56 protein-coding genes and 1 other RNA gene (1 of these 57 only partly in view) are annotated in these 53,910 nt (G+C 74.1%); 30 read left to right on the top strand and 27 right to left on the bottom strand.

Annotation, left to right across the window (positions count from 1 at the left end):
• The 7 genes from ACFV2S_RS21950 to ACFV2S_RS21920 form a co-directional block, all read left to right on the top strand.
• Positions 1-750: the 3' portion of a hemin ABC transporter substrate-binding protein gene (locus ACFV2S_RS21950; protein WP_385561859.1), read on the top strand. It extends 195 nt beyond the left edge of the window; the window shows 750 of its 945 coding nt (coding positions 196-945); its start codon lies off the left edge, out of view; it ends in the stop codon at positions 748-750.
• Positions 747-1,853 (top strand): FecCD family ABC transporter permease, encoded by a 1,107-nt coding sequence (locus ACFV2S_RS21945; RefSeq protein ID WP_385561602.1) that lies wholly within the window; start codon positions 747-749, stop codon positions 1,851-1,853. Before ACFV2S_RS21950 ends, ACFV2S_RS21945 begins: the two co-directional genes overlap by 4 nt.
• The gene (locus tag ACFV2S_RS21940; protein WP_385561599.1) at positions 1,850-2,701 is read left to right on the top strand and encodes a heme ABC transporter ATP-binding protein; all 852 of its coding nucleotides are present in this window, start codon (positions 1,850-1,852) and stop codon (positions 2,699-2,701) included. The genes ACFV2S_RS21945 and ACFV2S_RS21940 overlap by 4 nt, the downstream gene beginning before the upstream one ends.
• Before the next feature lie 195 nt (positions 2,702-2,896).
• On the top strand, positions 2,897-4,054 hold the full coding sequence (gene efeO, locus ACFV2S_RS21935) for an iron uptake system protein EfeO (protein ID WP_383796907.1): 1,158 nt from the start codon (positions 2,897-2,899) through the stop codon (positions 4,052-4,054).
• Positions 4,055-4,085: 31 nt separating this feature from the next.
• Complete coding sequence (efeB, locus tag ACFV2S_RS21930; RefSeq protein ID WP_385561594.1) at positions 4,086-5,357, top strand: iron uptake transporter deferrochelatase/peroxidase subunit; 1,272 nt, start codon at positions 4,086-4,088, stop codon at positions 5,355-5,357.
• Positions 5,358-5,375: 18 nt separating this feature from the next.
• Positions 5,376-6,257: an iron uptake transporter permease EfeU gene (gene efeU / locus ACFV2S_RS21925; protein ID WP_383794470.1), complete on the top strand. Its 882-nt coding sequence runs from the start codon at positions 5,376-5,378 to the stop codon at positions 6,255-6,257.
• Positions 6,214-7,254, top strand: coding sequence for a hypothetical protein (locus tag ACFV2S_RS21920; protein ID WP_385561591.1), 1,041 nt, complete (start codon positions 6,214-6,216; stop codon positions 7,252-7,254). Before efeU ends, ACFV2S_RS21920 begins: the two co-directional genes overlap by 44 nt.
• A 35-nt stretch (positions 7,255-7,289) precedes the next feature.
• Here ACFV2S_RS21920 and ACFV2S_RS21915 read toward each other — a convergent pair whose 3' ends face one another.
• Complete coding sequence (locus ACFV2S_RS21915; RefSeq protein WP_385561588.1) at positions 7,290-8,069, bottom strand: bifunctional DNA primase/polymerase; 780 nt, start codon at positions 8,067-8,069, stop codon at positions 7,290-7,292.
• A gap of 101 nt (positions 8,070-8,170) precedes the next feature.
• Positions 8,171-8,803 carry a TetR/AcrR family transcriptional regulator gene (locus tag ACFV2S_RS21910; RefSeq protein WP_385561584.1) on the bottom strand — a complete coding sequence of 211 codons (633 nt, stop codon included), beginning with the start codon at positions 8,801-8,803 and terminating at the stop codon, positions 8,171-8,173.
• 144 nt (positions 8,804-8,947) lie between these two features.
• On the opposite strand from ACFV2S_RS21910, the gene ddaH reads away from it, so the two are divergent.
• Positions 8,948-9,778 (top strand): dimethylargininase, encoded by an 831-nt coding sequence (ddaH, locus tag ACFV2S_RS21905; RefSeq protein WP_385561581.1) that lies wholly within the window; start codon positions 8,948-8,950, stop codon positions 9,776-9,778.
• Between the two features lie 7 nt (positions 9,779-9,785).
• On the opposite strand, the gene ACFV2S_RS21900 is transcribed toward ddaH, so the two are convergent.
• Both ACFV2S_RS21900 and ACFV2S_RS21895 read right to left on the bottom strand, forming a co-directional pair.
• Entirely contained in the window at positions 9,786-10,772 is a 987-nt protein-coding gene (locus ACFV2S_RS21900) for a small ribosomal subunit Rsm22 family protein (RefSeq protein WP_385561578.1), read from the bottom strand.
• Between the two features lie 9 nt (positions 10,773-10,781).
• A complete protein-coding gene (locus tag ACFV2S_RS21895) occupies positions 10,782-12,077 on the bottom strand; it encodes a Bcr/CflA family multidrug efflux MFS transporter (protein ID WP_385561575.1) in 1,296 nt (431 codons plus the stop codon).
• A gap of 38 nt (positions 12,078-12,115) precedes the next feature.
• Between ACFV2S_RS21895 and ACFV2S_RS21890 the strand changes: the two genes are divergently transcribed.
• Positions 12,116-13,141 carry a Gfo/Idh/MocA family protein gene (locus ACFV2S_RS21890; RefSeq protein ID WP_385561572.1) on the top strand — a complete coding sequence of 342 codons (1,026 nt, stop codon included), beginning with the start codon at positions 12,116-12,118 and terminating at the stop codon, positions 13,139-13,141.
• Here ACFV2S_RS21890 and ACFV2S_RS21885 read toward each other — a convergent pair.
• Positions 13,128-14,756: an alkaline phosphatase D family protein gene (locus ACFV2S_RS21885; RefSeq protein WP_385561569.1), complete on the bottom strand. Its 1,629-nt coding sequence runs from the start codon at positions 14,754-14,756 to the stop codon at positions 13,128-13,130. The genes ACFV2S_RS21890 and ACFV2S_RS21885 overlap by 14 nt on opposite strands.
• Before the next feature lie 102 nt (positions 14,757-14,858).
• Between ACFV2S_RS21885 and ACFV2S_RS21880 the strand changes: the two genes are divergently transcribed.
• Complete coding sequence (locus ACFV2S_RS21880) at positions 14,859-15,635, top strand: SDR family oxidoreductase (protein ID WP_385561566.1); 777 nt, start codon at positions 14,859-14,861, stop codon at positions 15,633-15,635.
• A gap of 93 nt (positions 15,636-15,728) precedes the next feature.
• Here ACFV2S_RS21880 and ACFV2S_RS21875 read toward each other — a convergent pair whose 3' ends face one another.
• The 3 genes from ACFV2S_RS21875 to ACFV2S_RS21865 form a co-directional block, all read right to left on the bottom strand.
• Positions 15,729-16,052, bottom strand: a complete 324-nt coding sequence (locus tag ACFV2S_RS21875) for a nuclear transport factor 2 family protein (RefSeq protein WP_385561563.1) — start codon at positions 16,050-16,052, stop codon at positions 15,729-15,731.
• An 80-nt stretch (positions 16,053-16,132) separates the two neighbouring features.
• Positions 16,133-17,128 (bottom strand): excalibur calcium-binding domain-containing protein, encoded by a 996-nt coding sequence (locus ACFV2S_RS21870; RefSeq protein WP_385561561.1) that lies wholly within the window; start codon positions 17,126-17,128, stop codon positions 16,133-16,135.
• A gap of 129 nt (positions 17,129-17,257) precedes the next feature.
• A complete protein-coding gene (locus ACFV2S_RS21865; RefSeq protein WP_385561558.1) occupies positions 17,258-17,719 on the bottom strand; it encodes a VOC family protein in 462 nt (153 codons plus the stop codon).
• A 143-nt stretch (positions 17,720-17,862) separates the two neighbouring features.
• On the opposite strand from ACFV2S_RS21865, the gene ACFV2S_RS21860 reads away from it, so the two are divergent.
• Entirely contained in the window at positions 17,863-18,360 is a 498-nt protein-coding gene (locus tag ACFV2S_RS21860) for a DUF1203 domain-containing protein (RefSeq protein ID WP_385561555.1), read from the top strand.
• A 66-nt stretch (positions 18,361-18,426) separates the two neighbouring features.
• Here ACFV2S_RS21860 and rnpB read toward each other — a convergent pair.
• Positions 18,427-18,825: RNase P RNA component class A (rnpB, locus tag ACFV2S_RS21855), an RNA gene on the bottom strand.
• Between the two features lie 78 nt (positions 18,826-18,903).
• Between rnpB and ACFV2S_RS21850 the strand changes: the two genes are divergently transcribed.
• Positions 18,904-19,662: a MerR family transcriptional regulator gene (locus tag ACFV2S_RS21850; RefSeq protein WP_385561552.1), complete on the top strand. Its 759-nt coding sequence runs from the start codon at positions 18,904-18,906 to the stop codon at positions 19,660-19,662.
• Entirely contained in the window at positions 19,659-20,513 is an 855-nt protein-coding gene (locus tag ACFV2S_RS21845; protein WP_385561549.1) for a hypothetical protein, read from the top strand. Before ACFV2S_RS21850 ends, ACFV2S_RS21845 begins: the two co-directional genes overlap by 4 nt.
• On the opposite strand, the gene ACFV2S_RS21840 is transcribed toward ACFV2S_RS21845, so the two are convergent.
• On the bottom strand, positions 20,458-21,900 hold the full coding sequence (locus ACFV2S_RS21840; protein ID WP_385561546.1) for an RNB domain-containing ribonuclease: 1,443 nt from the start codon (positions 21,898-21,900) through the stop codon (positions 20,458-20,460). The genes ACFV2S_RS21845 and ACFV2S_RS21840 overlap by 56 nt on opposite strands.
• Positions 21,901-22,103: 203 nt before the next feature.
• Between ACFV2S_RS21840 and yaaA the strand changes: the two genes are divergently transcribed.
• Positions 22,104-22,871 carry a peroxide stress protein YaaA gene (gene yaaA, locus ACFV2S_RS21835; RefSeq protein WP_385561543.1) on the top strand — a complete coding sequence of 256 codons (768 nt, stop codon included), beginning with the start codon at positions 22,104-22,106 and terminating at the stop codon, positions 22,869-22,871.
• A 63-nt stretch (positions 22,872-22,934) separates the two neighbouring features.
• Complete coding sequence (eda, locus tag ACFV2S_RS21830; RefSeq protein WP_385561540.1) at positions 22,935-23,573, top strand: bifunctional 4-hydroxy-2-oxoglutarate aldolase/2-dehydro-3-deoxy-phosphogluconate aldolase; 639 nt, start codon at positions 22,935-22,937, stop codon at positions 23,571-23,573.
• Here the strand turns inward: eda and ACFV2S_RS21825 are convergent.
• The 5 genes from ACFV2S_RS21825 to ACFV2S_RS21805 form a co-directional block, all read right to left on the bottom strand.
• On the bottom strand, positions 23,563-24,372 hold the full coding sequence (locus tag ACFV2S_RS21825) for a GNAT family N-acetyltransferase (RefSeq protein WP_385561537.1): 810 nt from the start codon (positions 24,370-24,372) through the stop codon (positions 23,563-23,565). The genes eda and ACFV2S_RS21825 overlap by 11 nt on opposite strands.
• 49 nt (positions 24,373-24,421) lie before the next feature.
• Positions 24,422-26,002, bottom strand: coding sequence for a bifunctional RNase H/acid phosphatase (locus ACFV2S_RS21820; protein WP_385561534.1), 1,581 nt, complete (start codon positions 26,000-26,002; stop codon positions 24,422-24,424).
• The gene (locus ACFV2S_RS21815; RefSeq protein WP_383800802.1) at positions 26,002-26,745 is read right to left on the bottom strand and encodes a zinc ribbon domain-containing protein; all 744 of its coding nucleotides are present in this window, start codon (positions 26,743-26,745) and stop codon (positions 26,002-26,004) included. The genes ACFV2S_RS21820 and ACFV2S_RS21815 overlap by 1 nt, the downstream gene beginning before the upstream one ends.
• Complete coding sequence (locus ACFV2S_RS21810; RefSeq protein WP_385561531.1) at positions 26,742-27,560, bottom strand: Nif3-like dinuclear metal center hexameric protein; 819 nt, start codon at positions 27,558-27,560, stop codon at positions 26,742-26,744. The genes ACFV2S_RS21815 and ACFV2S_RS21810 overlap by 4 nt, the downstream gene beginning before the upstream one ends.
• A gap of 66 nt (positions 27,561-27,626) precedes the next feature.
• A complete protein-coding gene (locus ACFV2S_RS21805) occupies positions 27,627-28,661 on the bottom strand; it encodes an ABC transporter substrate-binding protein (RefSeq protein ID WP_385561528.1) in 1,035 nt (344 codons plus the stop codon).
• A gap of 228 nt (positions 28,662-28,889) precedes the next feature.
• Here ACFV2S_RS21805 and ACFV2S_RS21800 point away from each other — a divergent pair, with 228 nt between their 5' ends.
• Together ACFV2S_RS21800 and ACFV2S_RS21795 are read left to right on the top strand one after the other, a co-directional pair.
• On the top strand, positions 28,890-30,020 hold the full coding sequence (locus tag ACFV2S_RS21800; protein ID WP_385561525.1) for a hypothetical protein: 1,131 nt from the start codon (positions 28,890-28,892) through the stop codon (positions 30,018-30,020).
• 47 nt (positions 30,021-30,067) lie between these two features.
• A complete protein-coding gene (locus tag ACFV2S_RS21795) occupies positions 30,068-30,202 on the top strand; it encodes a hypothetical protein (RefSeq protein WP_385561522.1) in 135 nt (44 codons plus the stop codon).
• Between the two features lie 66 nt (positions 30,203-30,268).
• On the opposite strand, the gene ACFV2S_RS21790 is transcribed toward ACFV2S_RS21795, so the two are convergent.
• From ACFV2S_RS21790 to ACFV2S_RS21780, 3 genes are read right to left on the bottom strand one after another with little or no spacing between them, the layout of a single operon-like run.
• Positions 30,269-31,213 (bottom strand): 3-oxoacyl-ACP reductase, encoded by a 945-nt coding sequence (locus tag ACFV2S_RS21790; RefSeq protein ID WP_385561520.1) that lies wholly within the window; start codon positions 31,211-31,213, stop codon positions 30,269-30,271.
• A gap of 15 nt (positions 31,214-31,228) precedes the next feature.
• On the bottom strand, positions 31,229-32,305 hold the full coding sequence (locus ACFV2S_RS21785; protein ID WP_385561517.1) for a Zn-dependent alcohol dehydrogenase: 1,077 nt from the start codon (positions 32,303-32,305) through the stop codon (positions 31,229-31,231).
• Between the two features lie 46 nt (positions 32,306-32,351).
• Complete coding sequence (locus ACFV2S_RS21780; protein ID WP_385561514.1) at positions 32,352-33,206, bottom strand: MaoC/PaaZ C-terminal domain-containing protein; 855 nt, start codon at positions 33,204-33,206, stop codon at positions 32,352-32,354.
• 273 nt (positions 33,207-33,479) lie between these two features.
• Between ACFV2S_RS21780 and ACFV2S_RS21775 the strand changes: the two genes are divergently transcribed.
• Genes ACFV2S_RS21775 through ACFV2S_RS21760 form a run of 4 tightly spaced genes read left to right on the top strand, consistent with a single transcriptional unit; the run spans position 33,480 to position 36,886 of the window.
• Complete coding sequence (locus ACFV2S_RS21775) at positions 33,480-34,403, top strand: ABC transporter ATP-binding protein (protein ID WP_385561511.1); 924 nt, start codon at positions 33,480-33,482, stop codon at positions 34,401-34,403.
• Complete coding sequence (locus ACFV2S_RS21770; protein ID WP_385561508.1) at positions 34,400-35,122, top strand: ABC transporter permease; 723 nt, start codon at positions 34,400-34,402, stop codon at positions 35,120-35,122. Before ACFV2S_RS21775 ends, ACFV2S_RS21770 begins: the two co-directional genes overlap by 4 nt.
• 10 nt (positions 35,123-35,132) lie before the next feature.
• Positions 35,133-36,284: a sensor histidine kinase gene (locus ACFV2S_RS21765; protein WP_385561505.1), complete on the top strand. Its 1,152-nt coding sequence runs from the start codon at positions 35,133-35,135 to the stop codon at positions 36,282-36,284.
• The gene (locus tag ACFV2S_RS21760) at positions 36,281-36,886 is read left to right on the top strand and encodes a response regulator (protein ID WP_383795926.1); all 606 of its coding nucleotides are present in this window, start codon (positions 36,281-36,283) and stop codon (positions 36,884-36,886) included. The genes ACFV2S_RS21765 and ACFV2S_RS21760 overlap by 4 nt, the downstream gene beginning before the upstream one ends.
• Here the strand turns inward: ACFV2S_RS21760 and ACFV2S_RS21755 are convergent.
• From ACFV2S_RS21755 to ACFV2S_RS21740, 4 genes are all read right to left on the bottom strand, one after another.
• Positions 36,883-38,310: an MFS transporter gene (locus ACFV2S_RS21755; RefSeq protein ID WP_385561502.1), complete on the bottom strand. Its 1,428-nt coding sequence runs from the start codon at positions 38,308-38,310 to the stop codon at positions 36,883-36,885. The genes ACFV2S_RS21760 and ACFV2S_RS21755 overlap by 4 nt on opposite strands.
• 106 nt (positions 38,311-38,416) lie before the next feature.
• Positions 38,417-39,613, bottom strand: a complete 1,197-nt coding sequence (locus ACFV2S_RS21750; RefSeq protein WP_385561499.1) for a lipid-transfer protein — start codon at positions 39,611-39,613, stop codon at positions 38,417-38,419.
• 11 nt (positions 39,614-39,624) lie between these two features.
• Positions 39,625-41,817: an acyl-CoA dehydrogenase gene (locus ACFV2S_RS21745; protein WP_385561496.1), complete on the bottom strand. Its 2,193-nt coding sequence runs from the start codon at positions 41,815-41,817 to the stop codon at positions 39,625-39,627.
• A gap of 110 nt (positions 41,818-41,927) precedes the next feature.
• Complete coding sequence (locus ACFV2S_RS21740; RefSeq protein ID WP_385561493.1) at positions 41,928-42,221, bottom strand: putative quinol monooxygenase; 294 nt, start codon at positions 42,219-42,221, stop codon at positions 41,928-41,930.
• A gap of 183 nt (positions 42,222-42,404) precedes the next feature.
• Between ACFV2S_RS21740 and ACFV2S_RS21735 the strand changes: the two genes are divergently transcribed.
• Positions 42,405-42,989, top strand: a complete 585-nt coding sequence (locus tag ACFV2S_RS21735; RefSeq protein WP_385561490.1) for a hypothetical protein — start codon at positions 42,405-42,407, stop codon at positions 42,987-42,989.
• A gap of 62 nt (positions 42,990-43,051) precedes the next feature.
• On the top strand, positions 43,052-43,456 hold the full coding sequence (locus tag ACFV2S_RS21730; protein WP_385561487.1) for a DUF4259 domain-containing protein: 405 nt from the start codon (positions 43,052-43,054) through the stop codon (positions 43,454-43,456).
• Between the two features lie 4 nt (positions 43,457-43,460).
• On the opposite strand, the gene ACFV2S_RS21725 is transcribed toward ACFV2S_RS21730, so the two are convergent.
• From ACFV2S_RS21725 to ACFV2S_RS21715, 3 genes are read right to left on the bottom strand one after another with little or no spacing between them, the layout of a single operon-like run.
• A complete protein-coding gene (locus ACFV2S_RS21725; protein WP_385561484.1) occupies positions 43,461-43,874 on the bottom strand; it encodes a hypothetical protein in 414 nt (137 codons plus the stop codon).
• Between the two features lie 21 nt (positions 43,875-43,895).
• Positions 43,896-44,168: a DUF397 domain-containing protein gene (locus ACFV2S_RS21720; protein WP_385561481.1), complete on the bottom strand. Its 273-nt coding sequence runs from the start codon at positions 44,166-44,168 to the stop codon at positions 43,896-43,898.
• The gene (locus ACFV2S_RS21715) at positions 44,137-44,976 is read right to left on the bottom strand and encodes a helix-turn-helix domain-containing protein (protein WP_385561479.1); all 840 of its coding nucleotides are present in this window, start codon (positions 44,974-44,976) and stop codon (positions 44,137-44,139) included. The genes ACFV2S_RS21720 and ACFV2S_RS21715 overlap by 32 nt, the downstream gene beginning before the upstream one ends.
• 84 nt (positions 44,977-45,060) lie before the next feature.
• Here ACFV2S_RS21715 and ACFV2S_RS21710 point away from each other — a divergent pair, with 84 nt between their 5' ends.
• Together ACFV2S_RS21710 and ACFV2S_RS21705 are read left to right on the top strand one after the other, a co-directional pair.
• Positions 45,061-45,468: an ATP-binding protein gene (locus ACFV2S_RS21710; RefSeq protein WP_385561476.1), complete on the top strand. Its 408-nt coding sequence runs from the start codon at positions 45,061-45,063 to the stop codon at positions 45,466-45,468.
• 46 nt (positions 45,469-45,514) lie between these two features.
• A complete protein-coding gene (locus ACFV2S_RS21705) occupies positions 45,515-46,144 on the top strand; it encodes a class I SAM-dependent methyltransferase (RefSeq protein ID WP_385561473.1) in 630 nt (209 codons plus the stop codon).
• Positions 46,145-46,146: 2 nt separating this feature from the next.
• On the opposite strand, the gene ACFV2S_RS21700 is transcribed toward ACFV2S_RS21705, so the two are convergent.
• Positions 46,147-47,898, bottom strand: a complete 1,752-nt coding sequence (locus ACFV2S_RS21700; RefSeq protein WP_385561470.1) for a hypothetical protein — start codon at positions 47,896-47,898, stop codon at positions 46,147-46,149.
• A gap of 425 nt (positions 47,899-48,323) precedes the next feature.
• Between ACFV2S_RS21700 and ACFV2S_RS21695 the strand changes: the two genes are divergently transcribed.
• The 3 genes from ACFV2S_RS21695 to ACFV2S_RS21685 all read left to right on the top strand — a co-directional run bounded on the left by ACFV2S_RS21695 (position 48,324) and on the right by ACFV2S_RS21685 (position 51,488).
• Positions 48,324-49,229, top strand: a complete 906-nt coding sequence (locus ACFV2S_RS21695; protein ID WP_385561467.1) for an N-acetylmuramoyl-L-alanine amidase — start codon at positions 48,324-48,326, stop codon at positions 49,227-49,229.
• Positions 49,230-49,349: 120 nt separating this feature from the next.
• Positions 49,350-50,207 (top strand): hypothetical protein, encoded by an 858-nt coding sequence (locus ACFV2S_RS21690; protein WP_385561464.1) that lies wholly within the window; start codon positions 49,350-49,352, stop codon positions 50,205-50,207.
• Between the two features lie 270 nt (positions 50,208-50,477).
• On the top strand, positions 50,478-51,488 hold the full coding sequence (locus tag ACFV2S_RS21685) for an LLM class F420-dependent oxidoreductase (protein WP_383791558.1): 1,011 nt from the start codon (positions 50,478-50,480) through the stop codon (positions 51,486-51,488).
• A gap of 80 nt (positions 51,489-51,568) precedes the next feature.
• Here the strand turns inward: ACFV2S_RS21685 and ACFV2S_RS21680 are convergent, their stop codons facing one another.
• Positions 51,569-52,114: a hypothetical protein gene (locus ACFV2S_RS21680; RefSeq protein WP_385561461.1), complete on the bottom strand. Its 546-nt coding sequence runs from the start codon at positions 52,112-52,114 to the stop codon at positions 51,569-51,571.
• 235 nt (positions 52,115-52,349) lie between these two features.
• Between ACFV2S_RS21680 and ACFV2S_RS21675 the strand changes: the two genes are divergently transcribed.
• Both ACFV2S_RS21675 and ACFV2S_RS21670 read left to right on the top strand, forming a co-directional pair.
• Positions 52,350-53,189, top strand: coding sequence for a helix-turn-helix domain-containing protein (locus ACFV2S_RS21675; protein WP_385561458.1), 840 nt, complete (start codon positions 52,350-52,352; stop codon positions 53,187-53,189).
• Between the two features lie 106 nt (positions 53,190-53,295).
• Positions 53,296-53,745: a hypothetical protein gene (locus ACFV2S_RS21670; protein ID WP_385561455.1), complete on the top strand. Its 450-nt coding sequence runs from the start codon at positions 53,296-53,298 to the stop codon at positions 53,743-53,745.
• Positions 53,746-53,910: the final 165 nt, after the last annotated feature.

Below are 53,910 nucleotides of genomic sequence, written 5' to 3'. Positions count from 1 at the left end.
CTCGTGTTCACCCTCGGCCTCGGGGACCGGGTCGTCGCCCGGGACGTCACCGCCACCTTCGAACAGGCCGCGGAACTCCCGGTGGTGACCCGCGCCCACGACGTCTCCGCCGAGAGCGTCCTCTCCCTGCGGCCGACCCTCGTCCTCGCCGAGGCCGCCACGGGCCCGGCCGAGGCCGTCGAGCGGATCCGCGAGGCGGGCGTCCCGCTCGTCGTGGTGAAGCCCGCGAAGGAGCTCGCCGACGTCGGCACCCGCATCGCGGCGGTGGCCGCCGCCCTCGGCGTGCCCGCCTCCGGCGCGGCCCTGGAACAGCGCACCGCGCGGCGGATCGAGGCCGTCCGGAAGACGGTTCCGGCCCACGCCGCCGCGCCCCGGGTGGCTTTCCTCTACGTGCGCGGTTCGGCCGCCGTCTACCTCCTCGGCGGGGCCGAGTCCGGTGCGGGCTCCCTGCTCGAAGCAGCCGGCGCGGTCGACGCGGGCAAGGAGTCGGGGCTGGCCAAGGACTTCACCCCGATCACCAGCGAGGCCCTGGCGAAGGCAGCGCCCGACGCGATCCTCGTCATGAGCAAGGGCCTCGACTCGGTCGGCGGCGTCGACGGCCTCGTGAGGATCCCCGGCGTCGCCGAGACCCCGGCCGGCGCGGCCCGCCGGGTGGTCACCGTCGACGACGGGGTGCTCCTCAACTACGGCCCGCGCACCGACGAGGTGCTGAAGTCCCTGGTCGGCCAGTTGTACGGGGAGAAGAAGTGACGGCCGCGGAGACGACCGCGCCGAAGGCGCCGGCCCGGGTGCCGGCGGCCCCCCGCGCGACCCCGGCGGCCGCCCGCCGCGGCAGGGCCACCGCCCTGACCGCCTCCCTCCTGGCCGCACTGCTCCTCCTCTCCCTCATCTCCGCCGGGATCGGCGCGTACGAGATCCCGCTCGGCGACGTGCTCGCCTCGGCGCAGCACCGGGCCGGGCTCGGCGGGCACGCGCTCGACCGCACGGCGGAGAGCGTCCTGTGGAACATCCGGCTCCCCCGGGTCGTCCTCGCCGTCCTGGTCGGCGCCTCGCTCGGCTGCGCGGGCGCCCTGATGCAGGGCGTGTTCGGCAACCCGCTGGCCGAGCCGGGTGTCATCGGCATCTCGGCGGGCGCGGCCGTCGGCGCGGTCGGGGCGATCGCGCTCGGGCTGACCTTCCTCGGCACCTGGACGGTGACGGTCTGCGCGTTCGTGGCGGGCCTGGCGACCGTGCTGCTCGTGTACGCGATGTCCCGCTCGGGCGGCCGCACGGAGGTCGTGACCCTGATCCTCACCGGCATCGCGGTGAACGCCTTCGCGGGCGCGCTGATCGGGCTCTTCGTGTTCTTCGCGGACAACGCGCAGGTCACCCAGATCACCTTCTGGCAGCTGGGCTCGCTCGCCCAGGCCACCTGGCCCAAGGTGCTCGCCGTCCTGCCGTGCGCGCTGCTCGGCCTGGCCGTCGCGCCCTTCCACTCCCGCCGGCTGGACCTGCTCGCGCTCGGCGAGCGGCCCGCGCGCCATCTGGGGGTGGACGTGGAGCGGCTGCGGGTCGTCCTGATCCTGGTGGTGGCGCTGCTCACCGCGGCGGCGGTCGCGGTGGCCGGGATCATCACCTTCGTGGGCCTCCTCGTGCCGCACCTGCTGCGCATGGTGAACGGCCCGGGGCACCGCTTCCTCGTGCCGGGCAGCGCGCTCGGCGGCGCGGTGGTGCTCGCGGCCGGCGATCTGGCGGCCCGTACGGTCGCGGCTCCGGCCGAACTCCCCCTGGGCGTCCTCACCGCCCTCCTGGGCAGCCCCTTCTTCTTCTGGCTGCTGCGCAGGACCCGTCGCAGGCAAGGTGGTTGGGCATGACACCGGTACGGTTCGGGGGACTGCTCCCCCGGCGGCGCGCCCGCGCGCTGCCCTCCCCCGCGGCCCCCGGCGAGCTCGTCGCCGAGGCGGTCGGGGTGCGGGTCGAGCGGGGTCACCGGACGGTCCTCGACGGGGTCGGGGCCGGGGTGCGGGCCGGGGAGGTGCTCGCCCTGGTCGGGCCCAACGGGGCCGGGAAGTCCACGCTCCTGTCCGTGCTCGCCGCCGACCTCGCCCCGGACGCCGGGGAGGTACGGATCGGGGGTCGGGCCGCGGGCGGCTGGACGGCCGGTGAACTCGCCCTGCGACGGGCGGTGCTGCCGCAGGACGCGGCGCTGTCCTTCCCGTTCCCGGCGGCCGAGGTGGTCCGGATGGGCCGGGCGCCCTGGGCCGGGACCGCGCGGGAGGCCGAGGACGAGGAGGCGGTCGCGGACGCGATGGCGGCCACCCGGACCGGGGGCTTCGCCGCCCGCCCGTTCTCCGCGCTGTCCGGCGGCGAGCGGGCCCGGGTGGCGCTGGCGCGGGTGCTCGCCCAGCGGGCCGGCCTGCTGCTGCTCGACGAGCCGACGGCGGCCCTGGACCTGCGCCACCAGGAACTGGTCCTGAGGGTCTGCCGGGAGCGGGCGGCGGCCGGGGACGCGGTGGTGGTCGTGCTGCACGACCTGGGGCTCGCGGCCGCCCACGCGGACCGGGTCGCGGTCCTCGACGGCGGGCGGATCGCGGCGGACGGCACACCCGCGGAGGTGTTCGGGGAGGAGCTGCTGAGCCGGGTGTACCGGCAGCCGGTGGAGGTGTTCCCGCACCCGCGGACCGGCGTGCCCCTCGTCGTACCGCTGCGTACCGACAGGTAGCCGAATTCACCTCAAAACGCCCCCCTTGACCTTCCCTTGACCAAGCCATGAGGGCCCCATGGAGTCTTCGTGATCAGGCCGTGTCCGATACGCCCGGCCTGAGAGCTGAATCACTGGACGGGTGGGTATTGCTGAGGTAAGCCTCGGTTAAGTTAGGTCCGCCTCAGCACCGTCCCCGCGTTCCTGGAGTCCTCTATGCGAGCCGTCCGTCTCTCCGTCGTCACCGCCGCCGCGACCGCGGCCGCTCTGACCGCCGTCACGGGCTGCGCCGAGAAAAGCGACTCCAAGGCGGAGGACGGCGCGGTGACCGTCGTCGCCAAGGACGACTCCTGCGAGGTCTCGAAGAAGGACTTCCCCGCCGGGCACGTGAAGCTGAACGTGGAGAACCGCGGCTCCAAGGTAACCGAGGTCTACGTCCTGTACCCGGACGACCGGATCGTCGCCGAGCGCGAGAACATCGGCCCCGGCATCAAGGCCGTGCTCACCGCCGAGATCAAGGCCGGCGACTACGCGATCGTCTGCAAGCCCGGCATGAAGGGCGACGGCATCCGCCAGCAGGTCAAGGTGACCGGCAAGGGCGCCGCGTCCGCGAAGCGCTCCCCCGAGATGGACGCCGCCGTCGCCGCCTACCGCCAGTACGTCCAGGCGCAGGCCGACGCGACCCTGCCCAAGGTGAAGGTCTTCACCGACGCCGTCCGCGCCGGTGACGTCGAGGCCGCGAAGAAGGCCTACGCCGAGTCCCGCATCGGCTGGGAGCGCACCGAGCCGGTCGCCGAGTCCTTCGGCGACATCGACCCGAAGGTCGACGTCCGCGAGGACGGCCTGGAGGACGGCCAGGACCCGGCGAAGGACTGGACCGGCTGGCACCGCCTGGAGAAGGCGCTCTGGCAGGACAAGAAGATCGGCGACCGCGAGAAGGAGCTCGCCGGCCTCCTCGACAAGGACCTCGCGGACTGGGTGAAGCGGGTCGGCAAGGCCGAGATCACCCCGACCTCCATGGCCAACGGCGCCAAGGAGCTCCTGGACGAGGTCGCGAGCGGCAAGGTCACCGGCGAGGAGGAGCGCTACTCCCACACCGACCTCGTCGACTTCAAGGCGAACGTCGAGGGCGCGCAGAAGTCCTTCGAGCTCCTCAAGCCCGTCGCGCAGAAGAACGACCCCAAGCTGGTCGCCGAGCTCGACAAGCAGTTCGCCGCGCTGAACACGCTCCTCGACAAGTACCGCACGGACAAGACGAGCTACGTCTTCACCTCCTACGAGAAGGTCGGCAAGCCCGAGCGCAAGGAGCTCTCCGACGGCGTCAACGCGCTGGCCGAGCCCCTCTCCAAGCTCGCCGCCGCGGTCGTCAAGTAGTCGCCGAGTCACCAGGGACGGGAACACGGACATGTCCGAGGACACCCAGGAGCAGACCGCGGCCGCCGGACCGGCCGCGCCCTCCCGCCGTACGGTCATCGGCTGGGGCGGTGCCGGGCTCGCGCTCGGTGCCGCCGCGGCCGGCGGTGCCGTCGCGCTGACCCGCGACGGCGACCACACCGCACCGGTCGCCGACAGCGGCGGGGCCGTGCCCTTCCACGGCCCGCACCAGGCCGGCATCGCCACCGCCGTGCAGGACCGCCTGCACTTCGCGTCGTTCGACGTGAAGACGGAGGACCGCGAGGAGCTGATCCAGCTCCTCAAGGACTGGACGCGGGCCGCCGAGCGGATGACGGCCGGTGCCGAGGTCGGCGACGGCGCGTACGGCGGCCTCCCGGAGGCGCCCCCGGACGACACCGGCGAGGCCCTCGGCCTCAAGCCCTCCCGTCTCACCCTCACGATCGGCTTCGGCCCCTCGCTCTTCGACGGGCGTTTCGGGCTGAAGGGCAAGCGGCCCGGGGCCCTGGTGGAGCTGCCCAAGTTCCCGGGCGACAACCTGGACCCGGCGCGCAGCGGCGGCGACCTGTGCGTGCAGGCCTGCGCGGACGACCCGCAGGTCGCCGTGCACGCCATCCGCAACCTCGCGCGGATCGGCTTCGGCAAGGTCGCGGTGCGCTGGTCGCAGCTGGGCTTCGGCAAGACGTCCTCGACGACCCCGGACGCCCAGACCCCGCGCAACCTCTTCGGTTTCAAGGACGGCACGCGGAACGTCGCGGGCACCGAGACCGACCGCCTCGCGCGCCACGTGTGGGTCTCCGGCAAGGACGCCGAGGGCGGCGCGGCCTGGATGGACGGCGGCTCGTACCTCGTCGCCCGCCGCATCCGCATGAACGTCGAGACGTGGGACCGCACTCCGCTCTCCGAGCAGGAGGACATCTTCGGCCGCGACAAGCGCGAGGGCGCCCCCGTCGGCAAGGCCAAGGAGCACGACGAGCCGTTCCTCAAGGCGATGAAGCCGGACTCGCACGTCCGGCTCGCCCACCCCGACAGCAACCACGGGGCGACGCTGCTGCGCCGCGGCTACTCCTTCACGGACGGCACGGACGGTCTGGGCCGCCTGGAGGCGGGCCTGTTCTTCCTGGCCTACCAGAAGGACGTCCGCACCGGCTTCATCCCGGTGCAGACCTCGCTGGCGTCCGACGCCCTCAACGAATACATCCAGCACGTGGGTTCGGCGCTGTTCGCGATCCCGCCGGGCGTCCGGGACAAGGACGACTGGTGGGGCCGGGCGCTGTTCTCGTGATCGAGGAGAGGAACCGACGTGTTCGGTAACTATCTGATCGGCCTGCGCGAGGGCCTCGAAGCCAGTCTCGTCGTCTGCATCCTGATCGCCTACCTGGTGAAGACCGGGCGCCGTGACGCGCTGCGGCCGATCTGGATCGGCATCGGCGTCGCCGTCGGCGTGGCCCTGGCCTTCGGCGCCGGGCTGGAGTTCGGCTCCCAGGAGCTCACCTTCGAGGCGCAGGAGCTGCTGGGCGGTTCGCTGTCGATCGTCGCGGTGGTCCTGGTGACCTGGATGGTCTTCTGGATGCGGCGCACGGCCCGGCACCTGAAGTCCGAGCTGCACGGCAAGCTGGACGCGGCCCTGCAGATGGGCACGGGCGCGCTGGTCGCCACCGCGTTCCTGGCGGTGGGCCGCGAGGGCCTGGAGACGGCGCTCTTCGTGTGGGCGTCCGTGCGGGCCTCCTCCGACGGCACGTACGCGCCGCTGGCCGGGGTCCTCCTCGGTCTGGTCACGGCGGTCTTCCTCGGCTGGCTGTTCTACCGGGGCGCGCTGAAGATCAACCTGGCGAAGTTCTTCACCTGGACCGGCGGCATGCTGGTCGTGGTGGCGGCGGGCGTGCTCGCGTACGGCGTCCACGACCTCCAGGAGGCCGACTTCCTCGGCGGTCTGGCGAACAAGGCCTTCGACATCTCGGCGACGATCCCGCCCGACAGCTGGTACGGCACGCTCCTCAAGGGCGTCTTCAACTTCCAGCCGGATCCGACGGTCCTTCAGGTCACGGTGTGGGCGCTGTATCTGATCCCGACGCTCGCGCTGTTCCTCGCCCCGATAGGGTCGGGTCCGTCCGTGCGGGTGAAGAAGCAGAAGGCGACCGATGAGCAGGCTGAGGCTGGGGCGAGCGCCGAGACGACCGCTTGAGCGGGTGTCGTCGCCGGGGGGCCGCCGCCGACCAGTGAGGTTCCTCGCGGCGACGGCGGCGGCGACCGTCCTGTCGCTGGCGGCGAGCGGCTGCGTGACCGTGCACGGCGAGCTGGCCCTGCTGCCGCCGGCGACGAAGACCGAGGCCGCGCAGGCCCTCGCCGACTTCACGGCGGCCTACAACCGGGCCGACAAGGCCTATGACCCGGCTCTCGACGCGAGCCGGGTCACCGGTCCGCTCGGGGCGATCAACCAGGCGGGCCTGCGCGCGCGGTCGATCACCACGCCCGGCGGCAACCCGGACCACAAGCCCCTCGCCCTCACGGACGCCCGGTTCGTGCTGCCCCGGAAGGCGGGCTGGCCGCGCTGGTTCGTCGCGGACACCGCGTCCAACCGGAGCTCCGGCGATGAGCGCTGGCTCCTGGCCTTCCTCCGCAACGGGCCCGACCAGCCGTGGGAGGCCGCCTACCTGTCGATCCTCCCCCGGGGCGACGTGCCCGCGTTCGCGGAGGAGGAGGGGTACGCGGTGCCGGTCGCGGCGGACAGCGACGCGCTCGCGGTCGCGCCCGGGGACCTGGGCGAGCGGTACGTGGCGTATCTGAAGGACGGGCAGGCGGGGCCGTTCGCGCCGGGCATGCACACCACCGCGTGGCGGGCGCAGCGGCAGAAGGCCGCCCAGCGGCCGGGCATGGCCACCCAGTACATCGACCGCGCCACGGACCAGGGGGACTTCGCGCCCCTGGCGCTGCGGACCCGGGACGGCGGCGCGCTCGTCTTCTTCGCGACCCGGTACTTCGAGCGGCAGACGGCGGCGAAGGGCTACCGGCCGAAGGTCGGCGCCGACACCAAGGCGCTGCTGACCGGCGAGATCAAGAACACCGTCACCCGGGAGTGGGTGTCCAGCCAGGCGGTCCTGGTGAAGCCGGCGGGCACGGACCGGAACGGGGTCACGGTCGCGGGCCGGCTCCAGGGCGTGGTGGGCGCGCAGGGCTCATAGCCCTCCCCGCGCCGCCCCGGCGGAAGCTCGGCGGGTCAGCGGGTCAGCGGCCAGGCGATCTCGTGGGCCGGGTGCCCTCCGTCGCCGTCCGCCCCGCGCTCGGCCGCGTGGCGGGCGCAGGCGTCCTGGAGGGTCTCCAGCAGGTTCAGCGGGTCGGGCAGCGGGTGCTCGGGGCCGCGGACCCAGGCGACGACCGGACGGTCGTCCTCGTCACCGGGGAGCCGGGCCGGCGGTACGAGGACGTAGCTGCCGCGGCAGTGCCAGCGCAGGCCCGGATGCTCGTCCATCGTCTCGGGGTGGCAGTCCAGCTCGCACGGCCACCACTCGTCCTCGTCCTCGGGGGTGCCGCGGGTGGCGGTGAAGAAGAGCATCCGCCCGCCGACCGTGTCGACGTCTGCGGACTCGGCGACGGGCCCGACCTCGACGCCCTCGGCGAGGAGGCGCTCCAGGGCGGCACGGCCGGCGGCCAGCGGGACGTCGAGGACGTCGTGGACCATGCCGGTGGCGGTGATGAAGTTCGCCGCGGGCTCGTTGCGGGCCCAGCGCTCGATCTGGGCGCGGTCGGTGGTCGACTGCGTCTGCCAGGCGAAGGAGACGGGGTGCCGGGCGGGGGTGGGACAGCCGATCCGCTCACAGGAGCAGCTGTAGCCGACGGGGTACGCGGCGGGGGCCAGGGGCAGCCCGGCGGCGGCGACGGCCAGGAGCAGCTTCTCGCGGTCGTTCCCGTCGTCGGCCGCGGTGCGTTTGGGGCGCCTGCGCAGCCACTGTGCGAGTTTGCTCTCCGTGCCGCGGTAGCGGCCGATGCCGTCGCCCATCTATCCCCTCACACCTCATGCTCGCCCGTTCGGCTCTGCCCATGGTCCCACCATCCTGCGCCCCGGGTGACCGGAGTGCGGAACCGGGGTGCCCGGAGCGGTCAGGAGCGGGGGGCGAGGCCGCGCAGGGCGAGGTCGACGAGGGTGTCGGCGTAGGCGTGGGTGAGCGGCAGGGTGCGGTGGATCCAGCGGTGGTGGAGGGGGCCGACGAGGAGTTCGACGGCGACGCGGGGGTCCGCGTCCGGGTCGATGTCGCCCTTGGCCTGTGCGGCCTCGATGCGGCGGACGTAGTACTGGAGCTGGGGTTCGAGCAGGGCCTCGGTGAAGCGGGCGCCGAGCTCGGGGTCGACGATTCCCTCGGCGGCGAGGGCGCGGGTGGGGCCGTCGAAGGCGGGGTCGGTCATCTCGTCGACGGTGGCGCGCAGCACGTACCTGAGGTCGGCGGCGAGGTCCCCGGTGTCGGGGATCTCACTGTCCGCGTCCCCTCCGAGGGCCTCGTTGGCGCGGGCGGCGAGGTCGAGGAAGGCGTCGAGGAGGACGGCGGCCTTCGAGGGCCACCAGCGGTAGATGGTCTGCTTGCCGACGCCGGCGCGGGCGGCGATGCCCTCGATGGTGGTCTTCGCGTAGCCGGTCTCGGAGACGAGGGCGAGGGCGGCGTCGAAGATGGCGCGGCGGGAGCGCTCGCTGCGGCGGGAGGCGTCGGGGGCGGCCTTGGCGGGCCGGGTGTCGGACATGCCCTCAATCTAACACCCGACGAGACGAGACGTCTCGCCATTCGAACGGGTCCGAACCACCCGAACGGTCCACAGCGCGAAGGCCCCCGAGAGCGGACCATGGGGTCCACCGATCACCGCACGCTTCTCCGTGAGGAGGCCTCATTGCGCTCCACTCCGCGCACGTCCTCGCCCCGCCGTTATCTGATGTGCCCACCCACGCACTTCACGGTGACGTACTCCATCAACCCCTGGATGGACCCCGCGAAACCGGTCGACCTGCCGCTCGCCCTCGCCCAGTGGGAGGACCTGCGCGACCGCTACCGCTCCCTCGGCCACACCGTGGAGCTCCTGAGTCCCGACCCGGCGCTGCCGGACATGGTCTTCGCGGCGAACGGCGCGACCGTGGTCGACGGCCGGGTCCTCGGCGCGAGGTTCGCCCACCGGGAGCGGGCGGCCGAGGCCGACGCCCATCTGGCCTGGTTCCGCGGGAACGGCTGGCCGGACGACGCCGTGCGGGTCCCCGAGCACGTCAACGAGGGCGAGGGCGACTTCGCCGTCACCGCCTCCTGGATCCTCGCCGGCCGCGGCTTCCGCTCCAGCCCGCTCTCGCACGACGAGGCGCAGGAGTTCTTCGGCCGCCCGGTGATCGGCCTGGAGCTGGTGGACCCGCGCTACTACCACCTGGACACGGCCCTGTGCGTCCTGGACGACGCCCGGGACGAGGTCATGTACTACCCGGACGCCTTCTCCCCCGGCAGCCGCGCGGTGCTCGCCCGGCTCTTCCCGGACGCCCTGATCGCGACCGCGGAGGACGCGGCGGCCCTCGGCCTGAACGCCGTCAGCGACGGCCGCAACGTCCTGCTGCCGCAGGCCGCCGTGGGCCTCTTCGACCCGCTCCGCGAGCGCGGCTTCGAGCCGGTCGGCATGGACCTGGGCGAGCTCCTCAAGGGCGGCGGCAGCGTGAAGTGCTGCACGCAGGAGCTGCGCCCCTAGCCGGGACCTAGAGGTCCTCCTCCGGCGGCCAGGAGTCGCCCCACTCCGCGTCACGGGCCTGCTTGTACAGGGGCCCGTGCCGCTTGGTGACCGTGTCCCGGCCGAGCCCGTCGGGCCCGCAGAGCTCCAGGGAGACCAGGCCCTTGCGGATCTGCGGCCTGCGGACGACGCGGGAGGGCGCCGGGGTCACGGGGAACCGGACGGCGGCGACGTACGCGTACTTCTCGTCCTCGTACGGCAGCGAACCGCCCTTCACCTTGCGGTGCAGCGAGGAGCGGCTCACCCGGGCGGCGAAGTGGCACCAGTCGGTGCCGGGCACGATCGGGCAGGCCCCGCTGTGCGGGCAGGGCGCGGCGACGGTGAAACCGGCCTCCACCAGACGGGTGCGGGCCGCGATGACCCGCTCGTAGCCGTCGGGGGTGCCGGGCTCGACGATCACGACGGCCCGGGCGGCACGGGCCGCCTCGGTGACGAGCGCCGTCCGGTCGGCCTCGGTCAGCTCCTTGAGCACGTACGACACGGTGACCAGGTCGGTCTCGGGCAGGCGCAGCGCGGAGCCGATCCGCTCGCGCCGCCACTCGGCGTCGAGGACCCCGGCCGCCAGCTCGCGGCCGAGCGCGAGCGCGGGCTCCGCCCAGTCGAGGACCGTGGTGCGGGGCGGCTGCTCCGCCCAGGCCTCGGCGACGGCCCAGCTCGCCGCGCCGGTGCCGCCGCCGACGTCGGTGTGGGTCCGCGGCTCCCAGTCGGGCGCGGCCGCCCTGAGGGCGTCGAGGGTGCCCCGTACCGCCTCGAAGGTCGCCGGCATCCGGTACGCCGCGTACGCGGCGACGTCGGAGCGGTCGCGCAGCACGGGGGCGTCCGTCGGGGTGGTGCCCCGGTAGCTGGCGATCAGCCGCTCGACGGCCTGCGCCGCCCGCTGGGGCGGCAGCCCGTCGAGGAGCGTGGCGAGGGCCGCGCGCAGGGAGGCGGAGGAGGCGGTGGAGACGGCGTTCACCGAGCCAGTCTAGGCGGCTCCGGGCTGCGTCTCCGTCGTGCGCCAGGGGCGGCACAGGCCCAGGAAGCAGGCGAGGGCGAGGACGGCGCAGCCGAGCTGCACGACCGCCATGGGGACGGCCGTGTGCTCGCCGGCGATGCCGACGAGCGGGGAGGCGACGGCGCCGATGAGGAAGGAGGAGGTGCCGAGGAGCGCGGAGGCGGACCCGGCGGCGTGCGGGGTGCGCATCAGGGCCTGGGCGTTGGTGTTGGGCATGGCCAGGCCCATCGCGGACATCAGGACGAAGAGTCCGGCGGCGATCGGCGCGAGGCCGGTCTCGCCGAAGACGCCGGTGGTCATGAGGGTGAGCGCGACGGCGGCGAGCAGGATGGTGCCGAGGCCGAAGCCGAGCGCCTTGTCGAGGCTGACGCGGCCGACGAGGAGCTTGCCGTTGATCTGCCCGACGGCGACGAGCCCGATCGAGTTGAGGCCGAAGAGCAGGCTGAAGGTCTGCGGGGAGGCCCCGTAGAGGTCCTGGATCACGAACGGCGAGGCCGAGATGTAGGCGAAGAGGGCGGCGAAGGCGAGCCCGCCGGTCAGCATGTAGCCGGTGAAGACCCGGTCGGCGAGGAGCCCCCGCATGGTCCGCAGGGCCTGGCCGACCCCGCCCTCGTGCCGGCGCTCCGGGGGCAGCGTCTCGTGGAGGAAGCGCCAGACGACCAGGGTCAGCAGGACGCCGATCACGGTGAGGACGTAGAAGACTCCGCGCCAGTCGGTGATCCGCAGGATCTGGCCGCCGATGAGCGGGGCGATGACCGGGGCGACGCCCGAGATCAGCATCAGGGTGGAGAAGAAGCGGGCCATCTCGACGCCGTCGTACAGGTCGCGGACGACGGCGCGGGCGATGACGATGCCCGCGGCGCCGGCGAGGCCCTGGAGCAGCCGGAAGCCGATGAGGAGCTCGGCGGTGGGCGCGAGGGCGCAGACGGCGGTGGCGAGCACGTACACGACCATGCCGATGAGCAGCGGGCGCCGGCGTCCCCACCTGTCGCTCATGGGACCGACGACGAGCTGGCCGAGGGCCATGCCGGCGAGGCAGGCGGTGAGGGTGAGCTGGACGGTCGCGGCGGGGGCCCGCAGCGCGTCGGTGACCTCCGGCAGCGCCGGGAGGTACATGTCCATGGAGAGCGGGGGGAGGGCGGTGAGTCCGCCGAGGACGAGGGTGACGAGGAGCCCGGTCCGCCGGGCGGCGGTGACGGCCGGGGCGGGTTCGGTTATGTGTCCCTGTGTGGTTTTCTGGCCGCTCTCCGGCATCGGCTGCTCCATTTCGTTGAAACCTTGCCTATGCTCTCAGCTCGACCGGCATGGTCGAGACCTGTGGGGTGGGGATGGACGCGAACGGGACGGTGCGCTGGGGGATCCTGGCGACGGGCGGCATAGCGGAACGCTTCGCCACGGACCTGAGGACGCTGGACGGCGCCGAGGTCGTCGCGGTGGCGTCCCGTACGGAGGCGTCCGCGAAGGACTTCGCGGACCGGCTCGGGATCCCGCGGGCGTACGGGGAGTGGGCCGGACTCCTCGCCGACGGGGACGTCGACGTGGTGTACGTGGCGACTCCGCATCACGCGCACCGCGCGGCCGCCGGCCTCGCCCTGGAGGCGGGCAAGGCGGTGCTCTGCGAGAAGGCTCTCACGCTGAACGCCCGCGAGGCGGCGGAACTGGTCGCCCTCGCGCGCGGCCGCGGCCTCTTCCTCATGGAGGCCATGTGGATGTACTGCAACCCGCTGATCCGGCGGATCGCGGAACTGGTCCGCGACGGGGCGGTCGGCGAGGTCCGCACGGTCCAGGCCGACTTCGGGCTCGCGGGCCCCTTCGACGCCGGACACCGGCTGCGGGACCCGGCCGTCGGCGGCGGGGCGCTGCTCGACCTGGGGGTGTACCCGGTGTCGTTCGCGCACCTGCTGCTCGGCGAGCCGGCCGCGGTCCACGCGCACGCCCGGCTCTCCCCGGAGGGCGTCGACCTGAACACGGGGATGCTGCTCGGCTGGGACTCGGGCGCCTCCGCGCTGCTGTCCTGCTCACTGGAGGCGGACACCCCGATGACGGCCTCGGTGACGGGCACCGCGGGCCGGATCGACGTCCCGCGCGGCTTCTTCTTCCCCGAGCGGTTCACCCTGCACCGCGCGGGCCGGGAGCCGGAGGAGTTCGTCCCGGCCGAGGACCCGCACTCCCTGCGGCACGAGGCCGCCGAGGTGGCGCGCTGTCTGCGGGCGGGAGCGACGGAGTCCCCGCTCGTGCCCCTGGACGGTTCGCTCGCGGTGATGCGGACGCTCGACGCGGTCCGGGACCGCGTCGGCGTCCGCTATCCGCAGGAGGTCACGCCGGCTTGAGGCCCGGGTCGCCCGCCTCCGTGACGAAGGAGCCGGCGGTGGCGACGGGGGCGCCGGGCGTCGTGATGTACGGGACCGTGCGGAAGTCGGTGCGGGCGCTCTCCGTGCCGAGCGCCACCGTCACGTAGCCGCGGCGTCCGCTGTAGAACTTCACGTGCGGGTTGGCCTGGACGATCCGGTCGTAGTTGGACGGCCGGTCGGCACCGTTCCTGCCGCTCGCGATCGAGGTGGTGACGATCTCGGTGCCGAGCGTCCGGGAGGCCGGGTCGCGGAAGTCCGCCTTGATGTCGAGGCCGATGCCGACGTGCACGTCGCCGGTGAGCACCATCAGGTTCTCGATGCCGGCGGACTCGGCGCCCGCGAGGATCCGCCGCCGGGAGGCCGCGTACCCGTCCCAGGCGTCCATGGAGACCGTGAAGTCGGCGGTGGGGCGGTCACGGCGCTCGGAGAACACGACCTGCTGCGGCAGGACGTTCCAGCGGGCCCGGGAGGCGCGCCAGCCGTCCAGCAGCCAGCGCTCCTGCGTGGCGCCGGTCAGGGTGCGCGCCGGGTCCTCGGTGTCGGGCCCGGGGGCGTGCCAGCCGTCCCCGTACGCCTGGTCGGAGCGGTACTGGCGCGTGTCGAGGACGTCGAACTGGGCGAGCCGCCCGAAGCGCAGCCGCCGGTACAGCCTCATGTCGGAGCCCTGGGGCCGGGGGCTGCGCAGCGGCTGGTGCTCCCAGTAGGCGCGGTAGGCGACGGCGCGGCGCAGCAGGAACACCTCCGGCGGGACGTCGTTCTCGGGGATGTCGCCCGCGTAGTTGTTCTCGGTCTCGTGGTCGTCCCAGGTGACGACGAAGGGGTGGGCGGCGTGCGCGGCGCGCAGGTCGGGGTCCGACTTGTAGAGGCCGTAGCGCAGTCGGTAGTCCTCCAGGCTGATCGTCTCGCGGTTGAAGACGGCCGGAAGGGTCCGGTCGGTGTAGGCGCGGGCGCCGCCGGCGGCGTCGACGGCGTACTCGTACAGGTAGTCGCCGAGGTGGAAGACGACGTCGACGTCCTCCCGCGCGAGGTGGCCGTAGGCCGTGAAGTACCCGTCGTGGTAGGCCTGGCAGGACACGGCGGCGAGCTTGAGCCCGGTGGTGCGGGCGTCGGGGGCCGGGGCGGTGCGGGTCCGGCCGACCGGGCTGGTCCACTCGCCGACGCGGAATCGGTAGAAGTAGACGCGGCCCGGGGCGAGGTGCTCGACCTCGACGTGCAGGGCGTGGCGGAACTCGGGGTGGGCGGTGGCCAGGCCCCGGCGGACGATCCGGGTGAAGCGCTCGTCGTCGGCGAGCTCCCAGCGGACCCCGACGCGGCGCGCGGGCAGACCGCCGCCGGGCTCGAAGGGGCGGGGCGCGAGCCGTGTCCAGAGGAGTACGGATCCGGGCAGCGGGTCACCGGACGCCACGCCCAGGGTGAACGGGTTCTCGGTGACGCGCCGGCCGTCGAGCTCGGCCGCGGCCGCGGCACCGGCCACGGGCAGTTGGGTGGCGAAGGCGAGCGCGGCGGCGGCCCCGGTGGCGGTCAGGAATCGCCGGCGCCTCACGTGGCGTGAGGCGGCGCGGAGTTCTTCGGAGTGGTCCTGGACGTGGTTCATGTTCCCCTCCCCGGACGGATGGTGCGCTTCCGCCATTCGAGGGGAACGGGACGACGTCGCATTGTCGAGTACAGAACATCCACGTGTCGGACGGATGAGTTCATGGGGCATGCGTCTCGCGTACGCTGCGCGCCCATGAGCATCGCAGTGGTGACGGGAGCCGGTTCGGGCATCGGCCGGAGCGTGGCGCTGGCCCTCGCGGCGGCCGGCTGGTCGGTGGCCCTGGCGGGGCGGCGGGCGGAGGCCCTGGAGGAGACGGCCTCGGCCCTGCCGGACGGCGACTTCCTGAGCGTCCCGACGGACGTCACGTCCGAGGAGGCGGTGGCCGCCCTCTTCTCCTCGGTACGGGACCACTACGGCCGCGTCGACCTGCTCTTCAACAACGCGGGGACGTTCGCGGGCGGCGGCACGCCGGTCGAGGACCTCGCCCCGGAGACCTGGCGGGCGGTGGTGGACGTCAACCTGACGGGCGCGTTCCTCTGCGCCCAGGCCGCCTTCCGCACGATGAAGGACCAGTCGCCGCAGGGCGGCCGGATCATCAACAACGGCTCGATCTCCGCCCACGTGCCGCGCCCGCACTCGATCGCGTACACGGCGACGAAGCACGCGATGACGGGCCTCACGAAGTCCCTGTCGCTCGACGGACGCCCGTACCGGATCGCCTGCGGCCAGCTCGACATCGGCAACGCGGCGACGGAGATGACGGCCCGCATGCAGACCGGCATCCTCCAGGCCAACGGCGCGCTGGCGTCGGAGCCGGTGATGGACGCGGCGGACGTGGCGGCGACGGTGGTGCACATGGCGGCGCTGCCGCTGGAGGCGAACGTGCAGTTCGCGACGGTGATGGCGACGACGATGCCGTACATCGGCCGGGGCTGAGCCCGGTTCCGGAACCGGTCCCGGAACCGGGGCTCAGGCCGGTCCCGGGACCGGGGCTGCGGCCGGGGGCGGGAGCCGTCCCCGGCCGGAGGGTCAGGCCTGCCCGGTCTCGAACCGGGACACCTTCCCGCCCTCGACGGTGAAGGCCCACTTGGTCCGCATCGCACCCCAGGTGTCGTTGCGGTAGTCGGCGACGAGGGCGCGCCCGTCGTCGGCCTCGCTCACCACGTCCATGTGCCCCCGGGAGGCGAACACCTCCCGGTCGAGCCACTGCCGCACGTCACGGTCGGACCCGTCGTCGGACATGGTCACGCCGGGCGTGAGGACGTCGAGGAGGCCGGGCTCGTCGTGGGCGTTGAGGGCCGTGACGAAGGCACGCACGACCGGATCACTGAGCTGCTTCACGGGAATGGTCATGCCCCACCCGTACACCCGGGGGGCTCCTCCCCCGCCGCGCCCCGGCCGTGAGGTCCCTCCGACAGCGGGGTCCGGGAGGCTCAGGACCAGTCGCAGGCCTTGCCGTCGCCGTCGCGGTCGCGGCCGGACCGGTAGCCGGGCTGGCCCGCGTAGATCGGGGCCCTGCCCGCGGCGCGGACGGCGTCGCAGTTCTTGTAGTAGGCGAGGCCGCCGCCACCGGAACCTCCGGAGCCGGAACCGGAACCGGAACCGGAACCGGAGCCTGAGCCGTGGCGGTCGGGGTCCGGATCCGGGTCGGGGTGCAGCCGGGCGTAGTCCTCGCCGGGACAGGAGACGCCGGGAGGCGTCAGGGAGAGCCGTACGGACATGGACGAGGGCCGTTCGATGTCCTCACCGGCCTCCGGGTCCTGGAAGCAGATCCGCCAGTCCTCGTGACGGGCCGCCAGGTCCACGTCCGTGTACGCGACGGCGCCCCGGATCTCGGTGAGGCCCGCCTTCCGGAGGATCGCGGAACCGGCCGCGAACGTCTCGCCGACGACGTCCGGCACCTTGGGGAAGACCACGGCGTCACCGTCCCGCGGCGGGCACGGGCTGCTCTTCTCGACGACGGCGAACTCGATCCCGGCCCGCCGCCCTTCCTCGGTCGTCGCCGTCGCTCCGACGGCCGGCTCCTGGAAGCACACCTTCCAGTTGCCGTCGACGAGCTGCATCCTGTCGTCCTCGGTGGCGTCGTGCGAACGCGCCCGGAACCCCGCCTCGTACGCGGCCCGCGACGCCGCCTCCAGGTTCTGCCCGGTGTAGTCGGCGACCACCCGCCGCACCAGCGGCGTCGGCGTGGGGGTGGGCGGGGTGTACGGGGTGAAGGACGGGACCGTGCGGGGCTTCGGCCCGGCACCGGCCGCCGCCGGCCCGTCCGCCGGCGGGCCGCTGGTGCCCAGGGCCACGAACCAGACGCAGGACAGCACGGTCGCCAGCACCTTCCGCCCCGCCGGCCAACGGCTGCGCCAGGCCAGGAGGACACCCAACGGGGGCATCAGGACCAGACAGAGGACGACGGTCCCGGACCGCCGCCACAACGGCTCCTCCCGAACGGACCCCCGCCCCGGCGACGTACCCACCCGACCCTGCCCCTCCCTGACGACGACTCAGCGCCACACAGGGTATGACCTGCGCTTTCACCGTCCGCACGCAGGGGGGCGGCCGCGTCAGTCCAGGCAGAACTCGTTGCCCTCCGGGTCGGTCATCACGATGTGGCCCGCGCTCAACGGCGGCGCGGGCTCGAAGCGGCGCACCCGCTTCGCCCCCAGCCCGACGAGCCGGTCGCACTCGGTCTCCAGGGCGGCCATCCGCTCCTCGCCCCGGAGGCCGGGGGCGGCACGGACGTCGAGGTGGACGCGGTTCTTGGCGACCTTGTCCTCGGGCACCTGCTGGAAGAACACGCGGGGGCCCTCCCCCTCCGGATCCTCGATGGCGGACCGGGAGTTGCGCTGGTCCTCCGGTACGCCGATCCGCGCGAGGAACTCGTCCCAGGCGTCCAGCGGATCGGCCCCCTCGGGCACCTCCACGCCGGGCGGCCCGGGGTGGACGTACTTCAGCGCGTCGCGCCAGAAGGACGAGAGCGCCCGCGGGTCGTGGGCGTCGAAGGTGACCTGGAAACGTCGGCTCATCCGGGCGGCTCCGTTCGTAGCGGCTGGCGAGGCGACGGTACCCAAGCGGGGGGCGCCGCGCCCGGCGAACCGGCGCGGCCGCTCCCAGCACGCCGTCCGAATTGCGCCAGCGGTACGGCCCCGCCGCGCGCGAGGCTGGCACCATGACCACCTACTCCCCCCGCCCGATCTCCCCCGCCGCGCTCGCCCGGCTGCGCGACACCGACGACGCCGGCCGCCCCTGCGCGACCCACACCGCCGTCGAGGGCGGCGATCCCCTCCGCTGCTGCCTGCGCCCCTCCGCGCCCGGCGAGCGGATCGCCCTCGTCTCGTACGCGCCGCTGCGCCGCTGGGCCGCCGAGACCGGTGCCGAGCCCGGCGCGTACGACGAGCAGGGCCCGGTCTTCATCCACGCCGCCGACTGCGGCGGCCCCGCGCCCTCGGAGGAGTACCCCTTCTCCCGCCCGGGAGCGCTCCGCGCCCTGCGCCGCTACGACGCGGACGGCCGGATCGTCGGCGGCCGCCTCCTGGAACTCCCCGAGGACCCCGGGGCGGGCTTCGACGCCTCCCTCACCGAGGCCTTCGCGGACCCGTCCGTCGCCCTGGTCCACGTCCGGGCGGTCGAGTACGGCTGCTTCCACTTCGAGGTCCGCCGCCCCTGAGCCGGGCACGGAAAAGGCCCCCGACCGGGCGGAAACCCGGTCGGGGGCCTTCCCCACGTGGGCCGACAGACGAGTCGGGCTGTACGCCGGGTTCTGTGCCCCGGGACCTCGCGGTCGTCGGGGCGACGGCCATCCATCTAGGACCGGCGTTGCCGCCGGCCTCCTGCGGTCTACCCGCGGACTCGGGCGAGCAGCCCTCGAACATCCGCGCAGGGACACCGGAGTGTCCCCTCTTGACCTTGCTCCGAGTGGGGTTTACCTAGCCGCCTGAGTCACCTCAAGCGCTGGTGGTCTCTTACACCACCGTTTCACCCTTACCGAGGACCGAGGTCCCCGGCGGTCTGTTTTCTGTGGCACTGTCCCGCGGGTCACCCCGGGTGGCCGTTAGCCACCACCCTGCTCTGTGGAGCCCGGACGTTCCTCGGGAAGATCCGAGGATCTCCACGCGGCCGTCCGCCCGGCTCGTCTGCCGTGGCGACCATGCTACCCGCCGGGGCGGACGCTCCTTGACCCTGCCGCAGCGTCAGGGTTTCTACTGGGCGCATGCGTATCGGCGAGATCGCCGCGCTCGTCGGGGTCACCCCCCGCGCCGTGCGGCACTACCACCAGTCCGGGCTGCTGCCCGAGCCCGAGCGGCGGGCCAACGGATACCGGGAGTACGGGGTCCGGGACGCCGTCCTGCTCGCCCGGATCCGGCGGCTGACCGAGCTGGGCCTCGGTCTCGACGAGGTACGGGACGTGCTCGCGGACGACGAGGGGCGGGGGCTCGTGGAGGTCCTGGAGGAACTGGCGGACGACCTGGCCCGGCAGGAGGCGGTGATCCGGGAGCGCCGGGAGCGCCTGGCGCCCCTCCTCGCCGAGGCCCGCGCCGGGCGCCTGCCCGCCGAGGGCCCCGTCTCGCCCGAGCTCGCGGCGCTGCTCGCGGGGCTCGGAGAGCTCCCCGAGTCGCCGATGGCGGCGAAGGACCGGGAGATCCTGACCCTGCTCGACACCGTCGCCCCCGAGGCCGAGCGGGCCCGGCTGATGGAGCTGATGCGGGACGTGGCGGGCAGCGCGCGGGAGCTGTACGGGCTCCTGGACGCCCTCGCCGACGCGGCGCCGGACGATCCCCGGGTGGACGGGGCGGCCCGTGCCCTGGCGGCCGTCCTGCCGGACGGGATCGCGGTGGAGCTGCCTCCGGAGGGGGCCGGGGGGCTCGCCGACACCTTCTTCGCGGACCTCGCGCCGGCCCAGTCGGCGGCAGTGCGGCGGGCGGTGGAGCTGGTGGTGCGGCGGTCGGAGCGCGGGGAGGGGGACCGATGACGGACACCGCCCGCGTGCCGCGCGGTCGCCTGCTGCGGCTCCTGCGCGCGGTCGCGTACGCCGTGCTCCCCGCCGAGCTCGTGCTCGCCGTCTGCCTGCTCGCGGGGGTGCGGATGCCCGGGGCGGTGCTCCTCGTCGGGGAGCTGCTCGTGGCGGCGGTCCTGGTCACCGAGGTGACGGTCTTCCTCCGGCTCCTGCGGCGCGGGCTGCCCGCACGGGACGCCCTGGGCGAGCTGGTGCCCGAGGCCGTGCTGCGGCTGGTCGGGCACGAGCTGCGGCTCCTGGCGGGCCTCGGCCGGTGGGTCGCGCGCCGGCCGCACGGGGTGGCGGGCGCGGACGGCGTGTTCCCGTACGCCCGGGACCAGGCGGCCCTGATGTACGGCTTCGCGTTCGTGTGTGTGGTGGAGACGGTCGGCATGTCGTACCTGCTCGCCGACTGGCCCGTGGTCCACACGGTCGTCCTCGTCCTGGACGTCTACACCGTGCTGTTCGTGCTCGGGCTGCACGCCGCCTCCGCCACCCGTCCGCACACGCTCGCCGGGAGCACCCTCCGGGTCCGGCAGGCCGCGCACGTCGACGTCCGGGTGCCGCTCGACCGGATCGCCAGCGTCCGCCGCGAGTCGCTCTTCTCCCACGAGAGGCGGGACGGCGAGCTGAACCTCGCCGTCGGTTCCCAGACCACCGTCACGATCGGGCTGACGGAACCGGTCGACGCGCCCCGGCTGCTGGGCGCACCCCGCCCCGTACGGCTGATCCGGTTGCACGCCGACGATCCGCAGGCGCTCGTGCGGGCGGTCACGCGGGCGCGAACAGCACCTTCGCCGTCCCCGGGTCCGCTTCCGACAGCCTGACCCGCAGCCACTCCCCCAGCGGCAGCCTCGCCTCCCCGCCCTCGATGCGGGCCACGACCGCCGGGTCGTCGAGGTGGACGGTGCCGACGGCCGGTTCGCGCTCCTTCACGTCGATGACGTACGCGTCGAAGATCTCGCCGATCCGTTCCCGCAGGAGCGCCGCCTCGACGATGTCGACGCTCTCGCGTTCGACCGTGTTGGCGCGGCGGGCGCCTGCGGCCATCTCGTCGGGGAGGGCGGGCAGCGCGGCCCGCACCCACGCGGGCGGCTCGTCCCCGGCGACCGCCGCCACGCACAGCTCGCCCGCGTACCGGTCGACGAGGCGGCGCAGCGGCGCGGTGCAGTGGGTGTACTCGTCGGCGACGGCGGCGTGGACGGCCGGGCTGGGGATGTGGCCGTCGGTGAAGACGGTGTATCCGGCGCCGCGCAGCAGGGTGGTGCACTCCTGGAGGAAGGCGGCGTGGCGCGGGTTGGCGGGGTCGGCGGAGCGGACGACGTCCGCGTACGAGACGTGGTGCGGCCACGGGACGCCGAGGGCGTGGGCGGAGCGGCGCAGGCGGGCGACGGCGCCGTCCGGGGCGGTGGGCAGGGTCCGCAGGATGCCGGTGCCGGCGGCGGTCATGAGGTCGGCGGCGGCCATGCCCGTGAGCAGGGAGATCTGGGCGTTCCAGGCGTCGGCGGGGAGGGGAGCCCGGTAGGCGAGCGCGTAGGTGTGGTCGGTCTCGACGATCTCCTGCTCGGGGACGTTGAGGGAGATCCCGCCGCGTTCGGCTTCGAGGGCCTCGCGGAGGCGGCCGATGGTGCGGAGGAGGGCGAGCGGCTCCTCGGCCGTCCCGTCGTCGATCTCCCGCTGCACGCCCGCGTAGTCGAGCCGGGCCCGGCTGCGGACGAGGGCGCGGCGGACGTCGGTGGCGACGCGGCGTCCCTCGGCGTCGAGGTCGATGCGCCAGAGCAGCGCCGGGCGGGGTTCGCCGGGAAGGAGGCTGGCGGCGCCCTCGGAGAGGACGGGCGGGTGGAGGGGGACCCTGCCGTCGGGGAAGTAGAGCGTGAGGACGCGCCGGTGGGCCTCCGCGTCGATCGCGCCGCCGGGGGTGACGAACGCGGCGACGTCGGCGATGGCGTAGTGGACGCGGTAGCCGCCGTCGGCCCGCCGGGCCAGGTGCATGGCCTGGTCGAGGTCGGTGGAGCCGGGCGGGTCGATCGTGAAGAGCGGCAGGTCGGTGGCGTCGTACGGGGGAAGGCGGGGCGCCTTCGCGGCGGCTTCGGCCTCGGCGAGGACCGCGGGCGGGAAGTCCTCGGGGATCGCGAGCTCGGTACGGAGTGCGCGCAGGGCGGCCCGCAGCGGAGCCTCGGCTGCGCCGGTCACGTGGATGTGGCGGCGGGGCATGGACCGAGCGTAGGGCGCGGGGTGGGGCGGGGCACGTCGAGTGGTCGCGGGGCGGGGGGCGCGCGGTGGTCGCGGGACGGGAGCCGGGCGGGGCACGGGCCGCGCCCGGCGGGTGGTCGCGGGGCACGGGCCGCGCCCGGCACCTCGTACGCTGGACGGCCGGGGCCGCACCCCCATCCCCGTACGGACGAAGGAGAACCACCGTGCTCGTGCTGTTGCCGCCCTCCGAAGGCAAGGCCTCCTCGGGGCGCGGGGCGCCGCTGAAGCCGGAGTCGCTGTCCCTGCCGGGGCTCGCGGAGGCGCGGGCGGCGGTCCTGGACGAGCTGGTCGAGCTGTGTGCCGCCGACGAGGACAAGGCCCGCGAGGTGCTCGGTCTGAGCGAGGGGCTGCGCGGCGAGGTCGCGAAGAACACCGGGCTGCGGACGGCGGGCGCGCGTCCGGCCGGGGAGATCTACACCGGCGTGCTGTACGACGCGCTGGGCCTGGCGACGCTCGACGCGGCGGCCCGGAAGCGGGCGGGCAGCTCGCTGCTGGTGTTCTCGGGGCTGTGGGGCGCGGTGCGGGTGACGGACCGCATCCCCTCCTACCGCTGCTCGATGGGCGTGAAGCTGCCGGGGCTCGGGGCGCTGGGGGCGCACTGGCGGGGCGCGATGGCCTCGGTGATGCCGGAGGCGGCCGGGGACGGTCTCGTCCTGGACCTGCGCTCGTCGGCGTACGCGTCGGCGTGGAAGCCGAAGGGGGAGCTCGCGGCCCGGACGGCGACGGTGCGGGTGCTGCACGCGCCGACCCGGAAGGTGGTCAGCCACTTCAACAAGGCGACGAAGGGCCGGATCGTGCGGAGCCTCCTGGAGGCGGGCGCGGAGCCGGGTTCGCCGGTGGAGCTCGCGGAGGCGCTGCGGGATCTGCGGTACGTGGTGGAGGAGAGCGGGAAGGCGGGCGCCCTCGACGTGCTGGTGGACGAGATCCACTAGCCTCTGTTGCACCCTCCGCAACGCTCGTTGCGGGTGACGCTCGCCCTGGGCAGGATGACGCCCATGACGAGCGTCTTCGACCTTGCCCCGGACGGCCCCGTCGTCCCCGTCGTCGTGATCGAGGACGCCGCCGACGCCGTGCCCCTGGCGCGGGCCCTGGTGGCCGGCGGGCTGCCGCTGATCGAGGTCACCCTGCGCACCCCGGCCGCGCTCGACGCCGTCCGCGCGATCGCGGCCGAGGTGCCGGAGGCCGTCGTCGGCGCCGGGACCGTCGTCTCGGCGGCCGGGGTGGCGGACGCGGTGACCGCCGGGGCGCGGTTCCTGGTCAGCCCGGGGTGGACCGGGCGGCTGCTCGGCGCGATGCGGGACTCGGGCGTGCCGTTCCTGCCGGGGGTCTCGACGGCCTCGGAGGTCGTGGCCCTGCTCGAACAGGACGTGACGGACATGAAGTTCTTCCCGGCCCAGGCGGCGGGCGGCGTCCCGTACCTGAAGTCCCTCGCGGGCCCGCTGCCCCGGGCCCGCTTCTGCCCCACGGGCGGCATCTCGGCGGCCTCCGCCCCCGCCTACCTCGCCCTCCCGAACGTCGGCTGCGTCGGCGGTTCGTGGATGCTCCCGCCGGACGCGCTCGCGGCCCGCGACTGGGCGCGGGTGGAGGCGCTGGCGCGCGGGGCGGCGGGGCTGGGGGCGCCGGTCAGCCGGTGAACGCCACGCTGAGGTGGTCGGTGACCGGGCGGTAGCCGAGGCGCTGGTAGAGGGCGTTGCTCGTGGGGTTGGCCAGGTCGGTGAAGAGCAGGACCTGCGCCGCTCCCGCGTCGCGCGCGGCCCGGCTGACGGCTTCGGTGACACCGGCCGCGTACCCCCGGCGGCGCTCGGCGGGCGGGGTGTGGACGAGGTGGACGCGGGCCTGGCCCTCGATCGTGCGGGAGACGGCGGCCATGGAGACGGGGCGGCCGTCGGGCGCCTCCCAGAGCCAGAGCCGCTCCTCGGAGATCCGCTCGGTGAGGAAGCCGGTGTAGTCCTCGGCGGGCTCGTACCCCATGGCCACGGCGAACTCCGCCGTCCAGACCGCGACGAGCGGGACGTCGGCCTCGGTGGCGAGCCTCGCGCGCCCCCCGGGCGCGGGGTCCTGCGGGGTCAGCTCGCCGAGCCGGAAGAGCCGCATCCGGGTGGTGGGCGCCCAGCGGCGGCCGGTGGCCTCCGCGTACGCCTCGACGGCGGCGGTCTCGCCGCGCACCACGGTGGGCTGCCGTTCGTCGCCGAGGAGTCCCGCGGGAGCGAGCGCGCGCGCCGCCTCGTCCGTCATGGCCCCGAGCGAGGGCGCGCCGGACGGCGGCACCACGAGGACGCCGGTGACCCGGCCGTCCCCCTCCGCCCACCAGCCGAGCCGCGCGGCCGTGTCCATGAGCGTGAGCACGGCGGTGTTGCGGGCGGCCTCGGCGGTGAGATGCCCGCCGGCCTCGGCCCGGAAGACGGCGGGGCTGTCGGTGAAGGACCACGTCATGCGGGAGATGGTGGTACGGGCAGGGGGACCGCCGCCACCGCTTTCCGCGCTACCGCAGGTGCGAGGTGTCGTTGAGGAGGCGTACGGAGGCGTTGCCGTCGGCGTAGTAGGCCACGGCCGAGATCGAGGCGGCCGAGAGCTCCATCCGGAACAGCGACTCGGGCGGGGCGCCGAGCGCGAGCCGGACGAGGGTCTTGATCGGCGTGACGTGCGTGACGAGCAGGACCGTGCGGCCCGCGTACGCGGCGGTCAGCCGGTCCCGGGTCGCGGCGACGCGCCGGGCGACGGTCGCGAAGCTCTCCCCGCCGCCGGTGGGCGCGGCCTTCGGCGAGGCCAGCCAGGCGTCGAGGTCCTCGGGGTGCCGCTCCCGCACCTCGCGGAAGGTCAGCCCCTCCCAGGCGCCGAAGTCGGTCTCGCGCAGGCCCTGCTCGACGCGGACGTCGAGGCCGAGGCGGGCGGCGACGGCACCGGCGGTCTGGCGGCAGCGGGTGAGCGGCGAGCTGACGATCTCCTGGATGGTGCCGCGCGCGGCGAGCGCCTCGGCGACGGCCTCGGCCTGGCGCAGCCCGGCGGCCGACAGCTCGGGATCGCTCCCGCCGCTCCCGGAGAACCGCTTCTCGGGCGTGAGCGCGGTCTCCCCGTGCCGGAGCAGCACGAACGTCGCCGGAGCCCCCATGTCGGGCCCGGCCCAGCCCTGCCGGGGGGCGCCCTGCGCGGGAGCGGGGGCCGTCCCGGCCGGTGCGGTCCCGCCCGTCCCGGCCGGTGCGGTCGGCGTGGCGGACGCGTGGTCGCGTGCCGCGTGGCCCGTCGGGGCCAGGACGCCCGCCTCGGCCTCGAAGTCGCCGGAGGACACCGAAGCCGCTGCGGTCGCGGCCGCCGGGGCGCCGCCCAGCCCCTCTGCGGCGAAGAGGCCGTCGTCGGGCCCCGCGGCGGAGCCGCCCGAGGCCGTCACGGCCTCTTCCGCGGCGAACAGCCCGTCAACCGGTCCGGCGCCCGGTTCGCTCGCGGCCGGTGGGCGCGAGGCGGTGCCCGGCCAGACGCCCGAGCCCGTGCCCGTACCGCCCGCGGACGCCGTCGGCGCGGAGGCGGTCAGCGCCGCGCGGGCCTTCGCCGCGCCCGCCGTCGCGTCGCCCGGCGGGCCCGACGGGGGCGGGCTCGCGGCGTTGCGGGCGGCCGAGGCGTCCAGGGCGGCCGTGGAGCCGGACGGCTCCCACGGGCGGCCCTGCTTGCCCGCGTCCATCGCCTCGTTCGCGAGCCGGTCCGCGTGCTTGTTCCGCTCGCGCGGGATCCACTCGTAGCGGACCTGTCCGGGCGGGAAGACCCGGCCCGCCTCGGCCGCGAGCGGCTTCATGTCGGGGTGCTTGATCTTCCAGCGGCCGGACATCTGCTCGACGACCAGCTTGGAGTCCATGCGGACGTGGACCGCGGCGTCCGGGAAGAGCTCCCGGGCCGCCTTCAGGCCCGCCACCAGGCCCTTGTACTCGGCGACGTTGTTCGTGGCCACGCCGATGTACTCGGCGGCCTCCGCGAGGGTCTCCCCCGTCGCCGGGTCGAGGACGACCGCGCCGTAGCCCGCGGGCCCCGGGTTGCCCCGGGAGCCGCCGTCCGCCTCGACCACGACCTCGCGCATTACAGACCGGACTCCGCGGTGCGGACGAGGATCCGGCGGCAGTTCTCGCACCGGACGACCGTGTCCTTGGCGGCGGCGCGGACCTCGTTGAGCTCGGTGATGTTGAGCTCGATGTGGCAGCCCTCGCACTTGCGCTGGTACAGGCGGGCCGCGCCGACGCCGCCCTGCTGCTCGCGCAGCTTCTCGTACAGCTTGATCAGGTCGGCCGGGACGGAGCCGGCGACGAGCTCGCGCTCCTTGGCGACGGAGCCGGACTCGCCGTCCAGCTCGGCCTGGGCGGCGTCGCGGCGGGCGGTGGCGTCGTCGGTCTTGGCCTGCACGGCGGAGACCCGCTCGGTCAGCTCGGCCAGGCGCTCCTGGACGGACTCGCGGCGCTCCATGACCTCCAGGACGATCTCCTCCAGGTCGCCCTGGCGCTTGGCGAGGGAGACGATCTCGCGCTGGAGGTTCTCCAGGTCCTTCGGGGAGGACACGGCGCCGGAGTCGAGCCGCTGCTGGTCGCGGGCGGCACGCTGGCGGACCTGGTCGACGTCCTGCTCGGCCTTGGTCTGCTCGCGGCCGCAGTCGCTCTCCTCGGTCTGCGCGGCGACGAGCAGGTCGCGCAGCTGGGTGAGGTCCTTGGCCAGCGCCTCGATCTCGGCGTGCTCGGGCAGCGAGCGGCGCTTGTGGGCGAGCTGCTGGAGGCGGACGTCCAGGGCCTGGACGTCGAGGAGGCGGATCTGGTCGGCGGGCGCGGCGTTCAGTTGGGGGCTCCAGGAGAGGTGTGGTGGGAGGACCAGGGGTCGGTGACCGTCTTCGAGACGTGGACGCGGAGGTCCCAGCCGTGACGGTCGGAGAGGCTGTCGAGCTGCGCGGCGGCCTGCTCGCACCAGGGCCATTCGGTGGCCCAGTGGGCGGCGTCGACCAGGCCCAGCGGGGAGTGCTGGGTGGCTTCGGAGACCGGGTGGTGGCGCAGGTCGGAGGTGAGGAAGGCGTCGACGCCCGCGGCCCGTACGGCGTCGAAGAGGCTGTCGCCGGAGCCGCCGCTGACGGCGACGCGGCGCAGGAGCATGCCGGGGTCGCCGGCGACGCGGATGCCCTGCGCGGTGGCGGGCAGCCGCTTGGCGGCGCGGGCGGCGAACTCGGCGAGGGTCTCGGGGCGGTCGAGCTCGCAGATCCGGCCGAGGTTGCTCTCGGGGACGAGGGGTCCGGTGATCCGGAGGTCGAGCGCGCCGGCGAGGGCGTCGGAGACGCCGGGGTCGGCGGTGTCGGCGTTGGTGTGGGCGACGTGGAGGGCGATGTCGTGCTTGATGAGGGTGTGCACGACGCGGCCCTTGAAGTGGCCGGCCGCGACCGTCGTCGTCCCGCGCAGGTAGAGCGGGTGGTGGGTGACGATCAGGTCGGCGCCGAGGGCGATCGCCTCGTCGGCGATCTCCTGGACGGGGTCGACGGCGAAGAGGACGCGGCCCACCTCGGCGTCGGGGTCGCCGCAGACGGTGCCGACGGCGTCCCACGACTCGGCCCGCTCGGGCGGCCAGAGGGCGTCGAGCTCGGCGATGACTTCAGAGAGACGGGGCACGGGGGAAAGGCTACCTGTCCCCCGCGCCCCGCCGTTCTGGCCTGTGGATAAGTCAGGGACCCGGGGCTACTTCTTCACGAGGTCGGCGCGCAGGTCGTCGAGCACGCTGTTCGCGGCGGTGACGCCGAGGCCCAGGTACCAGGTCTCGTCCGGGACGTCCTTGGCCCGGCCCGCCTTGACGGCCTCGAGGTTCTTCCAGAGCGGGTTGGCCTGGGCGCTGTCCTTCTTGGTGGCCTTGGCGTCGCCGTAGACGCCGGTGAAGATCCAGTCGGCGTCGGCCTCGTCGATCCGCTCGGGGCTGACCTCGGCGGCGAGCTCGTCGATCTGCTGGTTCTTCGGCCGGGGCAGGCCGGTGTCCTCCAGGATCGTGCCGATGAAGGAGGCCTTGGCGTAGAGGCGGATCTTGCCGGGGAGGTAGCGGACCATGGAGACGGTCGGCTTGTCCGGGCCGATGTCCTCGCCGAGCTTCTTCGCCTTGGTCTCGTAGGCCGTGAGCTTCGTCCTCGCCTCGGCGGTCCGGTCGAGCGCGGCGGCGTTGAGGAGGTAGTTCTCCTTCCAGGTGAAGCCCGGGCGGATGGAGAACACGGTCGGCGCGATCTTCGACAGCTCGTCGTACTTGTCGGCGGCGCGGAGCTGGCTGCCGAGGATGAGGTCGGGCTGGAGGTTGGCGATGGCCTCCAGGTTGAGGTTGTTGATGGTGCCGACGGACTTCGGGGTGCCGGCGTCCTTCGCGAGGTAGCCGGGGATGCCCTCGTCGCCCTCGGAGGGGGCGTAGCCGACGGGCTTGATCCCGAGGGAGACGACGTTGTCGAGCTCGCCGACGTCGAGGACGACGACCCGCTTGGGGGCGGCCTTGAGCTCGGTCTTCCCGAGGGCGTGGGTGAGGGTGCGGGGGAACTGGCCGGGCTTCGCGTCGGTGCCCATGGCCGCGGTCTTGGCGGCGGCGTCGCCGAAGTCCTTGCCGCCGGTGGCGACGTCCTTCTTCTTGGACCCGTCCTCCTTGGCGGGGTCGGAGGACCCGTCGCCCCCTCCGCAGGCCGCGAGCGAGAGTGCGGCGGCGAGGGCGACGACGGCGGCGGTTCCGCGACGGCGGAGGGACATGAGGAGGCTCCTGTACGGGTCGTCCCGGCGGGGACACACGAGGGCACACGGAGGGAGAACCTCCGCTTAGGTTCGCCTTACCTTACTCACCACGGGTCACTCCAGCACAACCGCCCCCGCACCCTCGGCAGAACCGCCGCAGGGCCACCCGTATGTGTGAAGTGACCCTGGTCGTGCTGTTCGGCTGGAAGTGCGAAAACTAGCTTCGTGGCCGGAGGTGACGAGTCGATGACAGCGTGTGCCATCGAGACCACGGCCGAGGACGACGACCGGGACCCCGGCGCGGCCTGGCCGGCGGGGTTCACGATCACGGCCGACGGCGCGTACGCGGCCAGGCTCGCGGGCGCCGGTGACGCCCTGTACGCGGAGCGGTGGACGCTCGACGGCCCGGAGCCGTACGCCGTCCCGCTCCCCCTCGGCCAGCCGGAGGAGCCGGACGCCCAGCTGCTGCCCCTCGCCGACGGCAGGGTCCTCGTCGCCCGCCGCGTGGACGGGCGGCGGAGCACGTTCTCCCTGCTCTACCCCACCGGCCCGGCCACCGGGGAGCTGCAGCTCGGCTCGGTCGAGGCGCCTGGCTCCGGGCGCCTGGTGCTGCTCCCGCCCTCGCCGGACGGCGTCTGCGCGTACGCGATGGGCGTCGGCCCCCGCACGACGACGCTCTGGCTGGTGGCGGGCGGGGCCTTCGGTCCGGAGCGGGTGGCGGAGATCAGGGGCCGCTGCACCGGCGGGGTGTGGCTCGACCGCACGGGCCGGATGCTCGCGCTCGACCGGCGCCTGGACGACGGGCCCGTGAAGGCGGTGGCCGTCGATCTGGAGCGGGGCGGCGAGGTGACGCCGCTGCTCCAGATCACCGAGGAGAGCGACGACCGGCTGCTGCTCGCGGACCCGGACAGCGGGCTGCTCCTGATCCGCTCCGACGCGCCGTCGCCGGGGCACGACCGGCTGGGCTGGGGCGTGCTGGGGAGCCTGCTGCCGGTGCGGTTCCCCGAATGTCTGCGGCTCGACGACGCGGCGGTGACGCCGTTCGCGGTGCAGCCGGGGCAGGTGCTGATGCCGGAGAGCTGCGCGGTGGCGCTGCGCATCGACGCGGCGGGCGGCAGCTGGGTGGGGGCCTGGCAGCCCTCGTCCCGCCGGATGGCCCAGCTGGCGGCGCCCCGGGGCTGGCTGGCCGGGGCGGGCCTGTGGACGGCCGGGGGCGAGCTGCGGCTGCCGTACGCGACGGCCGAGGCGCCCTGCGGGCTCGCCGGCCTGGAGGTGCCGCCGGAGCCCGAGCCGGTGGTGGTCGTCGAGGAGCCCCGGGTGTGCCGTCCGGTGCCTTTGCAGCAGGCTCCGCTGACGGACCGCAGGCCCGCTGGCTAGACTCACGGCCGCACAGCACGAGCAAGACGTACGGGGTGAGTTCCAGCATGTCCGATGCAAGCACGGAGGGTACGGAGTCGAACGGCTCCGGGAAGCACCGCGGTCAGGCCTCGCCGGCGGAGGACTCCACGTCCTCGCCGCACGGCCGGCACCGCCGCGAGGCCGACGCCCACGCGCAGTAGGAGAAGAGACGAGCAGGGCCCCGGGGTCTCCCCCGGGGCCCTGCTCCTTCCCCACCACCCCTGTGGTCAGCCCTTCTTCAGACCCAGCACCTCCGTCGCCGCGAAGGTCTCGCCCGCCGGGCGGGACGCGTAGTGCGGGGTCAGGAGGGAGTCCAGCTCCTCGTACGTGAACGCCTCCTTGGCCGTGTCGAACTTGGCCGAGACCCTCGGCCGGTCCACCACCGCCACCATCCCGCCGTGCACGACGAGCAGCTGCCCGTTGACCCCGGCCGCCGCCGGGGAGGCCAGGTAGCCGACGAGCGGCGCCACGTGGTCGGGGGACAGCGGGTCGAGCTCGCCCTCGGCGGACGGCTCGGCGAAGCCCGCGAAGACGTCCTCCGTCATCCGGGTCCTGGCCCGCGGGCAGATCGCGTTCGCGGTCACGCCGTACCGGGCGAGCGCGAGCGCCGACGAGGTGGTCAGGCCCACGATGCCGCCCTTGGCCGCCGCGTAGTTGGGCTGACCGGCCGAGCCCGCGAGGAACGCCTCGGACGAGGTGTTGACGATGCGGCCGTAGACGCCGGCCTCGCCCGCCTTGGCGCGGCCCCGCCAGTGCACCGCCGCGAAGTGGGTGGTGTTGAAGTGGCCCTTGAGGTGGACCCGGACGACCGAGTCCCACTCGTCCTCGCTCATCGAGAAGACCATCCGGTCGCGCAGGATGCCCGCGTTGTTGACCAGGACGTCCAGCTTTCCGAACTCGGCCACCGCCAGGTCGACCAGCGCCCGCGCCGTCTCGAAGTCGGAGACGTCGCCGAGGTGGGCGACCGCACGGCCGCCCGCCGCGCGGATCTCGTCCGCGACCTCCTCGGCGGGCGCGGCGGAGGCCGCGCCCGAGCCGTCGCGGCCGGGCTGCCCGTAGTCGTTGACGACGACGGCGGCGCCGAGCCGGGCCAGTTCCAGGGCCTCGGCGCGGCCGCGGCCGCGCCCCGCGCCGGTGACGATCGCGCTCAGGCCCTCCAGGGGGAGTGACATCTCGGGTGGGTCCTCTCAGATCTCGATGCAGGTACGGAGGGCCGCGCCGGTCCGCATCTGCTCCAGGGCCTCGTTGATGCCCGACAGCGGCACCCGGTGGGTGATGAGCGACTCCAGGTCGATGCGGCCGGCCCGCCAGAGCGCGATGGCCCGCTCGTACGACCGGAGCACGTCCCCGCCGCCGTACATCGAGGGCAGGATGCGCTTCTCGTCGAAGAACAGCTCGAACATGTTGAGCTGGAGGTGGTCGTCGAGGGCGCCGGCGCCGACGACGCAGAGGGTGCCGCCGCGCCGGGTCGTCTCGTACGCGGTGCGGGCGGTGGCGGACCTGCCGACGACCTCGAAGACGTAGTCGAAGCCCTCGCCGCCGGTGATCCGCTGCTTCGCGTCGGCGAGCGCGTCCGGGGCGACCGCCTCGGTGGCGCCGAACCTCAGCGCGGCCTCGCGCCGGGACTCGACGGGGTCGACGGCGACGATCTGGGCGGCGCCCTGGAGCTTGGCGCCCTGGATCGCGGAGATGCCGACGCCGCCGCAGCCGATGACGGCGACCGACGAACCGGCTTCCACCTTGGCCGTGTTGATGGCGGCGCCGAGACCGGTGGTGACGCCGCAGCCGATGAGGGCGGCGATGTCGAAGGGCACGTCGTCGGGGATCGGGACGGCGCAGCCCGCGTCGACGACGACCTCCTCGGTGAAGGTGCCGGTGCCGGCGAAGCCGAAGACGTCGCCGCCGGGGCGCTTGAAGTTGGGCGTTCCGGCGTTCATGAAGCCGGCCAGGCACAGCTGGGTCTGGCCGCGCCTGCAGGCCGGACAGCTGCCGCAGGCGGGCAGCCAGCAGAGCAGCACCCGCTGGCCCTGGCTCAGGCCGGTGACGCCGTCGCCGACGTCGAGGATCTCGCCGGCGCCCTCGTGACCCGGGATGAAGGGGGCGGGCTGCGGGAGGACCCCGCTCATCGCGGAGACGTCGGAGTGGCAGAGGCCGGTGGCCCTCACCCGGATCCGCACCTTGCCCGGGCCGAAGCCCACCGCCTCGACGTCGTCGAGCACTTCGAGTTTGTCCTGGCCGATCTCGTGCAGTACGGCTGCGCGCATGGTGCGGCTCCCATCAGACGATCAGGCGAATCGAGGGATCAAGCGATCAGGAGTGTTCGACGAGGGTGTCGGCGAGGACCGGGGCGTCGTCGCGCTCCACGGCCGTCACGGTCACCTGGACACGGCCGTCCCCGGCCCACATCCGGATGCGCAGGGTCTCGCCGGGGAAGACGATCCCGGCGAAGCGGGTGCGGTAGGCGCGGACGCGGGTGACGTCGCCGCCGAGCACCGTGTCCACCACCGCCTTGAGGGTCATGCCGTACGAGCAGAGCCCGTGCAGGATCGGCCGGTCGAAGCCGGCGAGCTTGGCGAACTCGGGGTCGGCGTGGAGCGGGTTCCAGTCGCCGGAGAGCCGGTAGAGCAGGGCCTGTTCCTCGCGGACGGGCCGCTCGACGGTGGCGTCGGGCGCCCGGTCCGGGACGGCGAGGCGCTCCGAGGGGCCGCGGTCGCCGCCCCAGCCGCCCTCGCCCCGTACGAAGATCGAGGCGTCGCTGGTCCACAGCGGCCCGTCCTCGTCGGCGGCCTCGGACCGCAGGACGAGGACGGCGGCCTTGCCCTTGTCGTACACGGCGGCGACGCGGGAGGTGGACACGGCCCGGCCGCCGGTGGGCAGCGGGCGGTGGAGGGTGATCGACTGGCCGCCGTGCAGGACGGCGGCGAGGTCGATGTCGATGCCGGGGGCCGAGAGTCCGCCGACGACGCCCATGCCGGCGCCCGCGACGGTGGCGAAGCTGGGCAGGACGTGGAGGCGGGACTCCAGGGTGTAGCGCAGCTCGTCGGGGTCGGTCGCGGGGGTGCCCGCTCCCAGGCCCAGGTGGTAGAGCTGGACGTCCTTGTGGTCCCAGGAGATCTCGGCGCTGCGGGGTTCGGCGGCGACGGCCTTTGCGGGGTCGATGGGCATCGGGCTGCTGCTCCTCGTGGCGGTGAAGACCTCGGCGCGGCCGTCCGCACCGTCGGCCGCACCGAGGCCGTGCGGGGACCGTCCCGTACGCGCCCGTTCTAGAACGCGTTCTAGGTCGGTGGACCCCATGTATAGCCGAGGCGGAAGGAGTTGTGAACCCTCCTGACGGCATGTCAGAAAGGGCGCGGGGCACGGCACCCGGGACATTTGTCACCGCCAGGTCCGTACATCCACGCCTGCCGGACGGGCCCCCGGATTCGTAGCGTCGTCACCATGACGAACGAGACAGCGGTCGCCTTCACCGGAGTCACCCGGTCCTTCGGACCGGTCCGCGCCGTGGACGGCATCGACCTGACGATCCGGCGCGGCGAGACCGTCGCCCTGCTCGGCCGCAACGGCGCCGGCAAGTCCACCACCATCGGCCTGCTCCTCGGCCTCGACGAGCCCGACGGCGGCGAGGTGCGGCTCTTCGGCGACACCCCGGCCCGCGCCGTCGCCGCCGGCCGGACCGGCGCCATGCTCCAGGACGGCCGCCCGGTCCCCCGGGTCACCGTCCGCGAGCTCGTCACCTTCGTCGCCCGCACCTACCCGAAGCCCCTGCCGGTCGCCGAGGCCCTCGCGCTCGCCGGCCTCACCGACCTCGCCGGCCGCCGGGTCGACCGCCTCTCCGGCGGCCAGGTCCAGCGCGTCCGCTTCGCCGTCGCCCTCGCCGGCAACCCCGAACTGATCGTCCTCGACGAGCCCACCGCCGCCCTCGACGTCGAGGCCCGCGAGGTCTTCTGGGACTCGATGCGCGGCTACGCCCGGCGCGGCAACACCGTCCTGTTCTCCACGCACTACCTGGAGGAGGCCGACGCCCACGCCGACCGGATCGTCGTCGTCGAGTCCGGCCGCGTCCTCGCCGACGGCACCGCGGAGGAGCTCAAGCGGGCGGCCGGCGGCAGTCTCGTCGCCTTCGACCTGGCCGGCGGCTCCAGCGAGGGCCTCGACCGGCTCCCCGGGGTGACCTCCTTCGAGATCCGCGGCGACCGCGCCCGGCTCCACACCGACGACTCCGACGCCACCGTCCGCGCACTCGCCGCACGCGACGCGATCAGGGGCCTCGAAGTCGCCCCGGTCTCCCTCAACGACGCCTTCCTCGCCCTCACCGCGCAGGCCCCGGCCGCGCGCGCCCGTTCCCTGGAGACGACCCGATGATCACCGAGTACGTACGCCTCGAAGTCCGCCGCACCCTGCGCGACACCGGCTTCGTCATCGGCACCGTCGCCGTCCCGGTGATGATGTACCTCCTCTTCACCAACCTCGGTGGCCAGAACGAGGACGCGTGGAAGACCGCCTCCATGGTCGGCATGGCGGCGTACGGGGCGCTCGGCGCCGCCCTGTCGATCGGGCCGGGCGTCGCCGAGGACAAGTCGTCCGGCTGGCTGCGGCAGCTGCGGATCACGCCGATGACCCCGCGGCAGGTCGTCACGGGCCGCGCCCTCACCGGCTCCGTGGTGGTCCTCCCGGCCATCGTCGGGGTCCTCCTCGCCGGCGGACTCGTCAACGGCGTCCACCTGGCGGCCTGGCAGTGGGCCCTGGTCGCCGTCACCCTCTGGCTCGGCTCCCTCCCCTTCACCCTCCTCGGCATCGGCAACGGCTACCGCCTCACCGCCCAGACGACCGGCGTCGTGAACATCGCCTGCAACCTGGGCCTCGCGGTCCTCGGCGGCCTGTGGTTCCCGGTGAGTCTCTTCCCCGGCTGGCTGCGCTCCCTCTCCGCGTACACCCCGACCAACCGCTTCGCCGAGCTCGGCGTCTCGGTCGCCGACGGCCACGCCCCCGGCGCGGCGGCGCTCGCGGTCGTCGCCGTCTGGGCGGCCCTGTTCGGCACGTACGCGGCGGTCTCGTACCGTCGTTCGGCGAGGACGGCGTGAGGAGCGGGGCATGAGAATCCGGCAGCGGTGCGGAGAGCGGGCACGGAAGCGCGCGGACCGGGGGCCCAGCGGACTGAGCCTGCTCCCCTGGCTCCTGATGGGCCTCGGCGCCCTCTCCCACCTCCTCGGCGGCCAGGCGCCCAACCCGTGGATCGGCGCGGCGGGTCTGCTCGCCTTCAACACGGTGTACATCGCGATCGTGTTCCGCGCCTTCGACCGGAGCCGCCGGGAATCACCCCTCACCTGGGGACTGCTGGTCACCCTCGGGCTGCTCACTTTCGGCCTGGCCATCGGGTACGGCCGGGAGTGGCTGCTGCTCTTCCCGCTCCTGGGCCTGGGGGTCGGCGCGGTGGTCCGCCGCGGCCGGCTCCTCCCCCTGATCGCCTTCCCGCTGGTCGTCGCGGTCGGGGCGGTGACCTTCTGGCGGGACGGCTGGGGCTCCATCGGGATCGTGTACGGCACGTTCATCTCGATCATGGTGACGGCGGCGATCCTCGCGCTCGACGAGACGGTCCGGGAGCTGCGGGAGACCCGGGAGGAGCTGGCCAGGGCGGCGGTCGAGAAGGAGCGGCTGCGGTTCTCGCGGGACCTGCACGACCTGCTCGGCCACACCCTGTCGGTGATCGTCGTGAAGTCGGAGGTCGTGCGGCGGCTCGCCCCGCGCGACCTGGACGCGGCGCTCGCGCAGGTCGCGGACATCGAGTCGGTGGGCCGTCAGGCGCTGACCGAGATCCGGGAGGCGGTGACCGGCTACCGCGAGGGCAGCCTCGCCACCGAGCTGGACCGGGCGCGCGACGCGCTCTCCACCGCCGGGATCGAACCGGTCGTGCGCCGCTCGGGCCCGCTCCTGGCACCCCAGACGGAGGCCCTCCTGAGCTGGGTGGTGCGGGAGTCGGCGACCAACGCGGTACGGCACAGCGGCGCGTCCCGCTGCGAGATCGCCCTCTCCGGCTCGGCCGACCGGGTCCGGCTCACCGTCACGGACGACGGCCGCGGCCCGGCGGACGGCACGCCGGGCAGCGGCCTGCGCGGCCTGCGCGAGCGGGTCGCCGCGGCAGGCGGCACTCTTGACTCGGGACCGGCTCCGCGGGGCGGGTTCCGGGTCACCGCGGAACTCCCCGTGGAGGCCTCCGTACCGCCCGAGGGGGATCCCGCTCGATGATCAGACTGCTGCTCGCCGAGGACCAGGGCATGATGCGCGGGGCACTGGCCCTGCTGCTCGGGATGGAGCACGACATCGAGGTGGTCGCCCAGGTCGGCCGCGGCGACGAGATCGTCGACGCGGCCCTGCTCGCCCGCCCCGACGTGGCCCTCCTCGACATCGAGCTGCCGGGGTGCTCGGGCCTGGACGCGGCGGCGGCCCTGCGGGACGAGGTGCCGGAGTGCCGGGTGCTGATCCTCACGACCTTCGGCCGGCCCGGGTACCTGCGCCGCGCGATGGAGGCGGGCGCGGCGGGCTTCCTCGTGAAGGACGGCCCCGTGGAGGACCTGGCCGAGGCGGTCCGGCAGGTGCTGCGGGGCGAGACGGTCATCGACCCGGCCCTCGCGGCCGCGGCCCTGAGCGCGGGCCCGAACCCCCTGACGGGCCGCGAACGGGACGCCCTGACGGCCTCGGTGGACGGCGCGACGATCGCGGACATCGCCGCCGCCCTGCACCTGTCGGAGTCGACGGTCCGCAACTACCTGTCGTCCGCGATCGGCAAGACGGGCACGCGGAACAGGATGGAGGCGGTACGGGCGGCTCGGCGGCAGGGGTGGCTCTAGACGGTGGTGGACCGCTTCGGCAGCCACACCAGCATCAGCACCGCCGCGCCGACCAGGATGGCCGTCGAGACGCGGAAGGCCGCGGCGTAGCCCGAGGTGAGGGCGGCCGGGGTCGCGGTGGGGCCGGTGACGGCGGTCGCGAGCGTGGTGAGGGTCGCGAGGCCGAGGGCGCCTCCCATGGTGCGCGAGGTGTTGACGAGGCCGGAGACGAGGCCCGCGTCGCCCGGGGCGGCGCTGGAGGTGGCGAGGGTGGCCAGTGGGGTGGTGGCCAGGCCGATGCCGCCCATCATCAGGATCCCGGGGCCGAGGATCGTCGTCAGGAAGCTGCCGTCGGCCGTCATCGTGGACTGCCAGGCGAATCCGGCGGCCCCGATGAGCGCGCCGGCCGCCGCGAGGTTCCGGGCGCCGACCGCCGGCATCAGGCGCGGGGCCAGCTTGGAGCCCAGGATGACGCTGAGGGAGCTGGGGACGAGCGCGAGCCCGGCCTGGAGCGGGGTGTGGCCGAGGACGTTCTGCGCGTACGTCGTCATGAAGAACCACATGCCGAAGGAGCTCGAACCGCACAGCAGGATCCCGACGTTGGCCGCCGACACGGCGCGCGTGCGGAACAGTTTGAGCGGCATCAGCGGGGCCGCCGTGCGGGCCTCGACGGTCACGAAGACCCCGAGCAGGGCCAGGCCGCCGAGGAGCGTCAGGAGGGTCGCCGGGTCGCCCCAGCCGGCCTCCTCGGTCTGCACGATGCCGTACGCGAGGGTGGCGAGGCCCGCCGTGACGAGGACGGCGCCCGGCAGGTCGAGGCGGCGGCCGCCTGCGGTGCGGCTCTCACGCAGCCACAGCATCGCGCCCACCAGGACGAGGACGCCGATGGGCACGTTGACGAGGAGGACCCAGCGCCAGGAGAGCAGGTCGACGAGGAGCCCGCCGACGAAGCCGCCCGCGGCGCCGCCGGCCGCGCCGACCGCCGTCCAGGTGGCGATCGCCCGGGTCCTGGCCGCTCCGGCCGCGACGGCTCCGGTGACCAGGGTGAGCGTGGCCGGGGAGAGGAAGGCCGCGCCGAGTCCCTGGACCGCGCGGCCCGCCACGAGCTGCCAGCCCTCCTGGGCGAGTCCGCCCGCGACGGAGGCGGCGGTGAAGAGCCCGAGCCCGAGCAGGAACATCGCCTTGCGCCCGTAGAGGTCGGCGGCCCGCCCGCCGAGCAGCATGAACCCGGCGAACGCGATCGCGTAGGCGCTGATCACCCACTGCAGTCCGGCCGCCGAGAGCCCGAGGTCGGCCCGCATCGACGGCAGGGCCACGTTCACGACGGAGACGTCGAGGACGACGAGGAACTGCCCCGCGCAGGCGGTCAGGACGACCGTCCAGGGACGGGGGGAAGGTCGGGTGGCGGCGGGCGCGGCGGTGGTGGCGGAGTCGGTCTGCGGCATGGGTGTGATGGTCGCAGACCGGGTCCGCCCCGTACATGGGGATTCCGTCCTAGGCCTTCCGGAGCAGCCCCGCCCGCCCGCACCGCCGTCCGGAGGGGCGCCCCCGCTACCCCTTCCGCAGCAGGGTCACCACCGCCGCGCCGCCCAGGCCGATGTTGTGGGCGAGGCCGACCCGGGCCCCCGCCACCTGCCGGGGTCCGGCCTCGCCCCGCAGCTGCCAGACGAGTTCGGCGGCCTGGGCGAGGCCGGTCGCGCCGAGCGGGTGGCCCTTGGAGATGAGGCCGCCGGAGGGGTTCACGACCCAGCGCCCGCCGTACGTGGTGGCGCCGGACTGGACGAGTTTGCCGGAGGCGCCCTCCTCGCACATGCCGAGCGCCTCGTAGGTGAGCAGTTCGTTGACGGAGAAGCAGTCGTGGAGCTCGACGACGTCGACGTCCTCGATGCCGAGGCCGGAGCGCTCGTACGCGAGGCGGGCCGCGGCCCGGGACATGGGGCGGCCGACGGCGTCGATGCAGGAGCCGGAGGCGAAGGAGTCCTCGGTGTCGGTGGTCATCGCCTGCCCGGCGATCTCCACGGCCCTCCCCCGCAGTCCGTGTTCGTCGACGAAGCGTTCGGAGACGACGACGGCCGCGGCGGCGCCGTCGGAGGTGGGCGAGCACTGGAGTTTGGTGAGCGGCCGGTGGACGGTCTTCGCGGCGAGGATCTCGTCGACCGTGTAGACGTCCTGGAACTGGGCGTTCGGGTTGTTCGCCGAGTGCTGGTGGTTCTTGGCGCCGACGGCGGCGAGCTGCACCTCGGTCGTCCCGTACCGCTCCATGTGCTCCCGGGCGGCGTTCCCGAAGATCTGGGCGGTGGGCGGTGACATCTCGAAGCCGTGGGCGGCGGCCATGATGCCGTAGTGCCGGGCGACGGGCGAGGTCTTGAAGTCTCCGGCTCCCGCCCCTCCGCCGAGCGCGCCCCGGGCCATCTTCTCGAAGCCGAGGGCGAGGACGCAGTCGGCGACGCCGCCCTCGACGAACTGCCGGGCGGTCATGAGGGCGGTGGAGCCGGTCGCGCAGTTGTTGTTGAGGTTGTAGACGGGGATGCCGGTGAGTCCGAGCTCGTAGACGGCGCGCTGGCCCGCGGTGGAGGCCTGGAAGCAGTAGCCGACGGCGGCCTGCTCCACGCGCGCGTAGGGGACGCCGGCGTCGGCGAGGGCGGCGGTGCCCGCCTCCTTCGCCATGTCCCAGTACTGCCAGTCCCGGGTCTCCGGCTTCTCGAACCTGGTCATCCCGACGCCGACGACGTACGCCTTGGTGGTCATCGCGTTTCCCCTCAGTCCCTCGGCAGGCCGAGCAGGCGCTCGGCGACGACATTGAGCTGTACCTGGGTGGTGCCGCCCGCGATGGTGAGGCAGCGGGACATGAGCAGGCCGTGGACGGCCCGTTCGCCGGGGCCCTCGCGCACGGCACCCTCGGGGCCGCGCAGTTCGAGGGTGAGCTCGGCGAGCTTCTGCTGGTGGAGCGTCTGGACGAGTTTGCGGACGCTGGCGCCCGCGCCGGGTTCGAGGCCGGACACCTGGAGCAGGGTGGTGCGCAGGCCGATGCACGCGAGCGCGTGGGCCTCGGCGAGCAGCGCCCCGATCCGTACGCGTACGGAGCTGTCGGCCTGGTCCGCCTGGGCGATGACGGCTTCGAGGCCGGTGTCGAAGGCGACCTGGTCGGCCATGTGGACGCGCTCGTTGCCGAGGGTGTTGCGGGCGACCCGCCAGCCGTCGTTCACCTCGCCGACGACGGCGTCGGCGGGGAGGAGGGCGTCGTCGAACCAGACCTCGTTGAAGAGGGAGTCCCCGGTGATCTCCTTCAGCGGCCGGATGTCGATGCCGGGGGTGTCGCGCATGTCGACGAGGAAGTAGGTGAGCCCCTGGTGCTTGGGGGCGGTGGGGTCGGTGCGGGCGAGCAGGATGCCGTGGTGGGCCCACTGGGCGGCGCTCGTCCACACCTTCTGCCCGTTGATCCGCCAGCGGCCGTCCTCGGTGCGTTCGGCGCGGGTGCGCAGCGAGGCGAGGTCGGAGCCCGCCCCGGGCTCGGAGAAGAGCTGGCACCAGAGGCGTTCGCCGCGCAGGGTCGGGCCGAGGTGCTCGGCCTGCTGCTCGGGGGTGCCGTGGGCGAGGAGCGAGGGGACGACCCAGGTGGCGATGCCGAGCCCGGCGACGGTGATCCCGGCCTCGTCCAGCTCCCGCTGGACGGCGAGCTGCTGGAGCGGGCCCGCGCCGAGTCCGTACGGCTCCGGGAGGTGCGGGGCCGCGTAGCCGGTGGGGGCGAGGGCGCGCCGGGCGGCGGCCGGGTCGAGCCCGGCGGCGGGGGCGACGGCCTCGCGGGCCGCGCGGCGGTACGCGTCGGCCTCGGGCGGCAGGTCGAGCCGCAGGCCTCGGCGGACGCCGGCGGCGGCGTGCCGCAGGGCGGCGAGCCGGTGCTGGTCGCCGGTGCCGAGGAGCTGGCGGGCGACGAGGGCGCGGCGGAGCAGCAGGTGGGCGTCGTGCTCCCAGGTGAAGCCGGTGCCGCCGAGGATCTGGATGCAGTCCTTGGCGCAGCTGTACGCGGCGTCGAGGGCGGTGGCGGCGGCGAGCGCGGCGGTGAGGGAACGAGCCTCGTCGTGGCCGGCGCGGGCGGCGTCCCAGGTGAGGGCGCGGGCCTGTTCGAGCCGGACGAGCATGTCGGCGCAGAGGTGCTTGACGCCCTGGAACTGTCCGATGGGGCGGCCGAACTGCTCCCGGGTGCGGGCGTGTTCGGCGGCGGTGTCGACGGCGCGGGCGGCGGTGCCGCAGGCGTCGGCGGCGAAGAGGACGGCGGCGCGGTCCTGGACGAGGGCGGTGACGGCGGTCGCGGTCCCGTCGGGGTGTGCGCCGAGGGTGAGTTCGCGGTCCGCCGGTACGTGGGCGGCGCGGGCGGTGATCTCGGCGGTGGGCCGGGTCGGGTCGGCGCTCTCGTGGGGCCGGACGGCGAGGCTCCCGGTGTCGGCGGCGAGCCAGACCGAGCCGTCGGCGGTGGCGGCCCGCAGGAGCACCAGGTCGGCCTGGGCGCCGCCGAGGACGGGGGGCGCGGTGCCGTCGAGGAGCCAGCCGCTCGCGGTGCGGACGGCGGTGAGGGTGCCGGTGCCGCCGAGGGCGACGGCGCCGATCCGCTCTCCGCGCGCCAGCGCGGCCGCCGCCGCGTGGTGCGCGCACCGGTGGAGGATCTCGGCGGCGAGGACGGAGGGCAGGTAGGGCCCGGGCAGCAGGGCGCGGGCGGCCTCCTCCACGACGACGGCGAGGTCCCCGAGGCCGCCGCCCCCGCCGCCGTGCTCCTCGGGGAGGTGCAGCCCGAGGAGGCCCTGTTCGGCGGCGGCGTCCCAGTGGGCGGGGCGGCCGGTGGCGGTGTCGGGGACGTCCAGGTGCTTGCGGACTTCCTCGGGGGGTACGGCGCGGGTGAGCCAGCCCCGGACGGATCGGGCGAGCTCCCGCTGTTCGTGCGTGATGGCGATGCCCATGGGCCGCAGACTAGAACACGTTTCATTCTGACGGAAGGTCAGAAACGGGATTGGGGAGGACCCGCACGACGCGGGGAAGGCGGCGGCTCAGGCGGAGGCCGGGGTGCCGGTCACTCCGCCGCGGTGAAGACGTGCTCGGCCGGCGGACCGACCAGCAGCCCAGGACCCGCCGCGAGCGCCTCGGTCAGATGCGGGCTCGACAGATGCGCCTCGAAGGCGGCCCGGTCCTCCCACTCCTCGAACACCAGCCACGCACTCGGGTCCTCGGGATGGACGTACGCCTGGTAGCTGATGTTGCCCGGCTCGGCCCGCGACGGCGCGACCAGGGACAGGGCCTGCGCACGGACCTTGCCCTCGGCGCCGGGGGCGGCCTTGAGCAGGGCGACGGCGGTGACCTTGGGCATGATGCTCTCCATTCGACGCGCACTTGCGGCGCGCGGATCTCCGGTGGCGCGCCGCACCCCACAACACGCGGACGTCCAGGCGTATTTCACCGTCTTCCCCACCGTCCGGTTCGCCCCGTCGCACCCGACGCGGCGCCCTGTGGCAGCATCGTCGCGGGGAACGGACCACGTGAGGGGGACACCGTGGGCGCAAGTCTGACGGCACTGCTGATCGCCGTGGTCGGCGTGGCCGGAACACTGGGGGCGGCGCTTCTCACCCAGAACCGCGCCGACCGCACCAAGCGCATGGAGCTCCAGGCCGCCGCCGAGCAGCGGCGCGAGGAACGCGACCACGCCGAGCGGCTGCGGGAGGCGGAGCTGGAGCGGCAGCGGGCGAGCGAGAGCCTGGAGCGCCGGCGCGCCTGCTACATCACGCTGAACACCGCCGCACGGCAGTACGTGACGTCGATGACCAACCACATCCACGCGCTGCGGCGCGGCGAGGACGCCACCGCGTCGCTGGGACGCCTGGAGGAGTGCAGGGCGGCCTACCGCGACAGCTACGCGGAGGCCCAGATGATCCTCCCGAACGCGGTGGCGCGTGCGTCCAGCGACGCGAAGGACCACCTGAACGAGGCGTACGGAATGCTCAGGAAGTACGCGGCGGATCCGGAGGCGTACGCGGCCGAACTGGCGGCCCTGGGACCGGCGCTCCACGCGCAGGTCTGGCCCTACCTGGGGAAGCTGAAGGGGGCCATGCGGACCGACCTCGGGATCGCGGACGACTGATTGTCAGTGGTGCCTGCCACGATTCCCGGAGACCTGAAGCGACACGGGAGAGCGAGCACGCCATGGGCACCTGGGACATCGGCCCCTTCGACAACGACACCGCAGCGGACTTCTCGTACCGGGTGGACGAGACCCCGGAGGAGAAGCGCGCGGACGTCCTGCTCGCCGCCTTCCGCGAGGTGACGGGCACGGGCGAGGAGTACCTCGACGCGGACTTCGCCGTGGAGGCGATCGCCTCGGCGGCCCTGGTCGCGGCGCAGTGCCCGGGCGGCGAGCCGGTCACCACCTCGTACGGCCCGAAGAAGCCCCTGCCCGCCCTCCCGGCGGACCTCCGCCCGGCGGCGGTCGAGGCCCTGGACCGGATCCTGGTCGAGCCCTCCGAACTCCTGGAGCTCTGGGAGGAGTCGGACGGCGAGGAGTGGAAGGCGGGCGTACGGAAGCTGAGGACGGTCCTCACGGGGGCCTGACGCGTCAGCGGCGCGCGATCCGGCGCCGCACGGCGAGCACCGTGCTCGTCACCGTCGCGGAGCCGGCGGTCAGGGCGAAGAGGAGCAGTCCCGGGTTGACCCACCACGGGACGACCTCCTCGCCCGCGCACACCAGGCTCACGGGCAGCGCGCTGCTGGAGTCCGGCACGTGCATGTACCCGGCGTTGAACCAGCACGAGTCCTCCGGCTGGAGGAAGGGCATGTACGAGAGCCCGTACAGGTGCAGCACCCCGCCCGCGACGAAGGCGAGCGCGGCGACCCAGGCGGCCTTCTTCGCGGGCGTACGGCGGCGAGGGCGGGGCGCCGGGGGCAGCCCGGCGTTCTCACGCCGGGCCCTGCGCAGCCCCACGTACGTGATCCCCGCCCACGTCGGCAGGACGACGGCGAGGATCACCATGCCTATGAGGGTCGCCACCGGTCAGCGCCCGATGAGCCCCTGAGCGGCGGCGCTCACGAACGTCGTGAAGGCGGCGGGCCCGGCGAGGAAGACGGGCCCGTCGGGCCGCTTGGAGTCCCGGACGGCGACGTGGGCGGCGAGGTCGGCGATCTCGATGCACTCGCCGCCTGTGTCGCCGCTGTACGAGGACTTACGCCAGGCGGCGGACCCGAGAGGAGCGCACTCGACGCAGTCGCCGCCGTTGGGGCCGCTGTAGGACGACTTACGCCACCGCAGGTCCTGGCTCGTGTCCATACCGCTCCCTCATCACGCGTTCGATCAGTGCGGCCGACTCCTCCCGGGAGAGGGCCGAGGCCTGCAATCGAGCGTAGCTGACGGACCGCTCTCTGATCACTTGAGAATGGGCCGTCATACGGCCCGAGTCATAGCTCTCGGTGTAGAAGAGGTCGGGGTCCTCGTCGAAGCGGAGGAGGTTGAACGAGCCCAGGAGTCCCGGGTGCTGGCCCACCGCGAACGGCAGCATCTGCACCTGCACCCACGGGTGGTCGCGGAACCCCAACAGGTGGGCCAGTTGGTTTCGCATGACCTCGGCACCGCCGATCTGCCGGTGCAGCACACCCTCGTCCAACACCACACACAACACCGGCGGATGGTCCCGTCCCAGGATCCGCTGGCGGTCCATTCGGGCCGCCACCATCTCGTCGAGCCGGTCCGGGTTCTCGACGCCCAGCACCGCCCGCGCGTACTCCTCCGTCTGCAGCAGCCCGTAGACCAGCTGCGCCTGGAACGTCGAGAGGTACGTCGCCCGCGCCTCCATCTCCGCGTACGCCTGGAACCACGTCGGCAGCTGGCTGCGCAGGACCAGGCCCACCAGCCGGGAGAACGAGCCGCTCGTCATCAGCGCCGCGTCCAGCCGCTCCGAGAACTCCCGCGTCGGGACCTTCTTCGCCGTCTCGATCTGGCCGATCAGCGAACCCGTGCAGTAGAGGATCCTGCCCAGCTGCGGCTGGTTGAGGCCGGCCTCCTCCCTCAGGCGGCGGAGTTCCGAACCGAAGTAGTCCAGCGGCGAGGCGCTCGGATCCAGGTTGCGGATGTTGACCACGGCGAGGTCACCCCCAAGCTCACGCGGTGAGGCGTTGCGTTCAGTCCGTAGCCGAGCGTAACGAAGAGGCTCCAGCCTGGTGGCATGAATGACGCAACTGACCTCTACCCTGCGGACGTTACCCACAGCTACCGCATGGGGTTCACCGTCGGTGAGCACTCCGCCGGGCACATGCGCCGCATCCTGCGCATGTTCCTCACACGGTGGGGGCTCGACCGTCTCGCCGACCCGGCGGGCCTCGCGCTCACCGAGCTCGTCGCCAACGTCGTCCGGCACGTGCCCGGCCGGCGGTGCCACGTGCTGATGCTGCGGGAGCCGGAGGGGCTCCGGGTCGAGGTGTCGGACGGCGCCCCCGGGCCGCTGGTCGCGAAGGCCGCCGGTCCGCTGGAGGAGCACGGCCGGGGGCTGATGCTGGTGGAGGCGGTGACGGACCGGTGGGGGGTGCAGGAGAGGCCCGACGGGAAGACAGTGTGGTTCGCGTGCGACGCATAGGGCAGCATGGGCGCCCGTAGACGCGTACCCGCCAGTAGGAGTGACCATGTCCGAGCCCTCGCCCGAGATCCTCGCCGCCTTCGAGGCCGCCAAGGGCTTCATGCCCGTCGGGGAGGGCCTGGCGCTGTACGCGGCGGCCGCCGAGGCGGCGAAGCTGGGGCTGCCGCTGCTCGAGGTCGGGACGTACTGCGGCCGGTCGACGATCCTGCTGGCGGACGTGGCCCGGCAGGCGGGGACGGTCGCGGTGACCGTGGACCACCACCGGGGCAGCGAGGAGCAGCAGCCGGGCTGGGAGTACCACGACGAGACCGTGGTGGATCCGGAGGTGGGGCTGATGGACACCCTGCCGACGTTCCGCCGGACGCTCCACAAGGCGGGTCTGGAGGAGCACGTGATCGCGGTCGTCGGGCGTTCCCCGCTGGTCGCGAAGGCCTGGGGCGGGCAGCTGGGGCTGGTGTTCGTGGACGGCGGGCACACCGACGAGCACGCGACGAACGACTACGAGGGCTGGGCCCCCAAGGTCGCCCCCGGGGGCCTGCTGGTGATCCACGACGTGTTCCCGGACCCGGAGGACGGCGGGCAGGCCCCGTACCGCATCTATCTGCGGGCTCTGGAGTCGGGTGACTTCGAGGAGGTCTCGGTCACCGACTCGCTGCGGGTCCTGCGCCGCCGCTGACCTCAGTAGAGCGAGGTCACGTACAGGCAGTTGGTGTAGCTGTAGCCGGGTTCGATCTTGGTCTTGCTGGACTTGGTGTCCCCGGCGGTCGAGGTGCCGGTGGCCGCGCGCTTCTGGAGGAAGTGGTAGTCACCGGCGGGCAGCAGGAGGGTCGCCTTCGGGTACTTCGAGGACGGCCCCGTGCAGGCCTTGATCTTCGGGGAGTTGAGGAGCAGCGGGGTCTGGTACTTCTTGCAGGTCCCGCACGCCTTGAGGGTGACCCTGCCGGTCATCGGGCCGGTGTAGAGCACCTCGACCTCGCCGGGGCCGTCGTTGCTGATCACCATGACCATCCGGGCGCCGTCGGGGACGTCCGCCGGGGGTAGGCTCTTGCCTGCCGCGGGCTCCTCCTCGGCGATCTCGGCGGCGATGGCGATGGAGCGGGCGTGGGCGGCCTGCGGGCTGTCCGGGTACGCCTTGGCGTAGTCGGTCATGGTCGAGGCGGCGAGGCTGAACTCCTTGTCCTTGAACTCGTCGGCGCCGCAGGCGAAGTCGCCCTTCTGGACCGCTTCCTTCGCCTCCTTCGCGGCGCCTGCGAGGGACGGGTCCTTCATGTTGCCGAGGGAGGAGTCCAGCGCGCGCAGCTGCGTGGTGGCGGGGCAGGGATCGGCGCCGCTCAGCACGGTCGTCCGGGTCTTGATCACCTCCCGGACGGCCGGTTCGACGCGGGCCGTCTGCTCCGCCTTCGGGAAGGTGTCGTAGAGGGCGTTGAGACTCTCGCTGGCCGTCGGGTCCGCGGTCTGGACGCCGAGCGCCGCGGTGCCGCACTGGTAGAGCGACTCGGCGAGCGGTTCGTCGGTCTTGGCGGGCCGGGAGCCGAGGAGCCCCTTGTCCACGGTGGCCGGGAGCTCCCGCAGGTGCTTGAGCGGCGCGATGGCCTCGCAGTACTTCTTCTCCCCGTACGGGGCGGAGACCGTCTTGTAGTAGGCGTCGAGGCGGTCGGGGACGAGCTTCCCGGCCCGCGAGCCGCCGTACCGGGTGCCGAGGTCCTCGTAGCCGGAGAGCGCCTGGCGGTAGATCGGCTCGGCCTTGGCGAAGGCGAGGCCGTCGGCGGACTTCACGAGCTTGTCCGCCGCCGCGAGCTGTTCGAGGAGCGCCTGCTCCTTCGCCTCGTCGCGGGCGGAGCCGTACGCGAGGGAGCCTCCGGCGGGCACGGCGAGCAGCACGAGGGCGAGCGGCAGTGCCAGGCGCCGGACGGAGGCGCCGATCCGGAGGGTGGCGCGCAGTCCGCGCCGGGCGCCGTCGGCGGCGGCGGCGAGCAGGACGACGCCGTAGCCGACGAGGAGGCCGAGGGGCACGCCGTCGACGTCGGCGGGGAGCGCGGCGACGAGCAGGGCGGCGGTGGCGAGCCAGCAGACGGCGGCGCCGATCCAGTTCCGCAGGAGGACGTAGCCGAGGCCGAGGCCCGAGAGGTTGAGCAGGGCGATCGCGGCGGCCTGGGCCGGGTTCGCGTCGCCGGGCGGCTGCGCGGGCGGCTGCGGGCCGTGACCGGGCGGCGGTCCGTATCCGCCGGGCGGGCCGTACCCCGGCGGCGGTCCGAAGCCGGGCGGGGAGCCGGGCGGCGGCGGTGCGGTCCCGGACCCGGCCCAGCCGGCCTGGGCCGCGGGCCCGGCCGCGGCTCCGGCCGGAACTCCGCCCGCGTGCCCGGCGCCGGCCGGGGCGCCTTCGGCTCCCGCGCCGGACGCGGCCGGAGCGGCGGGAGGCGGCGGGGCCACGGAGGCCGGCGGGACGGGTGGGGCCGCCGGAGGCGGTGAGGCCCCGGCCCCCGCGGCGGGCGGCGGGCCGAAGGCGAGCGTGGGCGGGCTCGCGCCCGGTGCGGCGGCGGGCGGCGCCGGGGCCGCCCAGGGCGGCTCGGTCGCGCCCTGCGGTCCTGCGGAGGGCGGCTCGGCGGCCGCCTGATTCCTCGGGTCTAAGCCGTTGCCGCCCGGAGGTCTGTCGGCCGGCTCGGGACGTGCGTCGTTCGGTTCTTCCCCCACCACGGTTCCCCCTCGTGGGTCCATGCGCGGTGACACCCCACCGTCGCCCTTTCCCTCTACCCTTCACGCTTCGCTCACACGCGTCCACCGTTCTGTGAAGGCGGTGACCAACCTGCGACGTATCCCTGCGGCGCCGCACCCCCCGCAGGGCCTAAAGTCGCGGGGTGCCGTACGACCACCGGAACAGCGCCCGCCGTGCCCTCGCCCTCGCGCTCGCCGCCACGGGCTGCTGCGCCGTGCTCGCGGGGTGCGCGACCTCACAGGCCTCGTCGCCGCACGCGAAGGCCGCCGACTCCCTGGCCGCCGGGAGCGAGAGCGGGACGCAGTCCCGGCCGCCGTTCGCCGCCTCCCCCGCGCCCCGGCCCACTCCCTCGCCGGTCGCGCCGCGGGCGGGCCGCTCGCTCGCCGGGAAGACCGTCGTGATCGACCCCGGTCACAACTCCGGCAATTTCCGCCATTCCACCGAAATCAACAAGAAGGTGAACATCGGGACGACCCGCAAGGAGTGCGACACCACGGGCACGTCCACCAACGCGGGCTACACCGAGGCCTCCTTCACCTCCGACGTCTCCCACCGGCTGCGGGACCTCCTGGAGGCCCGCGGCGCCAAGGTGGTCCTCACCCACGACGGCGACCGCCCCTGGGGCCCCTGCATCGACGAGCGGGCCCGGATCGGCAACGCCGCCCGCGCCGACGCCGTCGTCTCCGTCCACGCGGACGGCTCGGCCGTCGGCAACCGGGGCTTCCACGTGATCCTCCCCGCGAAGGTGCGGGCGGGCTCCGCCGACACGTCGAGGATCGTCGCCCCCTCCCGCGCCCTGGGCGAGCGGATCCGGGACCGCTTCGCGCGCGCCACCGGAACATCGCCCTCCAACTACATCGGTTCCGGTACGGGGTTGGACGTACGGAACGATCTCGGCGGCCTCAATCTGTCGACCGTGCCCAAGGTCTTCGTCGAATGCGGCAATATGCGTGATCCGAAGGACGCACAGCTGCTCACGTCGTCGACGTGGCGGCAGAAGGCCGCCCAGGGGCTGGCCGACGGCATCACCACCTACCTCGGGGGGTAGGACCGGCGGGCGATAGATTCGCTCCGTACGATGGGTCCCCACCCCCGTGCCATGAACCAGAGCGCCACGACCTGAGCGCCGCACGACGCGACGACCGACGACCCGACGAAGGACTCTTACGTGAATATCCGCTCCCTCACCCGAGGCGATGGCGTGCTGATCGGTGCAGCGGTGGTGCTGTTCATCGCCTCGTTCCTCGGCATCGCCGGCTGTGACGCCGGTGCCGCCATCTGCGACAAGATCGACACCCCGAACTCGTGGGAGTTCTCGTACCTCGGCTGGGGCACCTTCTTCCTCGGCATCGCCGGCGCCGCCCTCGTCGTCGCCTCCCGCGCCCTGCCGGAGCCCCGCAAGGTCGCGGGCCTGGAGCTCGGCCAGGTCGGCACCTCGTTCACCGTCGCGTCCGCCTGGACCCTGCTCATGTGGATCTTCGAGGCGGACAACGCCGGCGCGGGCCTGATCCTCGGCCTCATCGCCGCCCTGGTCCTGGCCGGTGCCGCCGTCGCCGGTCCGCTGGTCCCGGCCCTCAAGGCCCCGCTCGTCGGCGCGCCCCGGCCGCAGGCCCCGCAGCCGTACGGCATGCAGCCGGGTCAGCCCGGTCAGCCGGGCGTCCCCGGCGGCTACGGCTACCCGGGCGCGCAGCAGCCGCCGTACGGCGGACCGCAGGACCCGTCGCAGGGTGCCGGCCAGCCGTTCGGCGCGCAGGCCGCCGCCCCGCAGCCGCACGCCCCGCACCAGCCCGAGCCGCAGGCCGCGGCTCCGGCGCCGCAGCCGGCCGGGGACTTCTCCCCGTTCTGGTTCGCGGTCCCGGTCGCGCGTCCGCTGTACGCCGAGGACGGCTCGCAGGCGCCGATCGCCGAACTGGCCCCGGGTACCTGGTACCTGGCCGTCGAGCAGCGCGGTCCGGGCCTGGTGGCCCAGACGCAGGACGGCCGCCGCGGCGTCCTCCAGGACACCACGGGCATCCAGCGCGGCTGATCCCCCGCTCCACCCCGACGGCCCCCCCCCCCCCCCCCCCACCCGGCGGGGGGGGGGGGGGGGCGCATAGACCCGCCACAAAAGACAGGGTGGGGGAGTCGTTTGGTGGGGGGGGGCGCCGGGGCCGCCCCCGCAACCCCGGGCCCCCCCCGGGGTCTTCCCCCCCCCCCACCCCTCCCGCCCCCCCCCTCGAATAACGTGGGGGGGGGGGGGCCGTTGCCGTACAGTCCCCGCATCAGAACTGACGGAGCGTCAGAAAGGATGTGGGGCATGCGACTCGGCCTCGCCCTCGGCTACTGGGGCCGCGGCCCCTCCCCCGCCCACCTCGACCTCGCCCGCGAGGCCGAGCGGCTCGGCTACGACTCCGTGTGGACCGCCGAGGCCTGGGGCTCCGACGCCTTCACCGCGCTGACCTGGATCGCCGCCCACACCAGCCGCATCAGGCTGGGCACCGCCGTCGCGCAGATGGCCGCCCGCGCCCCCACCACCACCGCGATGCACGCGCTCACCCTCGACCACCTCTCCGGCGGGCGGATGATGCTCGGTCTCGGCCTGTCAGGACCGCAGGTCGTCGAGGGCTGGTACGGCCGCCCCTTCCCCCGCTCCCCGCTGACCGCGACCCGCGAGTACGTGGACGTCATCCGCCAGGTCCTGCGCCGCGAGGCCCCCGTCCGGCTCGACGGACGCCACCACTCCCACCCGTACACCGGCCCGGACGGCACCGGGCTCGGCAAGGCCCTCAAGCCGATCACGCACCCGCTGCGGGCCGACGTCCCCGTCCTGCTCGGCGCCGAGGGCCCGAAGAACATCGCGCAGACCCTCGCCATCGCCGACGGCTGGCTCCCCCTCTACTGGACCCCCGACCGCTGGGCCGAGGTCTACGCCCTCCCGGACACCCTCCCCGAGGGCTTCCTCGTCGCCCCCATGGTGCGGGCGCAGCTCTGCGAGGACGTGACGGCCGGGCTGCTGCCGGTCAAGGCGATGCTCGGCTTCTACATCGGCGGCATGGGGCACGCGGCCCGGAACTTCCACGCCGACCTGATGGCGCGCATGGGGTACGAGAAGGAGGCCCGGCGCATCCAGGAGCTGTTCGCGGCGGGCCGCCGGGAGGAGGCGGTGCTCGCCGTACCGGACGCCTTCGCGGACGAGATCTCGCTCGTCGGCCCCCGGGAGCGGATCGCCGAACGCCTCGCGGCATGGCGGCGGGGCCCGGTGACGGACCTCCTGGTCACGGCACCGGACCCCGCCACGCTCCGCGTCCTCGCGGAGCTGAACGCCTAGGCCGGATCTTTCTGATCCTGCCGGGCTCGCGACGCCCGGCCCGCACGCTCCCTGATCCGGCCCGATCCGAGAGAAACGGCCTAGCCGCCCAGTTGCAAGGTGCTGGGGATCTGGTCCTTGACCTCGGCGCCGGCGCTCTTGCCCGCGTCCTTGATGCTGTTGATGACGCTCTCGAAGGCGCCGACGTCCGCGTCGCCGACCTCGCCCTTGCGGAGCTTCGTCCCCAGGTCCTTGAGCGACTCGATCCCGGCGGTGAGCGGCGCGACCGCCTTCGACAGCAGCGGGTCGCCCTTGGCGTTGTTCACCGCCGCCTTGAGCCGGTTGTACGTGAAGGCGCCCGCGAGGCCCGCCTTCACCAGGGCGAAGGTCCGGCCGTCCGCGCCCTTCTTGAACTTGCCCTCGCGGTACGGCTTCACGATCCACTGGTAGGTGGCGCCCGCGGCGAGACCCGCATTGGCCACGAACCGCGTCTTCGCCAGCTTCTGCTGCTCGAAGCTCGCGGAGGCCGTCGGGGTCGAGGAGGAGCTCGCGCTCGTCTTGTCGTCGTCGTTGCAGGCGGCGGTGGTCAGGAGCAGCGCGCAGGACAGCAGCAGCGCCACGACTCCGCGCGAAACGGTTCTGGGCAAGACGAGACCTCCCTGATGGCTGTGGCGCCAGCCTCACCCGGGGCCGCCGGGCCCGCCACCGGGGTGGCTCCGTCCGGGTTCCGGCATCCCTCCCGCAGGGCATCCGTGCAGGTCAGGGCCGAGGGACGTCCCTCCATATCCCTGGGACGCCGTCACCCCTGGCCCCTTCTCCCCGCCCTGCGGACAGTGGATCTCCGGCCCGGGACGGATCCGGGCGCGGGAGGTCGAGGAGTCGATGGTGAGACGCCGCGTGTGTACGGGGGGCGGCCGGTGCCAGTGGTACTACGGGAAGCCGGACGCCCGTCTGGGGCAGGGCATCGGGACGTACCGGGGGTTCCGCTCGACGGCGGGAGTGGCGCAGGAGCGGCTGGTGGTGCCGAGCGGACGGGTGTCCCTGCTCATCGGCTTCGGCGGCGAACTGCGGGTGCGCGGGGCGGGCCGGCACACCTCCCTGGTGTCGGGGCTGCACACCAGGGCGCGGGTCCTCGGGCACGGCGGCGACGTGCAGGGCGTGGAGCTCGCCCTCGCGCCCTGGGCGGCGAGCCGGTTCCTCGGGGGCACGCCGCTGACGGAGCTCACCGACGTCCTCGCCGACCCGGCCGAGGTGCTGGGCGACCGCGTCCGCAGCCTGGGCGAGGCCCTGGCGGACGCCCCGGGCTGGGCCGAGCGCTTCGCGCTGCTCGACGAGACGCTGCTGCGGTGGGCCGCGGACGGCGAAGGGCCGGGGGACGCGGGACCCGCGCCGGCGGTCCTGGAGGCGTGGCGGCTCCTGGAGCGGTCCGCCGGTTCCCTGCAGATCCGCGAGGTCGCGGCGGCCACCGGCACCAGCCTGCGGCACCTGGAGCGCCGCTTCCGGGAGCAGATCGGCCTCAGCCCGAAGCGGCTCGCCCGGATCCTGCGCCTGAACCGCGCGATCCGGCTGCTCTCCGCGGGCGGCGGGCCCGCCGACACGGCCGCCCGGTGCGGCTACTACGACCAGGCCCACCTCGGCCTGGAGTTCAAGGCGATGACCGGGCTGCCGCCGGGCCGGTTCCTCGCGGAGCGGGGGACGTCCAGCGCCTGGATCGCGGGATGACCCGGCGGACGTGGCGATTTTCTCCAATACGGGACCGGGCTCCGCACGGAAGTCTTGCGCCCGCGTGCGGTCGCGCACGCATCGCCGACAACAGAGGGAACGAAACATGAGCGTGCTCACGGGGCTCCGCAAGAAGGCCGCGGTCGTCGCCGCCACCACCGCGCTGCTCGTCGGCGGCGGTGTCGTCACCGCCACCACGGCCTCCGCGGGCTACATGTGCGGCGCCGGATACCACTGCGCCTACTGGGGCAACCTGGGCGACAGCGGCTCGCACGACTTCTACAACAGCGACGCCAACTTCACCAACGACTACTTCAACGACAACAGCCCGGCGTCCGGCACCGGCGCGGTCGTCAACGACAACGTCTCCTCCGCGAGCAACTCCAGCACCGGCGGCTACGAGAGCCACTACTACCGGGACATCAACTACGGCGGCGGCCTGCTGTTCTGCGTGAACCCGGGCAGCGAGGTCTTCATGAGCGGCCTCGCCGACTGGCAGCGCGACGCGGCCAGCTCCCTGCTGCTGCGTCCGTCGACGACGATCCACTGCTTCTGAGTGAACCACGCGCTCCGCGCGTGAACGGGGGCCGGTGCCACGGGGGTGCGCCGGCCCCCCCCCCCCCCCCCCCCCCCCAAAAACCCCCCCCCCCCCCCCCCGGGCCCCCCCCCCCCCCCCCGCCCCGATAGCGCGCACCCCCCGGCCGGGGGGGGGGGGCGCCCC

The sequence above is a fragment of the Streptomyces sp. NPDC059695 genome, assembly GCF_042733785.1.
Taxonomy (GTDB): Bacteria; Actinomycetota; Actinomycetes; order Streptomycetales; family Streptomycetaceae; genus Streptomyces.
Note: the sequence above shows the minus strand (reverse complement) of the source record. Positions and strands in the feature narration are given on the sequence as shown.

Excerpts from the sequence above, each read along its gene's own strand:
- ACFV2S_RS21940 (WP_385561599.1), top strand. The coding sequence starts at position 1,850 with ATGACACCGGTACGGTTCGGGGGACTGCTCCCCCGGCGGCGCGCCCGC.
- efeO (WP_383796907.1), top strand. The coding sequence starts at position 2,897 with ATGCGAGCCGTCCGTCTCTCCGTCGTCACCGCCGCCGCGACCGCGGCC.
- efeB (WP_385561594.1), top strand. The coding sequence starts at position 4,086 with ATGTCCGAGGACACCCAGGAGCAGACCGCGGCCGCCGGACCGGCCGCG.
- ACFV2S_RS21920 (WP_385561591.1), top strand. The coding sequence starts at position 6,214 with ATGAGCAGGCTGAGGCTGGGGCGAGCGCCGAGACGACCGCTTGAGCGG.
- ACFV2S_RS21915 (WP_385561588.1), bottom strand. The coding sequence starts at position 8,069 with ATGGGCGACGGCATCGGCCGCTACCGCGGCACGGAGAGCAAACTCGCA.
- ACFV2S_RS21910 (WP_385561584.1), bottom strand. The coding sequence starts at position 8,803 with ATGTCCGACACCCGGCCCGCCAAGGCCGCCCCCGACGCCTCCCGCCGC.
- ACFV2S_RS21895 (WP_385561575.1), bottom strand. The coding sequence starts at position 12,077 with ATGGAGCAGCCGATGCCGGAGAGCGGCCAGAAAACCACACAGGGACAC.
- ACFV2S_RS21890 (WP_385561572.1), top strand. The coding sequence starts at position 12,116 with ATGGTCGAGACCTGTGGGGTGGGGATGGACGCGAACGGGACGGTGCGC.
- ACFV2S_RS21885 (WP_385561569.1), bottom strand. The coding sequence starts at position 14,756 with ATGAACCACGTCCAGGACCACTCCGAAGAACTCCGCGCCGCCTCACGC.
- ACFV2S_RS21880 (WP_385561566.1), top strand. The coding sequence starts at position 14,859 with ATGGGGCATGCGTCTCGCGTACGCTGCGCGCCCATGAGCATCGCAGTG.
- ACFV2S_RS21875 (WP_385561563.1), bottom strand. The coding sequence starts at position 16,052 with ATGACCATTCCCGTGAAGCAGCTCAGTGATCCGGTCGTGCGTGCCTTC.
- ACFV2S_RS21865 (WP_385561558.1), bottom strand. The coding sequence starts at position 17,719 with ATGAGCCGACGTTTCCAGGTCACCTTCGACGCCCACGACCCGCGGGCG.
- ACFV2S_RS21860 (WP_385561555.1), top strand. The coding sequence starts at position 17,863 with ATGACCACCTACTCCCCCCGCCCGATCTCCCCCGCCGCGCTCGCCCGG.
- ACFV2S_RS21850 (WP_385561552.1), top strand. The coding sequence starts at position 18,904 with ATGCGTATCGGCGAGATCGCCGCGCTCGTCGGGGTCACCCCCCGCGCC.
- ACFV2S_RS21845 (WP_385561549.1), top strand. The coding sequence starts at position 19,659 with ATGACGGACACCGCCCGCGTGCCGCGCGGTCGCCTGCTGCGGCTCCTG.
- ACFV2S_RS21840 (WP_385561546.1), bottom strand. The coding sequence starts at position 21,900 with ATGCCCCGCCGCCACATCCACGTGACCGGCGCAGCCGAGGCTCCGCTG.
- eda (WP_385561540.1), top strand. The coding sequence starts at position 22,935 with ATGACGAGCGTCTTCGACCTTGCCCCGGACGGCCCCGTCGTCCCCGTC.
- ACFV2S_RS21825 (WP_385561537.1), bottom strand. The coding sequence starts at position 24,372 with ATGACGTGGTCCTTCACCGACAGCCCCGCCGTCTTCCGGGCCGAGGCC.
- ACFV2S_RS21820 (WP_385561534.1), bottom strand. The coding sequence starts at position 26,002 with ATGCGCGAGGTCGTGGTCGAGGCGGACGGCGGCTCCCGGGGCAACCCG.
- ACFV2S_RS21805 (WP_385561528.1), bottom strand. The coding sequence starts at position 28,661 with ATGTCCCTCCGCCGTCGCGGAACCGCCGCCGTCGTCGCCCTCGCCGCC.
- ACFV2S_RS21800 (WP_385561525.1), top strand. The coding sequence starts at position 28,890 with ATGACAGCGTGTGCCATCGAGACCACGGCCGAGGACGACGACCGGGAC.
- ACFV2S_RS21795 (WP_385561522.1), top strand. The coding sequence starts at position 30,068 with ATGTCCGATGCAAGCACGGAGGGTACGGAGTCGAACGGCTCCGGGAAG.
- ACFV2S_RS21790 (WP_385561520.1), bottom strand. The coding sequence starts at position 31,213 with ATGTCACTCCCCCTGGAGGGCCTGAGCGCGATCGTCACCGGCGCGGGG.
- ACFV2S_RS21785 (WP_385561517.1), bottom strand. The coding sequence starts at position 32,305 with ATGCGCGCAGCCGTACTGCACGAGATCGGCCAGGACAAACTCGAAGTG.
- ACFV2S_RS21780 (WP_385561514.1), bottom strand. The coding sequence starts at position 33,206 with ATGCCCATCGACCCCGCAAAGGCCGTCGCCGCCGAACCCCGCAGCGCC.
- ACFV2S_RS21775 (WP_385561511.1), top strand. The coding sequence starts at position 33,480 with ATGACGAACGAGACAGCGGTCGCCTTCACCGGAGTCACCCGGTCCTTC.
- ACFV2S_RS21770 (WP_385561508.1), top strand. The coding sequence starts at position 34,400 with ATGATCACCGAGTACGTACGCCTCGAAGTCCGCCGCACCCTGCGCGAC.
- ACFV2S_RS21765 (WP_385561505.1), top strand. The coding sequence starts at position 35,133 with ATGAGAATCCGGCAGCGGTGCGGAGAGCGGGCACGGAAGCGCGCGGAC.
- ACFV2S_RS21760 (WP_383795926.1), top strand. The coding sequence starts at position 36,281 with ATGATCAGACTGCTGCTCGCCGAGGACCAGGGCATGATGCGCGGGGCA.
- ACFV2S_RS21755 (WP_385561502.1), bottom strand. The coding sequence starts at position 38,310 with ATGCCGCAGACCGACTCCGCCACCACCGCCGCGCCCGCCGCCACCCGA.
- ACFV2S_RS21750 (WP_385561499.1), bottom strand. The coding sequence starts at position 39,613 with ATGACCACCAAGGCGTACGTCGTCGGCGTCGGGATGACCAGGTTCGAG.
- ACFV2S_RS21745 (WP_385561496.1), bottom strand. The coding sequence starts at position 41,817 with ATGGGCATCGCCATCACGCACGAACAGCGGGAGCTCGCCCGATCCGTC.
- ACFV2S_RS21740 (WP_385561493.1), bottom strand. The coding sequence starts at position 42,221 with ATGCCCAAGGTCACCGCCGTCGCCCTGCTCAAGGCCGCCCCCGGCGCC.
- ACFV2S_RS21730 (WP_385561487.1), top strand. The coding sequence starts at position 43,052 with ATGGGCACCTGGGACATCGGCCCCTTCGACAACGACACCGCAGCGGAC.
- ACFV2S_RS21725 (WP_385561484.1), bottom strand. The coding sequence starts at position 43,874 with ATGGTGATCCTCGCCGTCGTCCTGCCGACGTGGGCGGGGATCACGTAC.
- ACFV2S_RS21720 (WP_385561481.1), bottom strand. The coding sequence starts at position 44,168 with ATGGACACGAGCCAGGACCTGCGGTGGCGTAAGTCGTCCTACAGCGGC.
- ACFV2S_RS21710 (WP_385561476.1), top strand. The coding sequence starts at position 45,061 with ATGAATGACGCAACTGACCTCTACCCTGCGGACGTTACCCACAGCTAC.
- ACFV2S_RS21705 (WP_385561473.1), top strand. The coding sequence starts at position 45,515 with ATGTCCGAGCCCTCGCCCGAGATCCTCGCCGCCTTCGAGGCCGCCAAG.
- ACFV2S_RS21685 (WP_383791558.1), top strand. The coding sequence starts at position 50,478 with ATGCGACTCGGCCTCGCCCTCGGCTACTGGGGCCGCGGCCCCTCCCCC.
- ACFV2S_RS21675 (WP_385561458.1), top strand. The coding sequence starts at position 52,350 with ATGGTGAGACGCCGCGTGTGTACGGGGGGCGGCCGGTGCCAGTGGTAC.
- ACFV2S_RS21670 (WP_385561455.1), top strand. The coding sequence starts at position 53,296 with ATGAGCGTGCTCACGGGGCTCCGCAAGAAGGCCGCGGTCGTCGCCGCC.